This window comes from Gammaproteobacteria bacterium (genome assembly GCA_030949385.1).
Classification (GTDB): domain Bacteria; phylum Pseudomonadota; class Gammaproteobacteria; order JAUZRS01; family JAUZRS01; genus JAUZRS01.
This window is the reverse complement of the sequence record JAUZSP010000003.1, coordinates 339,699-397,369: the sequence shown is the minus strand read 5'-3', so window position 1 is coordinate 397,369 and position 57,671 is coordinate 339,699. Positions and strand designations below refer to the sequence as shown.

Annotated in this window: 55 protein-coding genes, 1 tRNA gene and 1 pseudogene (2 of these 57 cut by a window edge); 10 read left to right on the top strand and 47 right to left on the bottom strand. The window is 50.3% G+C overall.

All coding sequences use genetic code 11. The features are described from left to right. From recG to gmk, 5 genes are all read right to left on the bottom strand, one after another. Positions 1-1,365 carry the 5' portion of an ATP-dependent DNA helicase RecG gene (gene recG / locus Q9O24_05600; protein ID MDQ7074623.1) on the bottom strand. 720 nt of this gene lie to the left of the window's left edge, so only the first 1,365 of its 2,085 coding nucleotides appear in the window; the start codon lies at positions 1,363-1,365; the stop codon falls past the left edge of the window. After that, entirely contained in the window at positions 1,361-1,747 is a 387-nt protein-coding gene (locus tag Q9O24_05595; protein ID MDQ7074622.1) for a RidA family protein, read from the bottom strand. Before Q9O24_05595 ends, recG begins: the two co-directional genes overlap by 5 nt. A 34-nt stretch (positions 1,748-1,781) precedes the next feature. Further along, on the bottom strand, positions 1,782-3,968 hold the full coding sequence (locus Q9O24_05590; GenBank protein MDQ7074621.1) for a bifunctional (p)ppGpp synthetase/guanosine-3',5'-bis(diphosphate) 3'-pyrophosphohydrolase: 2,187 nt from the start codon (positions 3,966-3,968) through the stop codon (positions 1,782-1,784). A gap of 4 nt (positions 3,969-3,972) precedes the next feature. Further along, positions 3,973-4,233, bottom strand: a complete 261-nt coding sequence (gene rpoZ / locus Q9O24_05585; protein ID MDQ7074620.1) for a DNA-directed RNA polymerase subunit omega — start codon at positions 4,231-4,233, stop codon at positions 3,973-3,975. Between the two features lie 63 nt (positions 4,234-4,296). After that, complete coding sequence (gmk, locus tag Q9O24_05580) at positions 4,297-4,911, bottom strand: guanylate kinase (GenBank protein MDQ7074619.1); 615 nt, start codon at positions 4,909-4,911, stop codon at positions 4,297-4,299. A gap of 144 nt (positions 4,912-5,055) precedes the next feature. Here gmk and Q9O24_05575 point away from each other — a divergent pair, with 144 nt between their 5' ends. Genes Q9O24_05575 through Q9O24_05560 form a run of 4 tightly spaced genes read left to right on the top strand, consistent with a single transcriptional unit; the run spans position 5,056 to position 8,956 of the window. Continuing rightward, the gene (locus tag Q9O24_05575; GenBank protein MDQ7074618.1) at positions 5,056-5,355 is read left to right on the top strand and encodes a thiamine pyrophosphate-binding protein; all 300 of its coding nucleotides are present in this window, start codon (positions 5,056-5,058) and stop codon (positions 5,353-5,355) included. Next, positions 5,246-6,724 carry a thiamine pyrophosphate-binding protein gene (locus Q9O24_05570; GenBank protein ID MDQ7074617.1) on the top strand — a complete coding sequence of 493 codons (1,479 nt, stop codon included), beginning with the start codon at positions 5,246-5,248 and terminating at the stop codon, positions 6,722-6,724. Before Q9O24_05575 ends, Q9O24_05570 begins: the two co-directional genes overlap by 110 nt. Then, entirely contained in the window at positions 6,693-8,429 is a 1,737-nt protein-coding gene (locus tag Q9O24_05565) for a hypothetical protein (GenBank protein MDQ7074616.1), read from the top strand. Before Q9O24_05570 ends, Q9O24_05565 begins: the two co-directional genes overlap by 32 nt. Beyond that, positions 8,426-8,956: a hypothetical protein gene (locus tag Q9O24_05560; GenBank protein MDQ7074615.1), complete on the top strand. Its 531-nt coding sequence runs from the start codon at positions 8,426-8,428 to the stop codon at positions 8,954-8,956. Before Q9O24_05565 ends, Q9O24_05560 begins: the two co-directional genes overlap by 4 nt. Before the next feature lie 5 nt (positions 8,957-8,961). On the opposite strand, the gene Q9O24_05555 is transcribed toward Q9O24_05560, so the two are convergent. From Q9O24_05555 to mnmG, 25 genes are all read right to left on the bottom strand, one after another. After that, positions 8,962-9,690 carry a class I SAM-dependent methyltransferase gene (locus Q9O24_05555; GenBank protein MDQ7074614.1) on the bottom strand — a complete coding sequence of 243 codons (729 nt, stop codon included), beginning with the start codon at positions 9,688-9,690 and terminating at the stop codon, positions 8,962-8,964. Positions 9,691-9,775: 85 nt separating this feature from the next. Then, positions 9,776-9,852: transfer RNA gene (locus Q9O24_05550), tRNA-Pro, on the bottom strand. A 73-nt stretch (positions 9,853-9,925) separates the two neighbouring features. Beyond that, positions 9,926-10,516: a hypothetical protein gene (locus Q9O24_05545; GenBank protein ID MDQ7074613.1), complete on the bottom strand. Its 591-nt coding sequence runs from the start codon at positions 10,514-10,516 to the stop codon at positions 9,926-9,928. A gap of 142 nt (positions 10,517-10,658) precedes the next feature. Further along, positions 10,659-11,618: an MBL fold metallo-hydrolase gene (locus Q9O24_05540; protein MDQ7074612.1), complete on the bottom strand. Its 960-nt coding sequence runs from the start codon at positions 11,616-11,618 to the stop codon at positions 10,659-10,661. After that, complete coding sequence (locus tag Q9O24_05535; GenBank protein MDQ7074611.1) at positions 11,611-12,009, bottom strand: phosphate-starvation-inducible PsiE family protein; 399 nt, start codon at positions 12,007-12,009, stop codon at positions 11,611-11,613. The genes Q9O24_05540 and Q9O24_05535 overlap by 8 nt, the downstream gene beginning before the upstream one ends. A gap of 46 nt (positions 12,010-12,055) precedes the next feature. Next, entirely contained in the window at positions 12,056-13,210 is a 1,155-nt protein-coding gene (locus Q9O24_05530; GenBank protein ID MDQ7074610.1) for a HupE/UreJ family protein, read from the bottom strand. Between the two features lie 75 nt (positions 13,211-13,285). Further along, positions 13,286-15,199, bottom strand: coding sequence for a 5'-nucleotidase C-terminal domain-containing protein (locus Q9O24_05525; GenBank protein MDQ7074609.1), 1,914 nt, complete (start codon positions 15,197-15,199; stop codon positions 13,286-13,288). Between the two features lie 187 nt (positions 15,200-15,386). After that, a complete protein-coding gene (locus tag Q9O24_05520) occupies positions 15,387-16,136 on the bottom strand; it encodes a molybdopterin-binding protein (protein ID MDQ7074608.1) in 750 nt (249 codons plus the stop codon). 253 nt (positions 16,137-16,389) lie between these two features. After that, complete coding sequence (locus Q9O24_05515) at positions 16,390-17,025, bottom strand: hypothetical protein (GenBank protein ID MDQ7074607.1); 636 nt, start codon at positions 17,023-17,025, stop codon at positions 16,390-16,392. After that, positions 17,015-17,227 (bottom strand): hypothetical protein, encoded by a 213-nt coding sequence (locus Q9O24_05510; GenBank protein MDQ7074606.1) that lies wholly within the window; start codon positions 17,225-17,227, stop codon positions 17,015-17,017. The genes Q9O24_05515 and Q9O24_05510 overlap by 11 nt, the downstream gene beginning before the upstream one ends. 199 nt (positions 17,228-17,426) lie before the next feature. Beyond that, positions 17,427-19,253 (bottom strand): glutamine--fructose-6-phosphate transaminase (isomerizing), encoded by a 1,827-nt coding sequence (gene glmS / locus Q9O24_05505; protein MDQ7074605.1) that lies wholly within the window; start codon positions 19,251-19,253, stop codon positions 17,427-17,429. Positions 19,254-19,256: 3 nt separating this feature from the next. Beyond that, positions 19,257-20,636, bottom strand: a complete 1,380-nt coding sequence (gene glmU / locus Q9O24_05500; GenBank protein MDQ7074604.1) for a bifunctional UDP-N-acetylglucosamine diphosphorylase/glucosamine-1-phosphate N-acetyltransferase GlmU — start codon at positions 20,634-20,636, stop codon at positions 19,257-19,259. Positions 20,637-20,842: 206 nt separating this feature from the next. Further along, complete coding sequence (locus Q9O24_05495; protein ID MDQ7074603.1) at positions 20,843-21,277, bottom strand: F0F1 ATP synthase subunit epsilon; 435 nt, start codon at positions 21,275-21,277, stop codon at positions 20,843-20,845. 16 nt (positions 21,278-21,293) lie between these two features. Continuing rightward, complete coding sequence (atpD, locus tag Q9O24_05490; protein ID MDQ7074602.1) at positions 21,294-22,676, bottom strand: F0F1 ATP synthase subunit beta; 1,383 nt, start codon at positions 22,674-22,676, stop codon at positions 21,294-21,296. Positions 22,677-22,715: 39 nt separating this feature from the next. Continuing rightward, the gene (gene atpG / locus Q9O24_05485; GenBank protein MDQ7074601.1) at positions 22,716-23,579 is read right to left on the bottom strand and encodes a F0F1 ATP synthase subunit gamma; all 864 of its coding nucleotides are present in this window, start codon (positions 23,577-23,579) and stop codon (positions 22,716-22,718) included. A gap of 12 nt (positions 23,580-23,591) precedes the next feature. Beyond that, a complete protein-coding gene (gene atpA, locus Q9O24_05480; protein MDQ7074600.1) occupies positions 23,592-25,133 on the bottom strand; it encodes a F0F1 ATP synthase subunit alpha in 1,542 nt (513 codons plus the stop codon). 25 nt (positions 25,134-25,158) lie between these two features. After that, the gene (locus tag Q9O24_05475) at positions 25,159-25,698 is read right to left on the bottom strand and encodes a F0F1 ATP synthase subunit delta (GenBank protein ID MDQ7074599.1); all 540 of its coding nucleotides are present in this window, start codon (positions 25,696-25,698) and stop codon (positions 25,159-25,161) included. Between the two features lie 11 nt (positions 25,699-25,709). Then, a complete protein-coding gene (locus Q9O24_05470; protein MDQ7074598.1) occupies positions 25,710-26,180 on the bottom strand; it encodes a F0F1 ATP synthase subunit B in 471 nt (156 codons plus the stop codon). A gap of 61 nt (positions 26,181-26,241) precedes the next feature. Beyond that, entirely contained in the window at positions 26,242-26,475 is a 234-nt protein-coding gene (gene atpE, locus Q9O24_05465; GenBank protein MDQ7074597.1) for a F0F1 ATP synthase subunit C, read from the bottom strand. A 45-nt stretch (positions 26,476-26,520) separates the two neighbouring features. Next, positions 26,521-27,366: a F0F1 ATP synthase subunit A gene (gene atpB, locus Q9O24_05460; GenBank protein ID MDQ7074596.1), complete on the bottom strand. Its 846-nt coding sequence runs from the start codon at positions 27,364-27,366 to the stop codon at positions 26,521-26,523. A 39-nt stretch (positions 27,367-27,405) separates the two neighbouring features. Continuing rightward, complete coding sequence (locus tag Q9O24_05455; protein ID MDQ7074595.1) at positions 27,406-27,774, bottom strand: ATP synthase subunit I; 369 nt, start codon at positions 27,772-27,774, stop codon at positions 27,406-27,408. A 156-nt stretch (positions 27,775-27,930) separates the two neighbouring features. Further along, positions 27,931-28,803, bottom strand: coding sequence for a ParB/RepB/Spo0J family partition protein (locus Q9O24_05450; protein MDQ7074594.1), 873 nt, complete (start codon positions 28,801-28,803; stop codon positions 27,931-27,933). Positions 28,804-28,838: 35 nt separating this feature from the next. Continuing rightward, on the bottom strand, positions 28,839-29,621 hold the full coding sequence (locus Q9O24_05445) for a ParA family protein (GenBank protein MDQ7074593.1): 783 nt from the start codon (positions 29,619-29,621) through the stop codon (positions 28,839-28,841). Beyond that, the gene (gene rsmG / locus Q9O24_05440) at positions 29,618-30,271 is read right to left on the bottom strand and encodes a 16S rRNA (guanine(527)-N(7))-methyltransferase RsmG (GenBank protein MDQ7074592.1); all 654 of its coding nucleotides are present in this window, start codon (positions 30,269-30,271) and stop codon (positions 29,618-29,620) included. The genes Q9O24_05445 and rsmG overlap by 4 nt, the downstream gene beginning before the upstream one ends. After that, the gene (gene mnmG / locus Q9O24_05435; protein MDQ7074591.1) at positions 30,264-32,150 is read right to left on the bottom strand and encodes a tRNA uridine-5-carboxymethylaminomethyl(34) synthesis enzyme MnmG; all 1,887 of its coding nucleotides are present in this window, start codon (positions 32,148-32,150) and stop codon (positions 30,264-30,266) included. The genes rsmG and mnmG overlap by 8 nt, the downstream gene beginning before the upstream one ends. A gap of 58 nt (positions 32,151-32,208) precedes the next feature. Here mnmG and Q9O24_05430 point away from each other — a divergent pair, with 58 nt between their 5' ends. Next, positions 32,209-33,000 (top strand): phosphatase PAP2 family protein, encoded by a 792-nt coding sequence (locus tag Q9O24_05430; GenBank protein MDQ7074590.1) that lies wholly within the window; start codon positions 32,209-32,211, stop codon positions 32,998-33,000. 446 nt (positions 33,001-33,446) lie between these two features. Here the strand turns inward: Q9O24_05430 and Q9O24_05425 are convergent, their stop codons facing one another. Next, positions 33,447-35,282 (bottom strand): SUMF1/EgtB/PvdO family nonheme iron enzyme, encoded by a 1,836-nt coding sequence (locus Q9O24_05425; protein MDQ7074589.1) that lies wholly within the window; start codon positions 35,280-35,282, stop codon positions 33,447-33,449. Between the two features lie 85 nt (positions 35,283-35,367). Here Q9O24_05425 and Q9O24_05420 point away from each other — a divergent pair, with 85 nt between their 5' ends. Further along, entirely contained in the window at positions 35,368-35,643 is a 276-nt protein-coding gene (locus Q9O24_05420; protein MDQ7074588.1) for a DUF1640 domain-containing protein, read from the top strand. A gap of 74 nt (positions 35,644-35,717) precedes the next feature. Here Q9O24_05420 and cydX read toward each other — a convergent pair whose 3' ends face one another. The 4 genes from cydX to Q9O24_05400 all read right to left on the bottom strand — a co-directional run bounded on the left by cydX (position 35,718) and on the right by Q9O24_05400 (position 39,412). Continuing rightward, on the bottom strand, positions 35,718-35,819 hold the full coding sequence (gene cydX, locus Q9O24_05415) for a cytochrome bd-I oxidase subunit CydX (GenBank protein MDQ7074587.1): 102 nt from the start codon (positions 35,817-35,819) through the stop codon (positions 35,718-35,720). A gap of 15 nt (positions 35,820-35,834) precedes the next feature. Beyond that, entirely contained in the window at positions 35,835-36,974 is a 1,140-nt protein-coding gene (gene cydB / locus Q9O24_05410; GenBank protein ID MDQ7074586.1) for a cytochrome d ubiquinol oxidase subunit II, read from the bottom strand. Continuing rightward, positions 36,971-38,572: a cytochrome ubiquinol oxidase subunit I gene (locus tag Q9O24_05405; GenBank protein MDQ7074585.1), complete on the bottom strand. Its 1,602-nt coding sequence runs from the start codon at positions 38,570-38,572 to the stop codon at positions 36,971-36,973. The genes cydB and Q9O24_05405 overlap by 4 nt, the downstream gene beginning before the upstream one ends. 132 nt (positions 38,573-38,704) lie before the next feature. Then, positions 38,705-39,412 carry a Crp/Fnr family transcriptional regulator gene (locus tag Q9O24_05400; GenBank protein ID MDQ7074584.1) on the bottom strand — a complete coding sequence of 236 codons (708 nt, stop codon included), beginning with the start codon at positions 39,410-39,412 and terminating at the stop codon, positions 38,705-38,707. A 373-nt stretch (positions 39,413-39,785) separates the two neighbouring features. Between Q9O24_05400 and Q9O24_05395 the strand changes: the two genes are divergently transcribed. After that, complete coding sequence (locus Q9O24_05395; GenBank protein ID MDQ7074583.1) at positions 39,786-40,367, top strand: DUF4412 domain-containing protein; 582 nt, start codon at positions 39,786-39,788, stop codon at positions 40,365-40,367. A 65-nt stretch (positions 40,368-40,432) separates the two neighbouring features. On the opposite strand, the gene Q9O24_05390 is transcribed toward Q9O24_05395, so the two are convergent. The 12 genes and pseudogenes from Q9O24_05390 to def form a co-directional block, all read right to left on the bottom strand. Then, the gene (locus tag Q9O24_05390; protein MDQ7074582.1) at positions 40,433-40,828 is read right to left on the bottom strand and encodes an SCP-2 sterol transfer family protein; all 396 of its coding nucleotides are present in this window, start codon (positions 40,826-40,828) and stop codon (positions 40,433-40,435) included. A 132-nt stretch (positions 40,829-40,960) separates the two neighbouring features. Next, positions 40,961-41,518, bottom strand: a complete 558-nt coding sequence (locus Q9O24_05385) for an SPOR domain-containing protein (protein MDQ7074581.1) — start codon at positions 41,516-41,518, stop codon at positions 40,961-40,963. A gap of 116 nt (positions 41,519-41,634) precedes the next feature. After that, positions 41,635-43,395 (bottom strand): arginine--tRNA ligase, encoded by a 1,761-nt coding sequence (argS, locus tag Q9O24_05380; GenBank protein MDQ7074580.1) that lies wholly within the window; start codon positions 43,393-43,395, stop codon positions 41,635-41,637. An 81-nt stretch (positions 43,396-43,476) separates the two neighbouring features. After that, a complete protein-coding gene (locus tag Q9O24_05375; protein ID MDQ7074579.1) occupies positions 43,477-44,436 on the bottom strand; it encodes a lipid A biosynthesis acyltransferase in 960 nt (319 codons plus the stop codon). After that, positions 44,436-45,884, bottom strand: a complete 1,449-nt coding sequence (locus tag Q9O24_05370; GenBank protein MDQ7074578.1) for a TrkH family potassium uptake protein — start codon at positions 45,882-45,884, stop codon at positions 44,436-44,438. Before Q9O24_05370 ends, Q9O24_05375 begins: the two co-directional genes overlap by 1 nt. A gap of 19 nt (positions 45,885-45,903) precedes the next feature. Continuing rightward, entirely contained in the window at positions 45,904-47,277 is a 1,374-nt protein-coding gene (gene trkA / locus Q9O24_05365) for a Trk system potassium transporter TrkA (GenBank protein MDQ7074577.1), read from the bottom strand. Between the two features lie 8 nt (positions 47,278-47,285). Next, on the bottom strand, positions 47,286-48,659 hold the full coding sequence (locus tag Q9O24_05360; GenBank protein MDQ7074576.1) for a sigma-54 dependent transcriptional regulator: 1,374 nt from the start codon (positions 48,657-48,659) through the stop codon (positions 47,286-47,288). Next, on the bottom strand, positions 48,656-50,839 hold the full coding sequence (locus tag Q9O24_05355; protein ID MDQ7074575.1) for an ATP-binding protein: 2,184 nt from the start codon (positions 50,837-50,839) through the stop codon (positions 48,656-48,658). Before Q9O24_05355 ends, Q9O24_05360 begins: the two co-directional genes overlap by 4 nt. Continuing rightward, positions 50,824-51,411 carry a DUF4390 domain-containing protein gene (locus tag Q9O24_05350; GenBank protein MDQ7074574.1) on the bottom strand — a complete coding sequence of 196 codons (588 nt, stop codon included), beginning with the start codon at positions 51,409-51,411 and terminating at the stop codon, positions 50,824-50,826. Before Q9O24_05350 ends, Q9O24_05355 begins: the two co-directional genes overlap by 16 nt. A gap of 25 nt (positions 51,412-51,436) precedes the next feature. Further along, a complete protein-coding gene (gene rsmB / locus Q9O24_05345) occupies positions 51,437-52,756 on the bottom strand; it encodes a 16S rRNA (cytosine(967)-C(5))-methyltransferase RsmB (GenBank protein MDQ7074573.1) in 1,320 nt (439 codons plus the stop codon). Further along, the gene (gene fmt / locus Q9O24_05340) at positions 52,756-53,700 is read right to left on the bottom strand and encodes a methionyl-tRNA formyltransferase (GenBank protein ID MDQ7074572.1); all 945 of its coding nucleotides are present in this window, start codon (positions 53,698-53,700) and stop codon (positions 52,756-52,758) included. The genes rsmB and fmt overlap by 1 nt, the downstream gene beginning before the upstream one ends. Before the next feature lie 63 nt (positions 53,701-53,763). Next, positions 53,764-54,237, bottom strand: a pseudogene (gene def, locus Q9O24_05335) (peptide deformylase). 146 nt (positions 54,238-54,383) lie between these two features. Here def and Q9O24_05330 point away from each other — a divergent pair. From Q9O24_05330 to Q9O24_05320, 3 genes are all read left to right on the top strand, one after another. Further along, the gene (locus Q9O24_05330; GenBank protein ID MDQ7074571.1) at positions 54,384-55,544 is read left to right on the top strand and encodes a LysM peptidoglycan-binding domain-containing protein; all 1,161 of its coding nucleotides are present in this window, start codon (positions 54,384-54,386) and stop codon (positions 55,542-55,544) included. Between the two features lie 2 nt (positions 55,545-55,546). Further along, a complete protein-coding gene (gene dprA / locus Q9O24_05325; GenBank protein ID MDQ7074570.1) occupies positions 55,547-56,695 on the top strand; it encodes a DNA-processing protein DprA in 1,149 nt (382 codons plus the stop codon). Positions 56,696-56,868: 173 nt separating this feature from the next. Beyond that, on the top strand, positions 56,869-57,671 hold the start of the coding sequence (locus Q9O24_05320) for a DNA topoisomerase I (GenBank protein MDQ7074569.1). The gene runs 1,711 nt beyond the window's last position; the window shows 803 of its 2,514 coding nt (coding positions 1-803); it begins with the start codon at positions 56,869-56,871; its stop codon lies off the right edge, out of view.

Here is a 57,671-nt window from a genome sequence, read left to right as displayed (position 1 = left end):
AGACGGCAACTCATCAATGATAGAGCAATCCAAATCCGCGTAAGCGGTCATTGCCAAAGTTCTGGGAATGGGTGTAGCGGTCATAATCAACTGATGCGGATAGCGACCATTATGAACGCCCTTCTGTCTTAATGCCAGTCGTTGATGCACCCCAAAACGGTGCTGCTCATCGACAATGGTCAAAGCCAGTCGAGAAAACTGCACCGCCGCTTGAAACAGGGCATGAGTTCCCACCACCAACGACACCTCGCCAGAGACAATCTGCTCTTCGGCTTCACGCCGCGCTTTCAGCCCCAAACGGCCACTAACAAAGGCCACTTTCAAACCCAAGGGCTGCAACCACGCACGGCAATTTTTTGCGTGCTGCTCCGCCAACAGCTCCGTGGGAGCCATCAAGGCCACTTGATAACCCAGTTCGATGGCCAACAGAGCCACCGCCACCGCAACCACCGTCTTACCCGACCCCACATCGCCTTGCAGCAAACGCAACATCGGGCGGCTCAAAGCCAGATCAGTGCGTAATTCGGCAATCACCCGCTGCTGCGCGCGGGTTAAGGTAAAGGCCAAGGAGGAAATAAACGACTCAAAAAGATGCCCTTCGGCCTTTAAGATCGGTGCTTTTTGCTGCTGCGCCGACATCCGCAGCGCGGTCAAACTCAGGTGATGCGCCAACAGCTCTTCGATCACCAAACGCTGCCGAGCAGGCAGCTCCGGCGACATCAACAGAACCAAATCCGTCTCTACCGGCGGCCGATGCAAAAACAAGAGCGCCGCTTGCAATGAAGGCAGAGCCAAAGAGCTCAACAGAGCCGCAGGCAGGTAATCGGGCAGTTCCATTGCTCCCTGCTGTTCAAGCCAAAGCAGCGCCTGCTGCATCAAACGGCGCAGTTGAGTTTGGCTCACTCCCTCAGTGGCGGGATAAAGCGGAGTCAACGCCGACTCTAATCCAGTGCCGTTTGAGCTCTGTAGACGGTACTCAGGATGCACCATCTCCAGCTGCCCACCGCTCAACTTCACCTCGCCAAAACAGCGCAAACGCTGGCCTGAATAGAACTGCTTGAGCTGCCCTGAGGAAAAATGAAAAAAGCGCAGCAGCAACTCACCAGTCGGATCTTTGACCCGACAGAGCAACATCGCCCGCCGTCGCCGCACCACCTCGGCCTGCACAACCTGCACCTCAATCAAGGCCTCCTCCCCCACTCGCAACTGAGCCACGGTTTTAATCTGGCTGCGATCTTGATAACGCAAAGGAAGATGAAACAATAAATCGGGAATATTAAACAGATTCAGACGTGCCAATTTGGCGCATAAAGCAGGCCCCACGCCCTTTAATTCAGACAGAAGCGGCGCTGCTGGGGCTTTAATCGCAGACAATCACCGCATCCATCTCCACTTGCGAACCTTTGGGCAACGCCGCCACACCGATGGCCGCACGAGCGGGGTACGGCTGCTCAAAATACTCCGCCATCACTTCGTTCACCACTGGAAAATGACTCAGATCGGTGAGGAAAATATTCAGCTTCACGATCTCAGCCAAACTGGCATCGGCGGCTTCGGCAATCGCTTGCACATTGTCGAACACGCGCCGAATGTGCAGCCGAATTTCCCCTTCCACCAGTTCCATCGTCTCTGGAATCAGCGGAATCTGCCCAGAAATATAGACCGTGTTATCCACTTTGACCGCTTGTGAATAGGTACCGATGGCCTGTGGCGCACGGTCGGTTTTGATAATGCTTCGTTTTGCCATAGTAATGAATTCTCAAAAAGGCTCTAAAAAATACTTAACTGCGGCGCACCCGCAACACCACAGGATGTTTACGCAGACGACGAATCACTCGCGCCAAATGCTGACGACCATGAACCCCTAAAACAAAATTGATCAGGGTGGTATTACCATCTCGATCTTCCAAACTCAGGTTTTCAATATTGGCGTCCAGCTCTGAAACAGCAAACGTTATTTTGGCCAATACGCCTTGGCGACTCTCAACCTCCACCACCACATTAACCAAAAATTCACCACGGCACTCGGTAGCCCACTCCACTGGCACCCATTTATCACCTTGATGACGGTACTCGGTGATGTTGCGGCAGTTGTCACGATGCACCACCACACCACGGCCTTTGCTCAAAAAGCCACGAATCACATCGCCCGGGATCGGCGAACAGCAGCGTGCAAACGTCACCACCACACCCTCACCGCCTTCAATCATCAGCGGTTTTAGATCACAACTGGCGTTAGGCAACACCTCACCGCCCTCTTTTTCGTTACCCAGCAGCTGCAACGCCACCAAACTGGCGGGGCGATTACCCAAACCAATTTCCGCATACAGCCCATCCAACTGTTGGTAACCGTACTCTTTGGCGCAGGCCAACAGACGCTCAGTGGCAAACTCCTCCAAAGAGTAAAATTCAGCCGCCAAAGCGCGCTCCAACAGACGACGACCAAAGCTAATCGCCTCTTCGGTTTTCATGTTTTTCAAATAATGCAAAATCGAGGTGCGCGCTTTGGCGGTGACGGTAAAATTCAACCACAGGGGACTGGGGCGCGAGCCAGCGGCGGTGATGATCTCCACCGTCTGACCGTTTTGCAACTTTGAGCGCAGCGGTGCCAGACGGTGCTCTATTTTTGCCGCCACACAGCGATGACCGACATCGGAGTGAATCGCATAGGCAAAATCCACCACCGTGGCGTTACGCGGCAGCTGATAAATATCGCCCTTGGGTGAAAAAATATAGACCTCATCGGGGAACAGATCGACTTTGACGTTTTCCAAAAACTCCAACGAACTGTCGGCGTTACGCTGCATGTCCAACAAACCACTGAGCCACTCGCGGGTATTGATGCGAATGTCACCGTTGTTTTTGGCTTTGTACATCCAGTGAGCAGCGATGCCCGAATCGGCAAAATGATCCATCTCTTCGGTGCGAATCTGCACCTCCAGTGGTGTGCCATTAGGGCCAAACAACACCGTATGCAAAGACTGATAACCATTGGCTTTAGCAATCGCAATGTAATCTTTAAACCGTCCTGGCACCGGCTTACGCCAGCCGTGCAACACCCCCAGAGTGCGGTAACAGGCATCCACATTGTCCACCACCACCCGCATGGCAAACATGTCGTAGATCTCTTTAAAAGAGAGCTGCTTTGCGCGCATTTTTTGATAGACGCTGTAAGTGTGTTTTTCCCGCCCCGTGACCCGCGCTTCAATGCCTTCATCGGCCAGCCGTGCTCCCACCTGCTCTTCTACTTGCTGAATCAGCGCACTGCGATTGCCTCGCACCCGCCGCACCGCTTTTTTAATCACCCGGTAACGCAACGGATTCATCGCGGCAAAACCGAGCTCTTCCAACTCATTTTTAAGGCTGTAAATACCCAGACGATTGGCAATCGGTGCGTAGATTTCCAGAGTTTCCAAGGCAATGCGACGTTTTTTCTCCGTCGGCATCACACCCAAAGTACGCATGTTGTGCAGTCGGTCGGCCAATTTAATCAGCACCACCCGAATGTCATCCACCATCGCCAAAACCATTTTACGGAAATTGGCCGCTTGCGCTTCAAGGCGAGATTCAAATTTTAGATGGGTTAATTTGCTGACACCATCGACTAAGTGCGCCACTTCGGCACCAAAATCTTCCGCCAACTCTTCTTTGGTGATGGGGGTATCTTCCAGCACATCGTGCAAAATCGCCGCAATGATGCTGCCGTGATCCATATTCAATTCTGCCAGAATACGCGCCACAGCGAGGGGATGATAAATATAGGGTTCACCAGAAACACGAAATTGGCCATCGTGAGCTTGAGCCGCCAACAGATAGGCGCGATAGACCTCACTCACCTGATCCGAATGCAGACGTTTTTCCAGTAGGCTGCACAGATCGCTGACCAAAAAACGTTCCGTGTGATTATTGCCTTCTATTGCGGGCGGCTGATCCGCCACACGTTTTTCATCCGCATCCGTAGACGCCATACAATTACACCTCTTTTTTAACCTCGTCTTCGCTGACCACAGCTGCGGTCTCACTCACCTCAGCGCCACTGCCATTGAGTGCTTCAATGCTGGTTTTGCCTTCGGCAATTTCGCGTAGCGCCAACACCGTGGGTTTGTCGTTGTCTTCTTCCACCATCGGTTCTGCGCCCATGGCAATTTGACGCGCCCGTTTGGCTGCCGCCATCACCAAATGAAAGCGGTTATCTACGTTATCCAAACAATCTTGTACCGTTACTCGTGCCATTAACAACTCTCCTGAAAAAAAACTATAAAAAACCCAACCCCGATTCTATGCAATAGATCGGCACTACGCCAGCAGCGAAGCCAATAACTTCTGCTGTTGCTCACCCTGAACCGTGCAACGCAGCCGTTCAGCGGCCAAAATATGCTGCAATTCTTCCAAGGCCTGAGCAAAATCATCATTGATTACCAGATAATCCGCCTCATGGTAATGGCTCATTTCACTCAAAGCCTGTGCCATACGCCCCGTGATGACCTCTGCATTATCTTGGCCTCGCGCTGTCAGACGCTCTTGCAATGCTTCTTTAGAGGGCGGCAAAATAAAAATCGAGATCGTCTCCGGCATCTGTTGACGCACCTGCGCCGCACCTTGCCAATCAATCTCCAGAAGCACATCCACGCCCTGTTCCAGAAGATCCAAAACCGCCTGCTTAGATGTACCGTAAAAATTTCCGAACACCTCAGCCTGCTCCAGAAACCGTCCGTCACTCACCATTTGCTCAAAATCGGCACGCTCGGTAAAAAAATAATCCTCACCGTGCTGCTCGCCCGAACGCTGCGTCCGCGTGGTGTGCGACACCGAAACCTGCAAACCGCTCACAGACTGCAAAAGTGCTTTGACCAAACTCGTTTTACCCGCTCCCGAAGGAGCAGACATCGTATAAAGCCGACCTGTTGCCATCACCAAACTCCTCTCGCACGGCTCAATGCTCAAAAGCAGTAAGAATAACATAGCCTAACGGCTGCCATCTGTTATGAACTGTTGTACCATTGGCAACCCTGAAAACGAGCCGCTAATGCCTCGATAACCTCATTAAATGTGTTTATGAAAATTCAAGTCAGTGAATTCATTGTGCGCTACCTGCAACGCTTGGGCATCAAGTGCATCTTCGGTATGCCAGGCGCGCACATTCTGCCGGTCTACGACCAACTCTACGACTCCCCCATCACAGCGGTATTGGCCAAACACGAGCAGGGAGCGGCATTTATGGCCTGCGGCTACGCTCGCGCCTCAGGTGAAATCAGCGCCTGCATCACCACCGCAGGCCCCCGGTGCCACCAATTTAATCACCGGCATCGCCAACGCTTACGCCGATCAACAACCGATTTTGATCCTCACCGGTGAAACCTCAACCCACATCTTTGGCAAAGGCGGCCTGCAAGAGAGTTCCGGCGAGGGTGGCAGCATCGACCAAGGCGCGCTGTTTCAAGCCATCACCCGCTATCACAAAGTAATCGAACGCACCGATTATTTACCACAAGTGCTCAACCAAGCCAGCCAAATTTTGCTCTCGGACAAACCCGGTCCCGTGCTGCTCAGCTTGCCTTTTAATATTCAAACGGAACTGCTGGATGAAACTCTACTCGATACGATAAAAACCCAAAGACCCCAACACAGCGTTCAACATCATCCTGACTTAAATCGGCTGCACCGCCTCTTAAGCCAAGCCAAAAAACCGGTGATTGTCGCCGGTTACGGCTGCGTCAAAGCCGGAGCACAAGCGCAGGTGGCGGAACTGAGCGAACACCTTAATATTCCCGTCACCACCAGCCTGAAAGGCAAAGGCATCGTCTGTGAAAACTCGCCATTGTCGCTGGGCAGTTTGGGGGTCACCTCCAGCGGCTACGCACATCAATATTTAATTCAGCACGCCGATCTGATTCTGTTCCTCGGTGCCAGTTTTAATGAACGCACCAGTTATTTATGGAAAGCCGACCTGCTGGCAAATAAAATAATTATTCAAGTGGATCGCAACAGCGAGCAGTTAGAAAAAGTCTTTCAGGCCGATCTGGCCATCGGCAGCGACATCAAACCCCTGTTAACGGGCTTGTTGGAAAAAATCCCCCCAGAACATCACATTCAGCAAGCACACAAAGAGCAACTCAGCCGCACCATTCAAGCTCTAAAAAAATCCAGCGACCCCAAAGAGGCCATCTTTCAACAGGGGTTTGATCTCATCGCTTATTTTTATCAAAAATTGGCGCAGCACTTTCCAGAAAAATGCGTTATTTTTGATGACAACATCATCTACGCACAGAACTTTTTTCACGTCTCCAGTAAAAACCACTACTACCCCAATTCCGGCATCTCCTCTTTGGGTCATGCCATACCGGCGGCCATCGGCGCACAATTTTTTCAGCCACACCCAACCTTTGCTATTTTAGGAGACGGTGGTTTTCAGATGTGCTGCATGGAGATCATGACGGCGGTCAATTATAAAAAACCGCTCAATATTGTCATGTTTAATAACGCCACAATGGGATTAATCCGCAAAAACCAACATCAACAGTATCACGATCGTTTTATCAACTGCGACTTTATCAACCCCGACTACCAACAGCTGGCGCAATCCTTTGGCATCGAATACAAAAAAGTCAGCAGCGAAACCGACCTCGACTGCCTATTCAGCGATTTTGATCTAAAAAACACCATTACCTTAATCGACATTGATATTGATAAAGATGCCTTCCCCAACTACGCCTCTCGACGCTAGCGCACTCCAGCAACTCGAAACCGACCTCTGGCAAAAGGGCTTTGATGAACAAAAGCTACAGCGGTTGATCCAGCAGTACCAACGCCATCAAGCCGCACTCACGCAGAGCCAGCGCGAGCAGCAGCACCATTTTGTTATTGTCATCCCCATTGCTGACCGACCCCACCATTTGCAAAGCTGTCTGCAAAGCCTGCTCACGCTCTGCCAAACGTATCAATACGGTGGTGTTCAAAACGGCGTTTATAACAAACTCTCCGTATTGCTAACCGATGACAGCCAGCAAGAAAAAAACATTCAAAAACAAAAAAAGATCATTGCTGATTTTAATCAACGCGGTCTGAAAATCGACTATTTTGACCAAGCAGAGCAGCTGAAACTGCTCAGCACGCTCACCTCAGAGCAACAGAAAAACATCAGTCGAGTTATCGGCAAAATAAATCCAGAACATTTTTATCACAAAGGAGCCTCCATCACCCGCAACATCGCCTATCTAAAGCTGCAACGAGATTACGCGCAGATAAACAATGTTTTATTCTATTTTATCGACAGCGACCAAGAGTTTCAAATTAATATCCAGACAAACAATGGCGAGCAGAATCACTACGCCATCAACTATTTTTATCATCTGGATCGTATTTTTTCTGAGAAAAAAATTAATATATTGACCGGCAAAGTGGTCGGAGATCCGCCGGTCTCGCCAGCGGTAATGGCCAACACCTTATTGACCGATTTAGTGCCATTTTTAAAGCAGATGGCAGCAGAACCCGCCACCGCAGCCTGTCCTTTTCATAACCAGCAACGCAGTGAAGACGCGCACTACCACGACATGGCCGATCTATTTTATTTTCAACCCCAAACCGAGCAAGCTGCTGTTCAATGCCCTTTGCAAGAAAAACACACCCGCAGCGACAGCTTTGCTCACCTTGCCCAACGACTGAATCACTTTTTTGATGGTGCTCACCCCACACGCAAAAGCCATTTTAACTACAGCCCCGCTGGAGAATTAAGCCCAGCGCGTACCGTCTACAGCGGCAATTATATTTTTAGGCCAGCGGCGTTGGAATTTTTTCTGCCCTTTGCCAACCTCAAGCTGCGTATGGCAGGGCCAACTCTGGGAAGGTTAATTCAAAATAAAATAGGCGTAGGATTTGTCTCTGCCAATCTGCCCATGTTGCATCAGCGCACGGTGCAGAGTGAAGGACGTGCTGAATTTCGCCCTGGCGTGCAACACCAAGAAAAGCTAATTGATCTCAGCACCGAATTTGAACGCCAGTTTTACGGTGACGTGATGCTGTTTAGCATGATCAAACTCACTCAACTGGGTTATCCAGAAGAGGATTTAAGCCACGCTAAAATAGAACAGGTCAGCACAGAAATTGAAGTGGAACTGCGGCAAAAATACCAACAAAAACAGCAGCAAACCCTAAACAACCTCAGCCAACTTTCACAACACATTAACGATCAGCAGTGGTGGCATCAGGAAGAAAAATTACAAACAGCCTGTTTTAAATTCCAGCGTTTTCTCGCTAACATGCAGCACAATTTTTCACTCTCAGCTCAAGGTTATCAGTTAATAAACTCAGCCAAACATCGTCAAACACGCCTAAAAGAGATTCAACAAACCCTACTGAAACTCAAAATAGATCAACAGGCATGGCAACAGACCTTAACTCACTTTTCTCAAAAGGCCAGTGAATCAACATGAACGTCTTTATCCTCAACAGTGGCCGCTGCGGCTCCAGCACCTTTATCAAAGCCTGTCAGCACATCAGCAATTTTAGCTCCGCGCACGAATCCCGCAGCCAAAAAATCGGCAGTGAACGCTTAAACTACCCTAAAAACCACATTGAAGCCGATAATAGACTCTGCTGGTTTTTGGGGCGATTGGATCAGAGCTACGGCAACACGGCATTTTATGTTCACCTCAAACGTGAAAAAAACAGCGCAGCCGACAGTTTTGCCAAACGTGAGCAGTACGGCATTATGAAAGCCTATCGAGAAGGGATTTTACTCGGTGGTGAAGAGCAGCCTGCTCATGATGTAGCACTGGATTATCTTCACAGCATCGAAAGTAACATCGAACTGTTTTTGAAAGATAAAACTCAGGTTTTCAATATGCAGTTGGAAAATTCCAAAATGGATTTCACTCAATTTTGGCAGAAGATTAGTGCCGAAGGTGATCTGCAACAGGCTTTAGAAGAATGGGATATTTGTTATAACGCATCTAAATAATCGCTCTATTTTAGCAACCGAATCAGCGCACACCCCCGTTCCAAATTCAAATACTCATATTCAAAATCGGGGTACTCCCTCTGCCACTGCCGCACCAACTCCAATTCATCCTCACGCGCCGCATCATCGAGAACAATCAGCGCATTGGGTGCTAATTTGTCTCTCAACAGCGGCAAGGCCGGATACCGAGAATTCTTCTGGATAAAACCAGCCGGACCATCAATCACCAGCAGATCAATGCAGAGATCGGGTAATTTTTGCAGATCGTACCACTGATATTCAGACTCGTTTATTTTTACCTGCTGCAACGGCGCATCCAACACCGTGGCCTCCAGCTGCAAACGCTGCAACTGATCCCGTGTGCGTTGTGCGTACTCCGCGCCGTTTTCCAGACTCCAGAGTTCACCCTCGCCATTCAACGCCAACGCTTTGGCCAGTACCACTGTGCTCAAACCGCTGCTGCACTCCAGCACCACCTTGGGTTTGTGCTGCAAAACGTGATCAACAATCACTTTTAAAAAATCCGCTGCCGCCGACCAATCTCGGCTGTAAGGCAAACCCTGTTTTAAATTAAGCCGATCACGCAAATAGAGATAAGACTCAAACTGATTAAACAACTGACGAGGCTGCTGCAACAATCGCTGCTCCACCACATTCAAACGCCGTACTAAACGCAAGAAAGTGAACCCCGAAAACAGCAGTAAAGCCACCGCCAAGACAATCACAATAATCACTTTTTATACCTCACAGCAGAGAAATAACCCGCGACAGTATACGATGCAAAGGAAATATTTAAGAGAAAAAACGAGAAATAAAAGTTGGTCGGGATGAGAGGATTCGAACCTCTGACCCCTGCCTCCCGAAGGCAGTGCTCTACCAGGCTGAGCTACACCCCGACGACCAAATCTGCATGATGCAGATGAGCAATGTTAAGCCATGTTTAAACGGGAATCAATGCCTTAAAAACCGTTAAAACCCCAGTAACGCCGAGAGATAAGCCAAGTCATCAGCAACGATCTCTGCACTATTGGCCACACTCAACTTCCCCGCTTTAAACTGGCGCACCTGCGGCTGACTGGCCTGTAACGTCTCCTGCTGAGCACCGGCCTTCAAGCTCACTTTGCCTCGTTGCAGGGTTACCAAGACCTCACCGTTTGTGTGACTCAGCTGCAGAGCCGAATTTTTCTGCTCAATGCCAATGTACACACCCTGTACAGAGAACGTTTGCCCCGCTTCCCGACACACCACCAGCAAACGCCCCTGCTCCAAACGGTACCCAGCGATGCTCAGATCATCGGCGATGAAGGTCAGTGTACTGTTGGGATAAAGCAGAAACGCGCTCTCATTCAAAACAAAAGAGAGCCTGCCACCCTCACCGGTAATCACCTTATCTCCGGCCATCAAAGAGGAGTATTTATCCGCCATGCCTCCATTGATAATCACCGAACCACTGACCCGCTTCACCACCCTAGCCTGAGCCATTGTTGGCAACAGCGCCGCCGCACCAGCGGCCAGCACAGAGGCTAAAAAATCCCTTCTGCTTCGAACGTTCCTGTTCATCTTCCTCTCCTTAACTGATCCGTGTTTCGCACTTAAACTGCCTTACGACCATAAAACAGAGTTAAGCACGGGTCAATTATCCATCCCCCTAGTCGCTCAAAGCCACACCACTGCGGTGAGAAAAAAACACGATGGTACAACTCTATTCCGCCAACAGCGCGCGCTCCATCGACAAATAAACCCCATACGCATTGCGCCTATGGGTCGCCTCAAAAGCAGGCAGATGTTCAAACTCAGACCAATCCGCCGCTTGGTAGGCCTCATCAAAAGAGGTCATCTCCTCCACCGCCACACTCATCACCGCTCGCACCTGATGCAGATAACGCAAGGTCAACTGCACCACAGCCCTAGGATCCTTAGCCGCCGCCCCATGTCCTGGAATCAACGCATTCAAATTGCTTTTATCTAATTTTTCCAATAACGCCAGCCAGTGCTCGGTATCCGCGCCACCGGTAAACGGGATACGACCTTCAAAAATAATATCCCCAGACACCAACACCCCATCAGACTTCACAAGCACACTTAAATCACCATCAGAGTGCGCTTCACCGAGGTAATTCAGCTCAAACTTCACCCCACCCAACTGGAACGACTCATTTTTATCAATCACCTGATCGGGACGAATTAAGCGAGTCTTATCATTAACCCACGGTTTTAATGAAACACGCCGCTCTGCCAAACGCTCTTCAGCAATGGGTTCATCCAGATAATCCGCGTAACCGGCAGGCGCAACAATCTCAGCACCCAGCTCTTTAAACACCTGCAAACCGTAAATATGATCGGCGTGATAGTGGGTCAGAATCACTTTCACAATCGGCTGCGCGCTGATCTGACGAATGTTTTTCACAAACAATTTCGCCAAAGAGGGTGAACCCAAACTGTCAATCACCACAATTCCTTCGGAAGTCACTACCGCCACCGCATTGGAGATAAAGCCCTCGTTATCCGTCGCAATACCCGCTTTGCCTTGCACATAATAAACGTGGGGTGAGACTTTTTTCAGCACCATATCAATCTGTGAGGGCGGATAATTTTCCGCCATCGCGGTTTGAAGCAACAACCACCCACATAAAAAAAAGAGTGTATATTGCAATTTATTCATCTTTATCCACCTTTGCATAGGGATACTTAACATGCCCGTAGCGAACCACCAAAACGGCAATTGTCAACACCACAATGGTGATCGCAATTTCCAATAACTGCCACTGAGAAAATGATTTTGAATCAAGAATAATGTAGCGAGACAAAGCCACAATGGCGATGTAAATTGGAAAACGGATCGGCAAACGATGCTCTGTATAATAGATCTTAATCATGGCAATTATTTCAAGATAAATAAACAGCAACAGCAGGTCTTTTAGATCCACTCGTTGCTGCACCACCAACAACAAAACCTCTTCATAAACAGCAAACAAGGTAGCAATAAAAATAATAAACAGACCCACTTGTTCAGTGAAATGTAAAACAGTATTAACCGCCTTGGTTTTATTCATTTAAAATCATCCTGTATAAAGTATTTTTTCTCTAACATCAGCCTTCCTACAACCGTTGCCAGGCCCAAACCAAACCGGTCACCGCAATCAATAGAGAAGCTGGAATCACAATACGCGCCCGATACCATATTTTATCACGCCACCAAAGGGCTACAGCCAAAAAAGCCAAGCTCACAATCGCCAACTGCCCCAGCTCCACTCCAATATTAAAACTAATCAAGGCCAGAGCAAACGCCTCTTTAGGCAAGCCAAATTCTTGTAAAACAGAGGCAAACCCCAATCCATGCAATAAACCAAAGACAAACACCAGCAGCAAACGACTGCGCTGCAGGGTAGCTCGAAACACATTCTCAAAACCAATGTAAGCAATAGACACCGCAATTAACGGCTCCACCACCTGTGCAGGCAAGCTGATCCAACCGTTCATGGCCAAACCCAACGTAAGGGTATGCGCAACAGTGAACATCGTTACCTGCCACAGCAGCGGGCGCAGCGTCAAACTAAACAGAAATAGACCCAATACAAACAGGATATGATCCAGACCTTTGGGCAAAATATGCTCAAAACCCGCCACTAAATACATGCTCGCCGTTTCGTACCACGGCGGCACGGCAAACAGTTCGGTTAACGAAAATGGCTCACTGACCGCATCGTTACGCAACCACTGCCAAGTAGACCAATGCCACTTTTCATCAACTTCGTTGACCTGCCGTACCCGCACGGCATTATCACCAAAGAGTTCAGGATAGTACCAAGTAAGTTGTTTATGCTGCCGAGAAATTTTTCCGGACATTTCGATCACACTGATACGCGGCACTTTGGTGTACCCCGTGGGTGGAATACTCACCTGAGTGATCTGTAGGTTGGCGACAACCCCATCAAAACGCAGTTTCAGCGCATGGGTTAACTCGGCCTCAAAAGGCGTGAAAGCCAAACGCAACTCCGCTGCCGAAAGTTTACGCAGCTCATCGTAGGCTTTCGCGTTGGGTGACTGTCTGGTGTTTTTATAACGACCATTAATGCCCGTTAACAGCGCCTCAATACTGGCACGTAACTCAACAGAATACGTGCCTTCGGTATTTAAACTGATCTCCACCAGAGCCGGTTTAACCACATCGGCCTGTACCGAAGAAACCACAGCAAGGAGTAACCAGCAAACAGAGAAGAGAGAAAATAAAAAATAACGGCGGGAAAATTTCATTGCTGTCGTTCCCGCGCAGGCGGGAATCCACATATAAAAACAAGCTGAGGCGGAAGCACCACCAAGAGCAGCTAACTAACTGGCCTTGCCTTCATAGTCGGCAATACCTGGATTATCCAACACCCCAATCAATTCAGGGTTGTTGATTTTCGGTAGACGCAAAACAAACTCTTTTTTATCCCGCTTGGCCAAAAGATAGTCGTGTACCACATCCCACATCAAACGCCCTTCGGGGGTGCGATTGACCGTTGCCCAACCCGACACCTTATAGATTTTTTTCGGATCAAGGGGAGTGCCATCGTCTAAAATCAACTTAGTAATGCGACTGCCCAACGATTTTGCCGGATCAATGGCGTAATCCAAACCGCCGACCCGTACCATGTCACCACCGGATTGCAAATAAGGATCAGGGTCGAAGAGGTTATCTGCCACCCCTTCCAAAATATCGTGCAGCGCCTTGCCGCTCATTTCGGTGACGTAGGTCTCTGCGTAGGTCATTGAGCATTGCGCCATCACATCTTCCATCGTGATCCAATCGCCTTTCAGCGTTGTGGTTCCCCAGCGCACCCCAGCCGAGAGCGACACATCGGCGTTATGTTCGTGACGCAGCGCGTTGCACAAGACCTGATCCCACGTACCGATAAAATTACCACGTCGATACAGCGTCCGATCCGCTATGGCCAATTTTTCACCCAGAATCTCTTCATAGGTTTTACCCAAACGCGACTCATTATAAAACAGATCTTTGCGCCGCGACTCAACGATGTTTTTATCGTATTTTGTCTGCCGCATCTGATCAATAAAGGCTTTCATCTCTTTATCAGCGGGCAACCAATCGGTAATGATCGGCAACATCTGATAGGACATGCCATTGAGTTTGCCATCCTGAATATCAAAATCCAATACCCCAACGTATTTGCTATTGGAACCGGCGTTGGTCACCCAGCACTCATTACCCTCAACGTTTTTCACTTTAATCGGTTTTGGTATTCCATCATGAGTGTGACCACCCAAAACCACATTCAGCCCAGGTACTCGCTCGGCCATTTTAATGTCCACATCCATACCGTTGTGCGACAGTAAAACAATGGCATCGGGTTTCTCTTTGGCACGTATCTCTTTGACCATTTCGATCATGTCATCTTCACGCAGACCAAAAGACCAATCGGGAAAAAACTCCTGTGGATTGGCGTTAGCGGTACGTGGAAAAGCCTGCCCAATAATGCAAATACGCGCGCCATTGATCTCTTTAATAACGTACGGCTGGAAGGCGTAACCGGCATCTTCATCGTACAGACCGCTGCCGTCGTAACGCTCCACCATCGTCGCGTACGCATCGCTCATCAGCGCCTCTTCTTTAACCCGCACATTTTGGCCGATAAAATCACCTTTAAACAGCGCCACATTGCTCAGCACTTCGTCTTCACGGTAGGTGAATTCCCAATGCCCCACCATCACATCCAAACCCAACAGATTGGAGGCTTCCACCATATCCACTCCCCGTGTCCAGAGAGAGGTACCGGAACCTTGCCAGAGATCACCGCCGTCCAGAGTCAAAGTGTTCTGTTTACCACCGGCCTCTTTACGCAGGCTGTTTAACAAGGTTTTAACGTGAGCGTAACCGCCGGTACGCCCGTATTTGCGCGCTGAATGTTCAAAATCAAGGTAACTGTAAGCGTAAGATTCAGGGGTTTGTGGTTTGTATCCCATCGCGGTGAGCAGTTTTTTCCCCACCAAATGCGGTGGACGACCGTAAGCGTCGCCCACACCCAAGTTCACATTGGGTTCACGAAAATAGACCGGCTTCAATTGGCCATGCACATCAGTGATGTGCAGCAGACGCACCGTGCCTTTCATCGGCACATCGTAAAAACCTTGCGGCATCTGAGTGCTGGCCATAGCACGGTTAGAAAAGGCCAATGGCAAACTGCTCGCAGCAGCCCCCAACCCGATTAACTTGAGAAAATCACGACGATCTATTTTGGACATTTTTTCCACCCACAAGGCAAACCTACCGCTCGGTAAGGTAAGTTAAATTAATGATATGAAACGAATCGAATCTACCGAAAGGGGCTGAATTTACTCTGTTATTGCATGGCAGTAAAACCCTAATAGCCGCTCTGTAGCGATTCACAAAACCGCTCTAGGTAGTTACCCGCAAGCAGAATCAGGTTTATCAGGGGTGATCTGCTTGCAAGCGCCAGCGAATCTGCAACTGATCAAAAATCGGCTCAATCCACGCGCCTGCCTTCTCCACTTCAGTGTGAGGCCCCTTGAGTGAAAACTCAATCTGCCGCCGATCCTCTGTATTGGGTAAGCTGGAGAGGCTCACCGCAGGAAAGAGTTTCAGCAACCGCTCCATGTGCGGCACCAACAGATTTTCAAACGCTCCGGAAAGTTGATAAATACGCTGTGACGTTTTTTGCTGATGAAACAGGTGACCATATTCATGATCCAGCACCCACTCAATCATCGGCCACGCCATATTCGGAAAACCAGGTACAAAATGATGGCGCGCAAAACTAAAACCGGCAACCCGATTGATCGGATTGGGAATAATGCGACTGCCTTGTGGAACGTCGGCCATCAAAATACGAGTGGGGTACGCACCCTCGCCAAACTGCGCCTCGATCTCCGCTTGCGCGTCAGGGTGACGTTGCAACTCCACCCCCGCCGCAGCAGCGGCGCATTGACGGGTAATGTCATCGGGGGTTGCACCGATGCCACCAAAACTGAACACCACATCCTCCGTGGCCAAGGTCTGGACAAAGCAGTCGTGCAGACTGTCAAACTGATCCCCCACCATGCGTACCCAACTGAGAGACAAACCACGCTCAGAGAGCAGCTCAATCACCTTGGCTAAATGACGGTCTACGCGCCGACCGTTGAGCAGTTCATCGCCTACCAACACCACACCGAAATTCATTTTGGCTCTCCCTGTATCGCCCTTGAATTCAACTAACGCATAACTTAAAGAGATAGAAAAAGCCATCAGCGACCCATTCTTTTCCCCAACAAAAGATACAATTTTAGCTTAGGTGGTTATGCAACTTGGAATTGAATCTGCAACATAAAAACTACTCTGAGCGAGTGAAGCTGGAGACTCATCAACATGATGCTTTAGTGGCGGATTTCGCTTAGTGCCAGAATTTATATGACAAGGCGTTACACTATGCGGCTTACACCATTAAAGCAATCAGAAGCCCAATGCATGCCACCACCAAGGTAGCTATAGCAACAACGAGAGTTTTTACAAGAATTTCATGGTCACGCTGATCTTTTGCAAACTTTAAGTTCTTATCGTCTATTAATTTGCTAATAATTGGCCTAGCAATATCAAATTGATGATCGATTTTTTCTAAAGAGCAATACATTGGATGACACTCTTTATAATAATTAGATCTATCCCTAATACCATTACTTGCTATCTGAGCAATCTTTTTTCTAGCTGTATCCGCCTCAGCCAGATACTTAGCATAATCAGGCAATACATCCATGATCGCTGAATTATTGGAATAATCCCTCTTAAAAGCCATTATATTTTCTAAAAAATATAACAATCCAGATTCCGTTGCATCATATATTGCTCTTTTACAATGATTCTCAGCCTTCTCTATTTGCTTTAACATCTCAGATTCATTCTCTTCGCATAATGAACGAACTAGATGATAACCGACGTACCGCAGCTCATTAAGAGATGGAATAACTATTTCACCATTCAAGCCTTCAATTTTTTTTACTTCGTTTTCTGCCTCATCAAATAGTCTAATAATATTTTCCAACTGTTCCTTAAAAAGGATAATATTAGCCGACATAAGTATAACTACAGACCTTTTTTCTGCGTTCAGAAATTTGATCTTGTGTCACATAATTTCCCATCTGCAAACTCACATTACCATCAGAAACTTTAGCTACTATACGACGTGCAATCAGATTACTACGATTTTTGGGTACAGAAGGAACTGTTCTCAAGGGAGTAACCCTAAAAGCATTAATAATATTTTTCATATTAATCATTATAAAAACACCTATCTCTATGGAGACACGAAAAATAGACCCTAGGGCGCACCAATAGGATCTAAAAGACGTAATAATCTGAAAGCGAGCCGTGACCTTACAGTTTTAGCTCAACAAATTCAAGGTCACCGCTTTGATAGCAGACTTATAATCTCTAGCTAACATAAAGCCAAGCAACCTTATAATGCTATGTAAACTACTACTCCACCGTAACAGACTTCGCCAAATTACGCGGCTGATCCACATCGGTGCCTTTCAAAATCGCCACATGATAGGCCAGCAGTTGCAGTGGCACACTGTAAACAATCGGTGCGGTACTCGGGAAAATATCATCTAAGGTTAAGTTCTTAAACTTATCCAAAGCGATGTTCACCGTATGATCACTGAACAAAAACAGCTCGCCGCCTCGGGCGCGCACTTCTTGCAGATTGGAGATGATTTTCTCCAACAACGGATCATCGGGCAGCGCACAAACCACCGGAATGTGCTCATCTACCAACGCCAGTGGGCCATGTTTTAGCTCACCCGCTGGATACGCTTCAGCGTGAATATAAGAGATCTCTTTCAGCTTCAAAGCGCCCTCCATCGCCACCGGATAGAAACACCCTCGGCCTAAAAAGAGCGCGTTCTCTTTATCGGCGAAATCATTAGCCATCTCTTTAATCGCATCAGAGAGTTTCAACACCACTTCTACCTGACGCGGCAGCGCGTGCAGTTCGTTGACCAAAACTTTTTCATCTGCTTCACTCAAACCGTGACGACGCGCCAGTGCCAAAGTCAATAAACGCAAAGCCACCAATTGAGTGGTAAAAGCTTTGGTAGAAGCCACTCCGATCTCAGGGCCAGCACGAGTCATCAACGCCACACCGGATTCACGCACCAAAGAACTTTCCGGCACGTTGCAAACACAAAGCGAACCGATGTAACCCATGTCATCTGCGCTGCGCAACGCGGCCAGAGTATCTGCCGTTTCACCGGATTGAGAGATGGTTAAAAACAGCGTATCACTCGGCACCACGACTTTGCGGTAACGGAACTCGCTGGCCACCTCAACGGAACAAGGAATACCCACCTCTTCCAACCAATAACGCGCCACCAGACCGGCATGGTACGAAGTACCACAGGCGATGATGTGCACATTTTTGGTTTTATCAAATAATGTGCGCGCTTCATGGCCAAAGCTCTCTTCCAGCAGACGACCTTTGTGAATCCGACCCTCTAAGGTCTCAGCAATCACCGCCGGTTGCTCGTAGATCTCTTTCAGCATGTAGTGTTTGTAAGGGCCTTTTTCCGCAGTAGATGCAGAGATTTCTGAGGTACGAACCTCACGTTCCACCACCTCACCCTCGACATCCACAATGGTGACGCTGTCACGGCGAATTTCAGCAATGTCACCCTCTTCCAAAAACATAAACTTCTGTGTCACCGGCAACAGGGCGAACACATCGGAAGCGATAAAGTTCTCACCCAAACCCAAACCAATTACCAGTGGGCTACCCGAACGTGCCACCACCATGCGATCAGGGTGAGCAGGGCTGACCACGGCCAAACCGTAAGCACCGACCAATTCTTTAACGGCAGTTTGTACCGCTTTGACCAGGTCCGTTTCGTTTTTCAAAATATCACCGAGCAGATGAGCAATCACTTCCGTGTCGGTCTCAGAGCTAAAACGATAGCCTTTCGCAGTCAAACTCTCACGCAACTCGGCGTAATTTTCAATAATGCCGTTATGCACAATGGCGATTTTTTCACCACTCATGTGCGGATGAGCGTTACGCTCAGCAGGCATCCCGTGGGTCGCCCAGCGAGTATGAGCAATGCCAAGACCGCCACCCACATGTTCGTTGTCCAGCATCGCCTGCAAGCTGGCCACTTTACCTACCGAACGAATGCGGCACAGATCGCCACTCTCTCCGAGAACTGCCACACCTGCCGAATCATAACCTCGATATTCAAGACGTTTCAGACCCTCGATTAAAATGGGTACGACATCCCGTTGCGCTACACCACCAACAATTCCACACATGTTCTACTTCCCCTTTTTAAGTGCTTTTTGCGGACGTTGCCACCCACCAATCACTTTCTGTTTCACACGACTGATAACCAACTTACCTGCTTCAATGTTTTCCGTCACCGTAGTACCCGCACCAATGGTCACACCTCGCTCAACGGTCACCGGAGCCACCAACTGAGTATCGGAACCGACAAACACATCGTCACCGATCACGGTGCGGTGTTTATTGGCACCATCGTAGTTACAGGTGATGGTACCCGCACCAATATTGACTCGACTGCCAATATCGGAATCGCCGATGTAACTGAGATGATTGATTTTGCTGTGCGGCGCGACAATGGAGTTTTTCAACTCAACAAAGTTGCCGATATGCACATCCGTGGCCAGCTGGGTGCCTGGTCGCAGACGAGCAAAGGGGCCAATGACACACTCAGAAGCCAATTCCGATTGATCAATCACCGAATTCTCTTTGACCACCGTACCCGCTCCAATCGTGGCATTACGAATCACACAATTAGCGCCAATCTGCACCCCTTTACCCAAAGAGACTTCACCCTCAAACAGGCAGTTGATGTCGATCACCACATCGCGACCCACCTGCAGAGAACCGCGTACATCCAGACGGGCTGGATCACGCAAGGTAACTCCTTGATCCATTAACTCACCCGCCACTTCCAGCTGATGAATGCGTTCTAATTCTGCCAATTGACGACGATTGTTCACCCCAACCACCTCATGTTCCGCCGCTGGTGATGTGGTGGTGATGGCCAAACCTTGCTGACGCGCCAAAGCAAAAATATCCGTCAGGTAATACTCACCCTGAGCGTTATCGCAATTGATCGACTGCAACAGGCTCTTCAAGTGATTGGCTTTGATCGCCAAAATGCCGGTGTTCACTTCGCAAATTTTATGCTCTTCGGCAGTGGCATCTTTGTGTTCAACAATACCAGACACTTCTCCTTGTGCATCCCGCACAATGCGACCGTAACCCGTGGCATCCTCCAGCGTCACCGTCAGCAAACCGACGGTGTTGTTATCCACCACATCAATTAAATTTTGCAAAGTCTGCTGGCGTGTCAAAGGCACGTCACCGTACAAAATCAGCACGGTGTCTTCCTCATTCAAACAGGGCAGAGCCTGTTGTACTGCATGACCAGTGCCTTTTTGTTCTGTTTGCTGAACCCACTCCAAACCACTGTCGGCAAACATCTGCCGTACCTTGTCGGCACCGTGGCCGATAACAACACACGTTTTACTCGGGCTTAATGTTTCTGAGGTCTGCAAAACATGCCCAAGCAGCGCTTTATCTGCAATCTGATGCAACACCTTAGGCAAATCCGACTTCATTCTCGAACCCTGACCCGCAGCCAGAATAACAATGCTCAGTCCCATGATTTCTCCACTACAATTTATATAAAGATGGCAGCGCTCTCCTGCGCCTATTCCTCTATTCAAGAAACATGCAACGCCTCTTGAACAGCAATACATTTAAATTTCGTGCTAAAGATTCACACAGAAAGAGCATCTTAGGCAACCCAAAAAAAAAGGGAACCTAGAAGGTTCCCTTTAAAAAATAAGGCATTTATACGATAAAGATAACGTTATTTACGCTCTCTCATCTTTTTCAACGTCTGCAAACGTGCCACAGACTCCAACAGTTCAGCTTGCGCTTTTTTGTAATCAAACTCACCGTCTTGATCACCTTGATGAGCTGCCAACAGCTCTTCGGCGCGTTGTTTCGCCTCCAAAGCCGCAGCCTCATCAATATCATCGGCTCGCAAAGCCGTATCAGCCAAAATGGTCACCACATGCGGCTGAACCTCTAAAATGCCACCAGAGACAAAAAAGCTGTTCTCTGAGTTGTCATTTTCGTTCTTTACATGCACTTCGCCTGCTTTCAGACGAGTGATCATCGGTGCATGGCGTGCTGCCACACCAACCTCACCCATCTCAGCAGGTGCCACCATCATCGTTGCGGTGCCAGAGAAAATCTCTGACTCAGCACTGACTATATCAACCTGCATCGTTACGGCCATAACGGGCCTCCTTCACTTAGAGTGATTTGGCGCGCTCAACGGCTTCTTCAATGTTGCCAACCATGTAGAACGCTTGCTCAGGCAAGTGATCGTAATCGCCTTCCACAATGCCTTTAAAACCACGAATGGTGTCTTGCAGAGCAACGTATTTACCAGACGCACCGGTAAAGACTTCCGCCACGAAGAAGGGCTGAGATAAGAAACGCTGCACTTTACGAGCGCGTGCCACAACCAATTTATCTTCTTCGGAAAGCTCATCCATACCCAAAATGGCAATGATGTCTTTCAACTCTTTGTAACGCTGCAAAGTACCTTGCACTTCACGAGCGACGTCGTAATGCTCTTGGCCAATGACCAATGGATCAAGAATCCGGCTGGTAGAATCCAGCGGATCAACCGCAGGATAGATACCCAATTCAGCGATCTGACGAGACAACACCATGGTCGCATCCAGATGCGCAAAGGTGGTGGCAGGAGACGGATCGGTCAAATCATCCGCAGGTACATAGACCGCTTGGAATGAGGTGATGGAACCGGTTTTGGTGGAGGTGATGCGTTCTTGCAGAACCCCCATCTCTTCCGCCAAGGTCGGCTGATAGCCCACCGCTGAAGGCATACGACCCAGCAGTGCCGACACTTCGGTACCCGCCAAGGTGTAACGATAAATGTTATCCACAAACATCAACACATCACGGCCTTCATCACGGAAGTACTCTGCCATAGTCAAACCAGAGAGCGCCACGCGCAGACGGTTACCAGGAGGCTCGTTCATTTGACCGTAAACCAGCGAGACTTTGTCCAGTACGTTGGACTCTTTCATCTCGTAGTAGAAGTCATTGCCTTCACGCGTACGCTCACCGACACCGGCAAACACGGAAAAACCGCTGTGCTCAATGGCGATGTTACGAATCAGCTCCATCAAGGTGACGGTTTTACCCACACCAGCACCACCGAACAGACCGACTTTACCGCCTTTCACGATGGGCATAACCAAATCGACCACTTTAATACCGGTCTCTAAGATTTCCGTCGTGGTGGCTTGATCTTCATAAGGAGGAGCCGCACGGTGAATTGGCATCCGAATTTCTTCGCCAATCTCGCCCGCCTCATCAATCGGGTTACCCAGGACATCCATAATGCGTCCCAAGGTTTTTTGTCCTACCGGTACCGTGATCGGCTCACCGGTATTGACAATGGCCATGCCACGGCGAAGACCATCGGAAGATCCCATGGTAATCGTTCGCACCACACCGTCACCCAACTGCCCTTGAACTTCCAAAGTCAGCGCCTGATCGGAATCGGCCAGTTTTAATGCGTCGTACACTTTTGGCACAGAGTCACGTGGAAATTCCACGTCTACTACTGCGCCGATGATTTCTACGATAGTTCCAGAACTCATCGCTTCGTTCCTCTAGAATATTAAATTCGTTACAGCGCCCTAAACTGCGGCCGCACCACTCACAATCTCTGAGATCTCTTGGGTAATGGATGCTTGACGCGCTTTGTTGTAAATCAACTTCAGCTCATCAATCATATCGCCAGCGTTGTCTGTCGCACTCTTCATCGCAACCATCCGGGCTGCCATTTCACAAGCGACGTTTTCAACCACACCCTGATACACCTGAGACTCAACGTACCGCATCATCAAACCGTCCAAGACAGGCTTGGCATCCGGTTCGTAGATGTAGTCCCAATGATGTTTCAGGCGTTCATCGTCCTCGGCCACAACTGGCAACAGCTGCATGACTTCCGGACTTTGGGTCATGGTATTAACAAATTGGTTCTGCACAATGAAAAGACGATCAATACGCCCCTCATCGTACGCTGTGAGCATCACTTGAACCGTTCCAATCAGAGCATCCAACGCCGGAGCGTCACCCAGATCAGAAAGTTCAGCAACGATGCCGCCACCCAAACGTTTGAAAAACACACCGGCTTTTTTACCGATGGTACACAGGTCTACTTCAGCCCCTTGCTCAGACCAGACTTTCATCTCTTGTACAGCCTGTTTGAACACATTGATGTTCAAACCACCGCAGAGACCTCGATCCGAGGAGATAATAATAAACCCAACACGTTTCACCTCTTTCCTCTCGGAAAGATAAGGGTGACGATACTCAGGGTGAGAGTTGGCCAAATGCCCAATCACATCACGCATTTTACTTGCGTAAGGACGAGAAGCCCGCATCCGTTCCTGAGCTTTGCGCATCTTACTCGCGGCCACCATCTCCATGGCTTTAGTGATCTTCTGAGTGTTTTGAATACTCTTGATCTGAGTGCGAATCTCTTTTGCGCCAGACATGATCCGCTCCCTCTACCAAACACCGTTGGCTTTGAAATCATCCAGCGCTTTACGCATTCCGGCTTCGATCTCTTTGTTGAAATCACCCTTTTCGTTAATGCTCGCCATCAACTCCGCATGATTGGAGTTAGCGTGAGCCAACATCGCCGCTTCAAAAGCAACGATTTTGGTTGCATCAACGTCATCAAGGTAACCTTCGTTGGCTGCAAACAGCGACATCGCCATCTCGGCCACCGACAATGGTGAGTATTGATTTTGTTTCATCAGTTCGGTAACACGTTTACCGCGTTCCAACTGTTTACGGGTCAGCTCATCAAGATCTGAGGCAAACTGAGCAAAGGCCGCCAATTCGCGGTATTGCGCCAGCGCCAAACGAGTACCACCACCGAGCTTCTTAATGATCTTGGTCTGCGCTGCACCACCCACTCGGGAGACAGAGAGACCGGCATTAATTGCAGGACGAATACCGGCGTTGAACAGATCCGATTCCAAAAAGATCTGCCCATCGGTGATGGAGATCACATTGGTGGGTACGAACGCGGAAACGTCACCGCCTTGGGTTTCAATGATCGGCAAGGCGGTCAAAGAACCGGTTTTGCCTTTCACTTTACCGCCCGTGGCTTTTTCAACAAAGGCTTCGTTGACTCGTGCTGCACGTTCCAGCAAACGGGAGTGCAAATAGAAGACATCACCAGGATACGCTTCACGACCAGGAGGACGACGCAACAGCAGGGAAACCTGACGGTAAGCCCACGCTTGTTTGGTCAAATCGTCATACACGATCAAACCGTCTTCGCCCTTATCACGAAAGTATTCACCCATCGCACAACCTGCGTAAGGAGCAATGAACTGCATCGCTGCGGATTCAGAGGCACCTGCCGCCACAACGATGGTGTGAGCCATCGCATCGTGCTCTTCCAACTTACGCACAACGTTAGCAATGGAAGACTGCTTCTGACCAACCGCGACGTAGACACACTTAATGCCTTTGCCTTTTTGGTTGATGATGGCGTCAATGGCCACCGCCGTTTTACCGGTCTGGCGATCACCGATGATCAACTCACGTTGACCACGACCGACAGGCACCATGGCATCAATCGCCTTCACACCGGTTTGCAGCGGTTGTGAAACAGATTGACGCTCGATGACACCAGGAGCCACCTTTTCAACCGGTGACATTTCCGTGCCTTCAATAGCACCTTTGCCGTCGATGGGCTGACCCAGAGCGTTAACCACTCGACCCAGCATCGCATCGCCAACAGGCACTTCCAAAATTTTACCGGTACACCGTGCGATGTCGCCTTCTGCCAGATGAGTATAAGAGCCCAAGATCACCGCACCAACGGAGTCACGCTCCAAGTTGAGCGCCAGACCGTAGGTGTCACCTGGAAATTCAATCATCTCGCCTTGCATGACATCCGCAAGACCATGAACTCGCACAATACCGTCGTTCAAGCTGACAATCGTACCTTCGGTACGAGCTTCAGCCACCGTATCAAAATTTTCAATACGCTGCTTAATCAGTTCACTGATTTCAGCTGGGTTGAGTTGCATTCGTCATTCCCCTTGTTAGATTTAATTATTTGCGCAACACGGTGCGGGCAAGCTTACTCATTTTGCCTTTCACCGAGCCATCAATAACCAAATCTCCCGCATAAATTACTGCGCCGCCCAATAGCGCCGCATCGACTTCGTAGACCGTGGTGACTTTGTTGCCAAAGCGACCTTCCAGAGACGCAACCAAGGCGACCTCCTGCTTTTTGGTCAATTTACGCGCCGATACAACCCTAACGTCTTGCGCACCGTCCGCTTCAGCACAATAGGTTTCGAACAGTTGAGCGATGGTTGGCAGCAGCTGTAACCGATCATTCTCGGCCAACAGACGAATCAGACTTTGTGCCTGAACCTCTAACTTGCCTTCTGCAACACTCAAAACTAATTCAGCACGTTGCTCTTTGGTGTAATGCGGTGCATCAAGCACCACTTTCATCGCATCGTCACTGACGATCATCGTCAGCAGTTGCAATGCGTCAGACCAAAGCGCACGCGTACTTTCATCACTGGTCAGTTCAAATACCGCTTTTGCGTAGGGTCTTGCCCCTGTTGTCATATCAGACATGGCTCACCTACTCAGATTTGTGCTATCAAGTCATCCAGCACCTTGCCATGATCCACCGCTTTGATCTCCTTCTTGAGGATTTTCTCAGCGCCAGCAATGGCGATACCAGCAACCTGTTGACGAAGGTGCTCTTTAGCACGCGACAGCTCTTGTTCAATTTCAGATTGTGCAGCCGTAATCAGGCGTTCACCTTCAGTACGGGCATCGCTTTTTGATGCTTCGACAATCTCGCTAGCCTGCTTCTGAGCCTGAGCAAGAATACCCGCTGCTTGCTCTTTGGCTTCTTTCAAAGTTTCGGTCGCTTTTTTCTGCGCCAACTCTTTTTCATGCAGACCACGTTCCGCCGCTGCCAAACCATCGGCGATGGTTTTGGTACGTGCTTCCAGCGCTTCCATTAAAGGAGGCCAAACGTACTGCATGCAGAACCATACGAACAGAGCGAACGATATGGCCTGACCGATAAGTGTTAAGTTGATATTCATCCTGTCTCCTCGTAGTCGTCGTTAATACGAGATGACAGCCCAAAGGGGCTGTCAGTCTCCGTTAACCGGCAACCGCAAACAGAACGTACATCGCAATACCCACTGCAATCATAGGAACCGCATCAACCAGACCCATAACGATGAAGAACTGGGTACGCAACATAGGAATCAGTTCTGGTTGGCGCGCAGCCCCCTCCAAGAAACGACCACCCAAGATACCGATACCAACCGCAGCGCCCAATGCGCCCAAACCCATCATCAGTGCGCCAGCAATGTACAGCAGTGCATTTTCCATTTTTGTCTCCGTTAACTCTATGTCTAAATCAGAAAAGTAAAAAAATCAGTGTTCTTCAACTTGGTACGCCATATCCATATACACAATGGTCAGGGTCATAAAGATGAACGCCTGCAAAGTGATGATCAAGATATGAAAGATTGCCCAGCCGAGCTGCAATACACCACCAAACAGACCCAAGGTCATGCCCGCGCTGTACATAATCGCAATCAAAATGAAGATCATCTCACCGGCGTACATGTTGCCAAACAACCGCAGCGCCAGTGAAATGGGTTTCGCAATCAAGGTCACACCTTCTAAAAAGATGTTGATGGGCATCGCCCATTTACCAAAGGGGTGCAACGTCAGTTCACCTGCGAAGCCTTTCGCGCCCTTGATCTTGATGCTGTAAAAAATCGTCAGGAAGAAAACAGACAACGCCATCCCAAAGGTCGCATTCGGATCGGTGGTTGGCACAATCTTCAGATAATGCACACCCAGCGCAGAGGCCAGTGTCGGCACAAAATCAATCGGCACCAGATCCAACAAATTCATCAAGAAAATCCAGACAAAAATGGTCATGGCCAAAGGCGCTACCAGATCATTTTTAGCGGTAAACGAACCGCGCACACTGGTATTGATAAACTCGACGATCATCTCAACGAAGTTTTGCACACCCGTTGGAGCCTCTTGAGAAGCACTCAAAGCCGCTTTGCGGAACAACCACAAAAAGATCCCACCGGTGAGAAGTGAGAAGAACATGGTATCCAAGTGGATGGCCATAAAGCCCATTTGACTCACTTCTTCCAAATTCTGAGCAACCGCCCAGTGACCGTCAGGAAACTGACCGTAGGTAAGGTTCGTCAGATGATGCCTAATATAGTCAGCTGATGTAAGGGTTTCCGCAGACATTTCCGATCCTGAAAACTTAAGGCCCAGATCTCAACTCAACTACCGAGTAAAGATCACAGGCAAAATTTGAATAATGAAAAATGTAATCAGCAGCACAAACATATCGAGAGGTTCGACCCAAACGACGGCACTACCAAAACACAACCCAATAAAAAGTAATTTCACTGCTTCTGCTAGATAAAAGCGAGCAACCAAATTCCCCGGCTGACGCGCATGATAACGAGCAAAGAGCAACCATGCAAACAGCATGTTTGCCAGCGTTGCTGTCGCTCCTCCAATTAGCGCTGAGTATGCAGGGCTTAATCCTAATCCTAACAACAGGATAGCAACGCCCAACGTCATAATGGCTTGAACTAATAAAATTCGCTTCGCTTGGTCAGAATCAATTTTTGTTGCCGGTTTTTTCACAGTTCTGACACAGACGAAGTTGAGGAGCGAGCAGAGTATAAGTGCTTTCGTATATAGGGTCAATCTATATTGAGATAGGTTTTGCTTACCCCTGTTCAAGCAAACAGAGCAAATCAGAAAAATTTCCACCCCTCGCCCAACAAACGCCACGAACCGTTATTGAATGTGTTCCAGAATGCCGTCCAGCTCATCCAAGCTGTTGTAGCTAATCAACAACTTACCCTTACCATTTTGACCATGTTTGATCCTGACTGGCACCCCAATACGCTCACCCAAACTCTGCTCAAGCGAGCGAATGTTCGGATCGCCAGCCGACTCGTCCTCAGCAATCGGCTTTGCCTCAGCAGCACCTTCCAATTTTTGTTTTACCAACGCTTCCGTAGCACGCACGGTCAAATTTTTATTGATCACCGTGCGCGCTGCCGCGACCTGAATGACACCACTCAAAGCCAACAAAGCACGGGCATGACCCATCTCCAGCTCACCGGCGGCCAGATAATGTTGTACCTCGTCACCGAGATCCAACAGACGCAAGAAATTACTCACCGCCGCCCGTGAACGCCCCACCGCATCGGCCACCTGTTGATGAGTCAAGGCAAAATCATCAATCAGACGCTGAAAGGCACGCGCCTCTTCCAAGGCATTTAGATCTTCGCGCTGAATGTTTTCGATCAAGGCCACCGCTGCCGCTGACCGATCATCCAGATCTCGAATCACCGCAGGGATCTCATGCAAACCCGCCAACTGCGCAGCTCGCCAACGACGTTCACCGGCGATTAATTCATAGCCCTGCGCCACCTGACGCAACACCACCGGCTGCACCACCCCCTGTGCAGAGATCGAATCTGCCAACTCTTGCAATGCCTCTGAATCAAAATGAATTCGTGGCTGATACGCACCCCGCTGAATCTGATCCACCGGCACCATACTCAAATGCTGAGCACGATCTTCTGCACTGACGTTCACAATCTGCTCACGACTGCCCAACAGAGCATCAAGACCTCGACCTAAACCGCGTTTTTTTGCCATCACATTTTCCGACATAAATAAAAAAGTTTCGACACCTAACCCATCACACCAGAAACACAAACCTCTTTACGCACCATCTCACCCGCCAGAGCCAAATAAGCCAAAGCTCCACGGGAGGTTTTATCGTAATGAATCACCGGCCTACCGTGACTCGGTGCTTCCGCCAAACGCACGTTACGCGGAATCACAGTGCGATAAACCTGATCACCAAAATGTTTTAACAGCTGATCCGAAACGTCATTGCCCAAATTATTACGGCTGTCAAACATGGTGCGCAACAGACCCTCAATTTTCAGTGAAGGATTAACGCTGCTGCGCACGTCATTGATCGTCTCAACCAACGCCGACAAACCTTCCAAAGCGTAATATTCACACTGCATAGGGATAATGACCCCATCAGCCGCCACAAAGGCATTCAAGGTCAATAAGTTCAGCGACGGTGGGCAGTCAATTAAGATGTAATCGTAATTATCCTGTACCGACTGCAACGCTTTTAACAGACAGCGTTCACGCGCCAACTTGCTCATCAATTCCACTTCAGCCGCCGTTAAATCCGCGTTACTGGGAATCAAATCAAAGCCAAACTCTGTGCTCACAATTGCGTCTGTCGCGCAGGCTTTGCCCACCAACAACTCATAAGCCGAACGCTGCAAACTGTACTTATCCACCCCACAGCCCATTGTGGCATTGCCCTGTGGGTCAAGATCAATCACCAACACTCGTTTATGAGACATTGCCAAGGCTGCGGCCAAATTCACACAGGTGGTGGTTTTACCCACGCCGCCTTTTTGATTGGCAATCGCAATAATTCGTTTCATAACCGCTGCTCGTCTGTTTTCAGGTGGGGTTTCATCACAACCAGATGACGCTCGGCATCAACCCCATGAATGCAAAGTGCTTGATTGGAGATCAGCAAACCATCATCCAGTAAATCCAGCTCTTGCTGTGATAATTTGCCCTTCATCGCCAACAGTTTGCCCTCTGTTTTACACAGTGGCGAAGTCAACTCCCAAAACAGCGACAAGGAAGAAAAGGCGCGTGAAATCACCACATCAAACAGCCCGCCAGGCTGAAACTGTTCCACCCTCGAATGCACCACCGAGACATTAGCAAGGGGTAATTGGGTCAACAAATGGGTCAAAAAACGGCTCTTTTTACCGTTACTGTCCAGCAAGGTAAAATAAATATCAGGGTTCGTTAGCGCCAAGGGAATTCCCGGCAAACCACCCCCGCTGCCCACATCCAGAATCAACGTTGTTCCCGCAGGAATCAGCGGCGAGACCGCCAAACTGTCCAGCAGATGCAACACCACCTGCTCTTTCGGGTCTCGAATCGCAGTCAGATTATAGGTTTTGTTCCAGCGCGCCAACAGATCACGGTAGACCAGTAAATTTCGCTGCTGATCTTCACTCAACGACAAACCCAACTCATCCAGCCCTTTGGCCAATAATGTCTGTAACTCAGACATGTTTTTGCAAACTGCGTTTTTTCAAATGCACCAATAACAACGAAATGGTCGCCGGAGTCACCCCTGGAATGCGCCCAGCCTCACCCACCGTGGTCGGACGCTGATCGCTCAGTTTTTGCAACGCCTCAGACGACAACCCTCGCACCTGTGCGTAATCCAAATCATCAGGCAAGCGGCTCTCTTCATGGCGTTTCTGCCGCTCGATCTCATCCTGCTGACGGGCTAAATAACCGGCGTATTTAACCTGAATTTCCACCTGCTCAGCCGCTTGCTGATGCGCCAACGCCGGCCCCAAACCCTCGATCTGCATCAAACCGTGATACGTCACCTCGGGGCGGCGCAACAGCTCCAAAACCCGCTGCTCTTTTTTCAACGGGGTAGCAAACTTCTCCTGCACCTGCACCGCTTGCGGTGAATTGACCCGCACCAGCAGCGTTTTCAGACGCTGCTGCTCTTGCTCTACTGCGGTGCGTTTTTCACAAAACGCCCGCCAGCGCGCTTCATCCACCAAGCCCAATTGATGCCCCATCTCGGTCAAACGCGCATCGGCGTTGTCTTCGCGCAGCAGCAGGCGATATTCCGCCCGACTGGTGAACATGCGGTACGGCTCTTTGGTGCCACGGGTGATCAGGTCGTCCACCAACACCCCCAAATAGGCTTGATCGCGGCGCGGATACCAGATCTCTTTGCCCTGCACCTGCCGAGCGGCGTTCAAGCCCGCCAACAGACCTTGCGCTGCCGCCTCTTCGTAACCGGTGGTGCCGTTGATCTGACCGGCAAAAAACAGCCCACCGATCACCTTGGTTTCCAAGGTCGGTTTCAGATCTCGTGGATCAAAATAGTCGTACTCGATGGCGTAACCTGGACGAGTGATGTGCGCCTGTTCAAAGCCTTTGATCGAATGCACCAAGGCCAACTGCACATCAAAGGGCAAACTGGTGGAAATGCCGTTGGGGTAGACCTCGTTGCTCTTTAGGCCTTCCGGCTCAATAAAAATTTGATGCGAATTTTTGCCCGCGAAACGAGTGATTTTATCCTCAATGGAAGGGCAATAACGCGGCCCGATGCCCTCGATCTCACCGCTGAACATGGGCGAACGATCCAGCCCCTGCGCGATAATGTCATGGGTACGTTGATTGGTGTGGGTGATGTGACAATGACGCTGTGCAGGGTGATCACTCAAGCTGCCCATAAAAGAAAACACGGGCCGAGGATCGTCTCCTGGCTGCACTTCCAACTCAGAAAAGTCGATGCTGCGCGCATCAATGCGCGGGGGAGTACCGGTTTTAAGCCGTGCCACTCGCAACGGCAGCTCGCGCAGACGATCCGCCAAGGCAATCGAAGGCGGATCACCGGCACGTCCACCGCGATGATTTTGCAGGCCGATGTGAATTTTTCCGCCCAAAAAGGTACCGACGGTCAGCACCACCGTGGGCGCTAAAAAGCGCAGCCCCATCTGCGTCACCACGCCACTCACTCGCTCACCTTCGACGATCAGATCTTCTGCCGCCTGCTGAAACAGCCAGAGGTTGGGCTGATGCTCCAAGGCATCGCGCACCGCCGCACGGTACAGTTGCCGATCCGCCTGCACCCGCGTGGCTCGCACCGCCGGCCCCTTGCTGCGGTTCAGGATACGAAAATGAATCCCCGCTGCATCGGCGGCGTGCGCCATCAAGCCACCGAGTGCGTCGATCTCTTTAACCAAGTGACCTTTGCCAATGCCGCCGATGGCGGGATTGCAGCTCATCTGGCCGAGGGTTTCGATGTTGTGACTCAAAAGGAGGGTTTTCGCACCGCTGCGCGCCGCCGCCAAAGCCGCTTCGGTTCCGGCGTGACCGCCGCCAATAATAATGACATCAAATTTGTGAGGATAGTCCATGGCGGGGATTGTAGCGTAAAATGCGCCCCTAACGCAGAGCAACCCTTAGGAAGCCCCCATGAATGCCTTTTTTAGCCTGCTTTTGTTGCTCGCACTCAGCGGTTGTGCCAGCCAACAAACCCACTGGGGCAGCAACGCCTACCACAACCTCAGCCCACAACGGCTGCTGCATTCAGCCAACAAAAGCCTGCATCAAACGCAAACGTGGCTGCCTGCTCTGGGCAGCTTGGTCTTTAACTTATCCGATTTAGATCAGCAGACCTCCGATTGGGCCAGCCGCCAGAATCCGATTTTTGGCTCGCAGAGCAACGCGCGTCGTTACAGTGACGACCTGCGCTCTGTTTTGCTGGCCGAAACCATCGCCACCGCGCTGCTCACCCCCAGCGGCAACACCCCGTCACAGTGGTTAGCCAATAAAAGCCGAGGCATCAGCGCCCAGTTGCTGGCCGGTGGCCTGGCGGGCAGCAGCAGCGAACATCTCAAAGATCTGTTTCAGCGCCGCCGCCCCGACGACAGCGACAAGCGCAGTTACCCCTCCGGCCACGCCACCACCGCAGCCAGTTACGCCACCTTGGCCAATGCCAATCTCGCGGCCTTCGCGTTAAACCCCAAGCAGCGCCAAACGATAAGCGACCTCAATTGGGCTTTGGCTGGCGGGGTGGCGTGGGCGCGTGTGGAGGGGCAGAAGCATTACCCCTCCGATGTGCTGGCGGGGATGGCGTTGGGGCATTTTGTCAGCGCAACCTTGAACGATTTTCTGTTGGGGCAACAGGACTCCGACACCGTTCAACTGCATTTCTCAGCCAGTGAGGGCAACGGCCAACTGCACCTGCGTTGGAAATTCCGCTAAGCCTCCACCGTAGGGCGCAATAACCGCAGGGCATTGCGCCAATGATCTCACTCCCCTTTCAAACCAACGCTGTATTTCAAACAAAGAGCGAACACAAGGTTCGTCCCTACTCGGTTATTCACTGACGTTACGCAGCAAACAAGACCATCCAATCAAATAAGCTTAAAAGGGCGCACACATAGGTGCGCCCCTACTGCACAAGCCGTAATTCTGAATCAGTACGTAACATCAGTTATTCAGAGGAGGCAAACAGCAAATCCCCTCCCCATTTTTGACCGACGGCGCTGCGCGCCGAACCTAAAAGCGTCTGCCCCCACCGCCCTCTGCCTAAAGATGAAACCTCAATGCATTCAAAACAAAAGACAAGAGCGCAAAGGGACAAAGCACAAAGGTCAAAGGATCAAAAAAGCGCCCTGGCAAGACGAAAGCCGATAATGTTGACCGTTTCAACGGTGTAGTATCCCGAGACGGTTGGCCGAGCGCACGTTCTCCGCATTGCTGATCCAGGAGCCACCGCGAACCACACGCCGGTCGCATTCTGCGCCCGCGTCGTCTAACCACGCTGCACCGTTACTGGGAGCTTGACTGTACGTTTTATGCCAGCAGTCTTCTGTCCACTCCCAAACATTACCGTGCAGGTCATACAAACCAAACCCATTGGCTTTAAACTCACCAACCACAACGGTCTTCCCGCGACGAACACCGCTCTTTTTACAACCGTCCAAAAGGTAATCACCGTTATAATTTGCTTCATCGGTAGAGAGACAAACGCCCGTATTGAAAGGCGTTGTGCTGCCCGCTCTGGCCGCGTACTCCCACTCCGCTTCACTCGGCAGACGATACGCCTCCCCTGTCTGCTCACTTAACCACTGGGCATAAGCCTGAGCATCGTTCCAACTGACGTTCATCACCGGACGATTGCCTCGCCCCCAACCACGATCACTGGGCAATTCTCGTTGTGTTGCTTTGGCAAATGTATCGTAATCCGCAAAGGTTACTTCTGTTTGACCCAGAGCAACGTTGTTGGCAATGGTGACTTGATGCACTGGTTTTTCATTATTACGACAACGTTTACTACTGACACAGCCCATCTGAAACGATCCAGCGGGGATCACCACCATTTTGGGCGCTTTGCTGCCATCCTTTAAATCATCTTGAAACACGTCTCCAGCCTTAAACCTTAAAAATTGACCAATAAAAAACACCCCAATCAGCACACCAAGCACCGCCACTACAACCGTCTTTGACAACATCTTGGTAATGGAAAGCGATGGTTTAACTACTTCTGAAAATGGAGCGCCAACTGGAGTTTTTATAGCTGGTTTCACCAATGAAGCTGCTTTCGGGTTAGCAGTGCGTAAAACATCATCAATCGCCAAATGAACCTCATGCAGCGGCTCACTCTTTTTCAGCTTCAAAAGTAAAAAATACGCCGACTTCGCCTGCTCTGGATTCTTGCCCAACAAACACGATTTCAAGCGATAGACCGTCGCCAGACGAGTATCGAGACTCTCAGATTTCAACCCTGCCAACACCGCCTCCGGCAACACTCCCTTTGGCTGAAAACGCCCCAACTTAAACTTCCCCTCCAAACCCACCCACATAACCGGCATCATATCGCTGCGATCTTGTATCACCTTCTCGTACACATAACGATACAGTTTTTCCAATTTCACCACCCCAGTCTCATTGGCCGCCTCACCGTTCAAACCCGAAACCAGATGATGAGTAAAAAGGGAGTGCTGCAAACCGGTTTTGCTGCCATCTTGCGACGCTTGCAAACGAGTGGAAGAGGCCAACAACGCCTTGCCGACACCCCTGACACTGAAACTCTCCTCCGTCAGTGCCTCACCGCCTTTGTCCGCCGCACTAAACGCCCCACTGTGGCAGCAATCGAGCAAAATGATCTGTCGTAGGGCGAAGCTGTTTTCCATCTCGCGCTTGATGTCCGAAGCACTTAGAGAGTCTCGACCCGGACGGTCATAATCGGTCTGTTGCAGTGCCAGATAAAGTGGCCGAGTACGACCGCTGCCCAAAACACCGTGCCCCGAAAAATAGAGCAACACCGTGTCGTCTTTGTCACGCTCATCAAACAGATCAAACACCTTCTGACGCGCCTCGGCCAGTTCAGGGTTGTGCAGGGTCTCGACCTCAAAACCGTACGCCTTACCCTTCAACACAGCGGCCAACGCCGCCACATCCGCTTGCGGAGCAACTAAATTACCTAAGCTGCCCTCGTTGTATTTATCATTGCCGATCAAAAGAGCGAGTTTTTTAGTCATTTTCTACCACAACTCCAGTTTAATAATGGGAGATTTTGGCTCATGTTTGAGCGTTTCCAAAAAATTTTCCTGCTACAATCACAACATGAATACGATTACATTTGATGCCTTAAAATTTGTTGAACGCTTGGTTGAATCTGGGATGCCTGAAAAACAGGCCAAAGCGTTGGCTCAAGCGCAAATAGAGATTAACGAAACAAATCTAGAAGATTTGGCAACCAAAGGCGATCTGCATGACATTAAAGCAGACCTGCGAGAGATGGATGCCAAGATCAATGGCCGCTTGAATTTACTGACCTGGATGCTGGCTTTGCTGGTTATTACCAGCGTGATTCCTACTCTAAAGGTGTTTTTCTCGTAGGTTAAACCTTATCGACTGCATAAAAAAAGCCCCGAAAACGGGGCTTTTTTTACATGCGGGCAGAAATTCTGCCCCTACTCCTCATCACGATCCGCACGGCTCTCCAACCACATGGCGTTGATCACGCCAAAAGAGACCGCCAGCAATACCCCTAAAACCCAAGTGAAATACCACATAATTTGCTCCTCAACTCAATACAGGGTGTGTTCGTTTTCACGAATGCGCGCCACCGTCATTTTGCCCCGCATGATGCGGAACGCCCACGTGGTGTAGATCACAATCAGGGGCACAAAAATCACTGTGACGATAAACAAAATATTCAAGGTGCGATGGCTTGAGACCGAATCCCACAAGGTCAAACTGCTGTTGAAATCAACACTGGAGGGCATAATAAACGGAAACAGAGCAATGCCCGCCGTCAACACCACACCGGCCACCGACAGCGCACTAAAGAGAAACGCCACACCCGCCGCTCGCGCCGCCAAACGACAGGCCAACAGAGCAAAAACAAACACCGAAGCCGGAACCGCCCAGAGGCGGGTATCGTTCATATAATTACCCAGCCAGCCCGCTTCCACCAGCTCCACCGTCTTTTGCAACGGCATAAAGGCGCTGTTGCCGTCGGGCATAGAGACAATACGCAGCCCCTCAATGCCGAACCAGAGCCAAACACCCGCAGCGGCAAAGCTGGCCATAAAGATCCGCGCCGCCAAGGTCACATATTTCAAGCTGCGCTCACGCACCGCATCCTCGGTACGCAGCGCCAAAAAGACCCCACCGTGCATCGCCAACATGGAGACACTCACCACCCCAGCCAAAAGTGCAAAAGGATGCAAAAGGTCAAACATGTTGCCAGCGTAGAAAGAGCGCATGTCCGCATCAAAGTGAAACGGCAAGCCCAAAAAGAGGTTGCCAAAGATGATGCCGAACACCAACGCCGGAACCATACCGCCAATAAACAGCCCCCAATCCCAGCCGTTACGCCAGCGTGGATCGGACACTTTACTGCGATAATCAAATCCCAAGGGGCGCAAAAAGAACGCAAACAGCACCATTAATAGAGCGCCGTAAAGACCCGAAAAGGCCGACGCATACACCAGTGGCCACGCCGCCAGCAACGCCCCACCAGCAGTAACAAACCAAACCTGATTGCCCTCCCAGTGCGGAGCCACGGTGTTGATCACCACCCGTCGCTCTTCGTCGGTCTGCCCAACGAACGGCAGCAACGTCCCCACCCCCAGATCAAAACCGTCCATCAAAGCGAAGCCGATCAACAGCACGCCCATAAACAGCCACCAGATCAACTTCAACGTTTCATAATCAAAAATCATGATTTGCCCTCCATCGGAGCCAGAGTAGATTTTGGTTCTGTTTCTGCTGCCACCGTTTCATGATGATATTTGCCCGTGTGCAAGCTGCTCGGCCCCAGACGAGCGTATTTGATCATCAAATACATCTCGATAACCAAAAAGATCGAATAGAGCACCACAAAGCTGATCAAGCTGATCAACACATCGTTGTAAGTCAGGGATGAGACACTCAAATGGGTCGGCAAAACACCGGAGATCGTCCAAGGTTGGCGACCGTATTCGGCCACAAACCAACCAGCTTCCACCGCAATCCACGGCAAGGGCAAGCTAAACAGAGCAAAACGCAGCACCCATTTGTTGCCCGTCGCGGTACGTCGCGCGCAGCTAAAGAACGAGACCAGAAACACCAGCAACATCAAGAAACCGGAGACCACCATAAGTCGGAAGCCCCAGAACATCGCCGCCACATTGGGAATGGTGTCTTTGGCCGCCGCTTTGATTTGCTCTTCCGTGGCATCGATCACCTTGTCGGTGTATTTTTTCAGCAGCAAACCGTAACCGAGATCCACTTTGTGTTTCTCAAAAGCCGCTTTAACCGCCTCGCTCTTATCACCGCCACGCAATTTTTGCATGTTTTCATAGGCAATCATGCCCGAACGAATGCGTTTTTCATGCAGCGCGGTCAGATCTTTAATCCCCGGCACGGGCGTATCAATGGATCGAGTGGCAATAATGCCCATCAGCCACGGGATGCGAACCGCGTAATCCGTCTCCTGAGTCTCTTGATTAGGAAAGCCCATCAAGGTAAAGGGAGCCGGTGGCGCATGGGTCTCCCACTCCGCCTCCATTGCCGCCAGCTTCACCTTTTGCACATCGCCCGCTTCGTAACCGCTCTCATCACCAAGAATGATCACCGAAACCACAGAAGCCAGACCAAACGCCGCCGCAATGGCAAAAGAACGTTTGGCAAATTCAACGTCGCGCCCCTTGAGCAAGTACCACGCACTGATGGAAAGCACAAAAATGGCACCGGTAACGTAACCCGCCGAAACCGTATGCACAAATTTCACCTGCGCGACGGGATTAAAGATCAGCTCAGAAAAACTGGTCAACTCCATGCGCATGGTTTCGTAATTGAACTCCGCACCAACGGGGTTTTGCATCCAACCGTTGGCGATCAAAATCCACAACGCCGAAAGGTTGGAGCCAATCGCCACCAAAAACGTCACCCCCAGATGCTGCACCTTACTGAGGCGATCCCAACCAAAGAAAAACAGGCCGACAAAGGTCGATTCAAGGAAAAAGGCCATCAAACCCTCAATGGCCAAGGGCGCACCGAACACATCCCCAACGTAATGAGAGTAATACGCCCAGTTGGTGCCAAACTGAAACTCCATCGTCAAGCCCGTGGTGACCCCCAGAGCAAAGTTGATGGCAAACAGTTTGCCCCAGAACTTGGTCATATCACGGTAAATCTCTTTGCCGGTCATAACATAGACCGTCTCCATGATCACCAACAACCAAGACAACCCCAAGGTTAGAGGCACAAACAAAAAGTGATACATCGCGGTGACTGCAAATTGCAACCGCGATATATCGACTAAACTCTCATCAATCATCGTATCAAACCCTCGTAACGGTACTGTGTTCCACCAAAAATGGATAAAACGCCACAAACAGTAGCGAAGGCTACCTCAGCGGCGCATTGATTTACATCAATACGGGAAAAAATCTATCTCAGAACAGAAAATTTAAGCTGAAATTACCACTTTCAAAGCCGTAACATCACAGCGATAGTAGGTGGGTTTTAACTCTTGTAACCAATTATTGCGTTTAAATTCGGCAATCACGCGGCTGGCGGTCTCCATCGTGATGCCCAACATGGCACCGATATCATCACGGCTGAAAAGCTGGCACACCGGCTCTGTCTCCGTCACCACCAAACGCAACAACAGATGCGCCATCCGTTGTCTGGCGGTGCCGGTAGACAACTCGGTCAACCACGCTTCCGCCTCACTCAAGGCGCGCTGCCAACGGCGCATCAGCTCCTGATGCAGATCAGGGTTGCCCGAACAAAGGTTTTGCACCACAGAGACCGGAATACGACACAGCTCACTGCGCTGCAAAATCACCGCATCGTGTTGATAGGGTTCACCGAGCAGGCTTTCCAAACCAATCACATCGCTGTTGCCTGCCAGACGTACAATCCGACGCGTGCCATCGGGCAGGTATTGCACCATTTTCAGCAGGCCTTGGCGCAAGGTAAAAATATGCGCACCTTGCTCACCGGCTCGATAAAGCAGTGCATCTGGCTCAAATACCAAATCATCTATAGGAGTATGAATTCTCTCAAAATCCGATTCATGCAGACCGGCAAACAACACCGTCGTGCGTACCGTGCAGTTACGGCAATTTGACTCACCTTGCCACGCCTCTTTCAATGACAGCTTCATCTGCAAACGTCTCCAACCTCAACCAACAGCAGGGTTCAGGATACTCTGCCAGACCAGAAAGAAAAACCACAAAGAATTCTGGGGATGAAAATAAGTATTTAAACTGCTAGGGTCACATACTCATCTTTTTATCAGCACTGCATTTTAGTAAAGGAATGAATATGTTCAAAAAAACCAGCAAAAACCAGCAAAAACAACCGTAGCCCTCTGTATTTGTGCACTTACATCGTTCAATGCTCAAGCCGACACCACCATTCAATTCGAAAAGGGCGACAAACGCCAACCCAACGCACTCTACGTCAAAGCAGGCAAAGTCTTAATCGACAACAACGACGGCAACATCAATGCCCTCTATGACAGCAATAACGAAAACTTTAGTGTGCTGCAACATAATAAAAAAAGTTACGTTCGAATGAATGAAAAACGCATGGCAGCACAGATGGGCATGGTGGAGAATATGCGTAAACAGATGATGGCTCGGATGCAAAGTATGCCCGCAGAGCAGCGCGCCATGATCGAAAGCCGCATGGCATCAATGGGGCTACCCTCAATGCAGGCGCTCGATAAAAAATCCACCACCGAATCCAGCGAGATCAAAAAAACCGGAAAATGGCACACCATCAATGGTTTTAAGTGCCAAATAATCGAAATCTATCGAGGCAATAAACAGATCAGTGAAGCCTGTATTGCCGATGCTAAGGGCTTGAAAATCTCACAAGCGGATTTTGATACCTTGATGAGTCTGTTTGACTTCAGCCAAAAAATGGCGAAAAAGGCCGGCAAAGCCGGTGCCATTATGAACGACCCCTTAGCCGCTTCAGGCGGTATTCCAGTACAGTCGAAAAACCTACTGAAAGAGAGTGTGCAAACCATCAGCAGTGTCTCCACTCAAACATTGCAAAGCAGCAAATTTCAGATCCCCGCTGATTACAGCGAAATGAAAATGCCCAGTATGGAATAACAAGCAAAAAAATAGGGGCGAACATTTTGCCCCTATTTCATACGCCGCGAGTAAAACTCGAAACGTTACGCTTTAGCCATCATGCTAAAGCTCAAAATAAACGGTTTTGCCATGCGCGGATCTTTCAACATGGATGAATAGTCACCCACTTTAAATTTCAATTTACCCGTAGCAGCTGCCATGCCCAAACCGGTCATGCCAATGCCTTTTTTGATCCACTTTTCCCAGCTGGCCTGTTTGGCGCGCATATCCCAGCTCAACTCTTCACCGTTGTACGCTCCGGCTGCGGTAATGTGACCGTTCTCAACGGTGATCACACCCAGAGGCGCATCATCATCAGGAAAGCCGTAACCGATTACCGAATTAAAACCGATTTTTTCCAGCGCATCCGCCAAATTTGGCTCACCATTCCACGCAGTTTGAAAGCCTTTCATCCATTCATCAGAAAACAAATCAGCCATTGTCTATCGCTCCTCAAAGAGTAAAAAGTGAATACGCTCAGTTGCATCAGCACTTAACCGTGCCGACACGATAGCGCACCCTCAGGGTTAGCTCAAGAATCTAAAGAAGATTAATCAGCGGTTTTGTAACGATCAGCCTTTAATCAACAGAAAGTCTACTCTGTTTTTTCGCAGTTTTGTTTTTATCCGCGCAATCTCAGCCGAGCCACCATAAGGGCCAAGCCGGACTCGATACCACGTCGCACCTTTGATTCTGGCGCTCTGAATCTTAGCCTCTAGCCCCAGTAAAATCAGCTCAACTTGGCGACGTTCGGCATCCTCACGTTGTTTAAACGAACCCACCTGAAAATAATGCGCTGCCAGTGAACTCTTTACCTCAACGACAGCCTCTTTTGCTTTCACGATGGGAGCCGCCTCGATGACTTTGGCCGCAACGGCGTTAACTTTAGGCTTACCCTTCTCAACCACTGTCTCTGGTAGCGATTGCACCTTTTTACCCTCTGGCAGCACCACTTCCAGCTCGGGCAATACATTGTAAAACTCAAACTTAGGCGAAGCGGGCTGCTCCGTTGTTGCCTCACTCGGTTCTGGTTTTACCTCAGCCTGATTTGGAACCCGCACATCACTGCGGGGTTTAATGATCTCCAATGGATTACTCGCCACCGGCAATTGCTGGTTTAGGAAATACAAAAAAAGTCACAAAGGCAGCCACAATCAGCAAAATCAACAGCACGGCCCAACGCGGCAAACCGGATTTTTTTTGGCGCTCTTTTACCTGCCGTATTCTTATAATCTTGAACCAAAATTTACATCTCCTGCGGTGCCGCAACGCCCAACAGAGAAAGGCCATTTAACAGAGTCTGCCCCGTCACTGTCACCAAACTCAAACGAGCGTTACGCAACGCTTCATCATCCACCAAAAATTGATGGGCGTTGTAATAGCTATGAAAGCCACTGGCCAACTCACGCAGCGCGTGCACCAACTGGTGTGGCTCTTCGTTAAGCGCCGCTTTTTCTACCACCTCAGGATAACGCGCCAAAGCACTCAACAGCTCACTTTCGTGTTGTTCCGCCAAGCGATCCAGATGCGCCACCCCCTGCTCTTGATCAAACAGCAGGCCTTTTTCTGCCAACTGGCGCTGCACACTGCAAATCCGCGCATACGCGTATTGAATGTAGTAAAGCGGGTTTTCATTCGACTGGGATTTGGCCAGATCGAGATCAAAGTCCATGTGCTGTTCACAGCGACGCATCACATAGAAGAATCGTGCCGCATCGGAACCGACCTCTTTGCGCAGTTGACGCAAAGTAACAAACTGCCCCGAACGGGTGGACATGGCCATTTTTTCACCACCACGGTACAGCACCGCAAATTGCACCAACAACACATCCATTTTGTCCGCATCACTGCCCAGAGCCGTCAAAGCCGCCTTCACTCGTGGCACATAACCGTGATGATCCGCACCCCAGACATCAATCACGCGATCAAAACCGCGCTCCAATTTTTCCATATGATAGGCAATGTCCGAAGCAAAATAGGTGCTCTGACCGTTGTCCCGCAGCACCACCCGATCTTTCTCATCGCCAAAATCGCTGGAACGAAACCACCACGCACCCTCTTTTTCATACAGATGCCCCGCCGTTTTAAGCCGCTCAAGAGCGCGATCCACAGCCCCACTTTCCATCAAAGAACGTTCCGAGTACCAACGCTGATACTCAACCCCAAACAGAGCCAGATCATCCCGAATGTCATCCAAAATGGTCTTCAAGGCTTGATCAAACACCACCCGATAATCAGACTCACCCAGCACACGTTTTGCCGCTGCAATCAGATCATCAATGTGGTGCTCTTTATCGCCCCCCACAGGTTCATCGGCACACACATCCGCAAGCACGTCGCTGATTGGCTGGCGAAAAGCCTCTTGATGTTCGCGGTGCAAGGTGGCGGCGATGTCCCAAATGTAATCGCCTTTGTAACCGTTACTGGGAAAGGTTAACTCCTCACCACAGAGCTCCAGATAACGCAGCCAAACCGAGGCAGCCAAAATGTCCATCTGCCGACCGGCATCGTTGACGTAATATTCACGATGCACCTCAAAACCAACCGCCTCCAACAGATTTGCCACCGTTGCACCGTAGGCCGCTCCTCGACCGTGCCCCACATGCAGCGGCCCCGTTGGATTGGCAGAGACAAACTCCACCTGCACTTTTTTACCGGCACCCAATTGCGACAGACCGTAGTTCTCCGCAGCGACCAAAATTTTAGGCACCACAGCGTATAAATTATCCGCCGCTTGAAAAAAGTTAATAAAGCCCGGTCCGGCGATCACCACCTTACTGACCCGCGCCGATTCCGGCAGCGCCCCAATGATCATCTGTGCCAGTTGACGTGGCGCTTTTTTCGCCAATTTAGCCAACATCATCGCCACATTGCAGGCAAAATCGCCGTGCTCAGGATTACGGCTGTCGCTGATCAAAATCTTCGGCAGGGCATCAATATCAATCTGACCGCTCTCTCGGAGCTGGCCGATGGCGTCTTCAATCAAATCTTGCAAGTGCTGTTTCAAGGGGAAACCTTTATTTCTAAATCGAAAAATGAGGCAGATTCTACCCCCTAGGGCAAATCAGGCAAAGCACTCAATCCACCATCAACACGCATCATAGGGGTAAGGCTGACCTTCCGGCTGCGTTTTAAACAACCGCATACCCCACATGTACTGTTCAGGCGCGATTTCAATCAAACCTTCAATAGCCCGGTTCATCCGCTCACAATCCTGTTGCTGATCCCCGCTGGGGAAGTCTGACAAGGGCGGCAACACCGTCACTTGATAACGCCCCTCAGTAGGCAAATAGTGGCTGTAACAGGGCAGAACCAACGCATCACATCCCTTACTCAAACGCCCTAACATCGGCAGTGTCGCTTTTTCAGTCGCAAAAAAGGGCGCAAAGCGGCTCTGCTCACCGCCCAAATCCTCATCAGGAATGTAATAAAAAAACGCCCCCTCCCGCGTAGCTTTAATCAGCGGCCGTAGACCGTCTGCACGCGCCGCCAAACGCACCCCAAAACGGCTGCGCGCACGATACACCAACCAATTTAGCAGTCGGTTTTTAAAAGGTTTAAAAATCGACACCAGCGGCGCATTCAGACCAATGCGAACACCACCGTACTCCAGCGCCAAACTGTGACAGGTAAGCAAAATCACCCCCTTACCCTGTGCTTGAGCCGCCTCGATGTGCTCTGCTCCCTGTAACGTGACGCGACGCAAAAAACGTGTTTTTGAGCCCCACCACAACGTCGGCATATCCAACATCACCTGAGCACTGCTGCAAAAATGCGTCTGCGCCAAGTGCTCACGCTCAGCCTCCGTCTTCTCAGGAAAGCAACGCCGTAGATTGGTCAAAACAAAACAGCGTCGTTTGGCTTTGTGGCGATAGAGCCAGCCACCCAAAGTAGCAGCCAAACGATTGCGCCAACGGCGCGGCAACAAAGCAAAAAGAGACAACAACAACACCAACAACCAACTTGGCCAATGACGGGGTGCCAATAAGGCCGCCGTCAATTCAGGTGCTCGCGTCGCACCCAAAGCAGAACTTTTTTTTAACACCATCAACGGTTCCAGAAAGCAGGAGTAAACAACACCAACAGAGTAAAAATTTCCAAACGACCAAACAGCATCGTCAAGGCCAGCACCCATTTCACAAAATCACTCAAATCCGCATAGTGAGCACCCACCTCACCCAAACCCGGACCTAAATTATTCAGACACGCTGCCACGGCTGAAAACGCCGTCACCTGATCCAAACCCGCCAACATCAACAACAACAACATCACGCTAAAGACCAATACATAAGCAGCAAAAAACCCCCAGACCGCTTCAACAACACGATCCGAAAGGGCTTTTTTACCCACTTTTACACTGATCTGAGCATTAGGGTGAATCAAGCGCATCATCTCCCTCATGCCTTGTTTATAGAGCAACAGGACTCGAATCACTTTCATGCCACCGCCCGTTGAACCAGCACAACCACCCACAAAGCTGGCAAACAACAACAACACCGGCAAAAAACCGGGCCAATTAAAATACTCTGCAGTGGTAAAACCCGTCGTCGTGCCAATGGAGACCGCCTGAAAAATACCGTGATGCAGCGCATCACTAAAATCATAGAGCTCATGACCATAAAGGTAGGCCACCGAAATCAAAGCGATCACCAACAGAAAGAAAAAATAGGTTTTAAACTCAGAATCATGCCGGTACGGTGACAAGGTCAAGTTACGCGCCGCCATAAAATGCAAACCAAAATTAACCCCCGCCAACAGCATAAAGACCACCGCCACCATCTCAATCAGCTGACTCTGGAAATAGCCGATACTGGCATCGTGAGTGGAAAAACCACCAATGGCCACGGTAGAAAAACTGTGCGTGATCGCATCAAAAGCGCTCATACCCGCTGCAAAATAGGCCAATGCACAGGCGATGGTCAACCCCAAATAAATAAACCACAACGCCTTAGCTGTTTCGGTAATACGGGGAGTTAACTTGGTGTCTTTTACAGGCCCCGGGGTCTCGGCTCGATAGAGCTGCATCCCCCCAACCCCAAGCATCGGCAAAATAGCCACAGCCAAAACAATGATTCCCATACCGCCCAGCCACTGCAACTGCTGACGATAAAAGAGAATCGATTTAGGCAGCGTATCCAAGCCCACAATAACCGTTGCCCCAGTGGTGGTCAGGGCAGAGACCGATTCAAACACCGCGTCGGTAAACGACAGCAGAGGTCGCTCAGCAAAGTAGAAGGGCAACGCGCCCGCCAACCCCAGCACCACCCAAAACAGCACCACCACCAAAAAACCTTCACGCAAGCGCAGTTCGCGGCGCACATTGTAAACCGGCAACCAGAAAAACAACCCCGTCAGCAACACCACCAAAAAACCGTTACTAAAGGTCTGCAACAAGCCATCGTCGTACCACCACGACACCAAGATGGGCGGCAACAGAGTAAAGCTGAACAACATCAGCAGCAGACCCAGCACTTTTTGAATAATAGAAACTTGCATGAAAATTCAATCGTTGGGATTAAATAAAGGTCACCGCAACCTGGAACAGCTGCTCAACTTCCTGAATGCGGGTTTTATCCACCAAAAAGAGGATCACATGGTCTTCCGCTTCGATCACCACATCGTCATGGGCAATCAAGACCTCCTCACCGCGCACCAGCGCCCCAATGGAGGTGCCTTTGGGCAGTTTCAAAGCATCCAAACGTCGCCCCACCACTTTGGAGGTTTTACCATCACCGTGTGCCACCGCTTCAATGGCCTCTGCCGCACCACGGCGCAGAGAGTGTACCGCCACCACATCACCACGACGCACATGAGTCAACAAGGTGCCAATAGTCACCTGCTGCGGCGAAATGGCAATATCAATAATGCCGCTCTCCACCAGATCCACATAAGCCGGTTTGTTGATCAGCGCCATCACCTTGGTTGCTCCCATGCGTTTGGCCAGCATGGCAGAGAGAATGTTGGCCTCATCGTCATTGGTCACCGCACAAAAAATATCCGTATCTTCAATGTTCTCTTCCAGCAGCAATTCACGGTCAGCGGCATCGCCGAGCAGTACAATGGCTCTGTCCAGATTTTCCGCCAAATAACGGGCTTGACGGGCGTTGCTCTCGATTATTTTAACTCGGTAATCGTTCTCTAAGGTCATAGCCAAATTGCGGCCAATGTTGCCACCACCGGCAATCATAATGCGTTTGACCGGTTTATCCAGATGACGCAGTTCACTCATCACCGCCAAAATATGCTCTTTGGCGGCAACAAAAAAGACCTCGTCATCGGCCTCAATGACCGTATTGCCGTTGGGCAAAATAGCACGACCGTTACGAAAAATGGCCGCCACACGGTTTTCTACATTCGGCATGTGCTCCTTCAATGTACGCAGTTCATGCCCCACCAAAGGGCCACCGTAATAGGCTTTCACCGCCACCAAACGCACCCGCCCACCGGCAAAATCCAACACCTGCAAAGCACCTGGATATTCAATCAGGCGCTGCACGTAATTAGTTACAATTTGCTCGGGGCTAATCAAAACATCAATGGGCATCGCGTCAGGGGCAAACAACAACGGCTCACGCAAATACTCCCGCGCCCGCAAACGGGCAATTTTTGTCGGCGTATGAAACAGCGTTGCCGCCACCTGACAGGCGATCATATTAACCTCATCGCTGTTGGTCACCGCCAACAACATATCCGCATCGTCCGCCCCCGCACGCCGCAGTACATCTGGATGCGAACCGATGCCACAGACCGTGCCGATGTCCATTTTATCGCGCAACTCTTGAAGAATGTCGTTATCCCTATCCACAACAGTGATGTCATTACCCTCTCGCGCCAAGTTGTACGCCACCGACGAGCCCACCTGTCCTGCACCTAAAATAATAATTTTCATCTGGCTTATTAAACGTGATGCTTGAGGTGTTCAATCCCCAAACTTCGCAACTTACGATAGAGATGAGTGCGTTCCATACCGACCCGTTTTGCCAGCTCACCAACACTGCCGCCCACCACACTCAGCTGGCGCTGCAGATAAATACGCTCAAATTCGGCGCGGGCTTTACGCAGCGGCAAATTTAAGGGCAACAACATGCTGTTGTCGGGCATATCGGCACGCACTTTGGGTGAAGCCAAAGCGCTCTTAACCTCCTCCATACCCACCTCCACCTCTTCGCCCAACATCATCAGGCGATGCACCAAAGTACGCAGCTCACGAATGTTGCCTGGCCAGATGTAATTGCGCAGAAAATTTTGCGCGGCCACGCCAAAGTGTCGATAACTCAGCTTTTCCGTTTCCACAAACTGATCAACAAAAAAGGCCAACAGTTCTGGAATGTCTTCGCGATGCTGGCGCAAACTCGGCACTTCCAGAGATACGCCATTCAGACAGTGATACAGCTCGGCTTTAAACCCCTCTTGCTGTACCAGCAGCGCCAAATTTTTGCTGCTGGCCGCCAACAGACGCACGTCACAGCGCAGCGGCTCCACCCCTCCCACACGGGTAAAGAGGCCGTTCATCACCACACCTAATAACTGCGACTGCAACGCCTCCGACATCTGTGCCAGATCATCCAAAAACAGCGAACCACCGTGCGCCCGTTCAAGCGCACCAGCGGTGACCTTACCCGCCACTTCACTGCCAAAAATTTCTAAAGCCTCTTTGTCGTGTGCCAAACGAGACAAGTTGATTTCGATAAACGGACCGGCTGCGCGTGAACTTTGAGCGTGTAAATTCTGCATCAAGGTACGTTTTCCCGCACCAAATTCGCCCATCACCAATACCGGTGTTTCATAAGCTGCCACCTTACCCAGCTTATCGCGCAGTGAACCGAGCACCTCACTGCTGCCCACCATCCTACTCACGACCAAACTGGAAGCTGCTCGATGAAGGTTGGAGATCGGTATCTCGTTTCGCTGCAAGGCTTTTTGTACCGTCAGCAGCAATTTCGCCAAGGAGAGCGGTTTTTCAATAAAATCCGTTGCTCCAAACCGAGTCGCTTCCACCGCAGTCTCAACGGTGCCGTGACCGGACATCATAATCACCGGAGCAGCCAGATCCCCTTCCATTTTCCACTCTTTTAGCAAGGTGATGCCATCTTCATCAGGCATCCAGATATCCAACAAAACCAGATCCGGTTCTCGCTGCTGCAATATTTGACGAGCAGTGGCGGCATTTTTAGCCACCTCAACCTCGTAGCCCTCATCCTCGAGAATATCTCTGACCGATGAACAGATATCCGGCTCATCATCCACCACGAGTATGTACGGCATATTCATCCCAACTCTCCTAAACCAACCACTTCACTGACTGAAACCGGAAAACGGATCACCATTAAAGCGCCGCCCTCCAGACCATTTTCTGCATGCACCACACCGCCATGCTCTTCCACAATTTTTTTCACAATCGCCAACCCCAACCCGCTGCCCTTCGGTTTCGAACTCACATAAGGTTCAAATACCCGATCAATCATTTCAGGCGGAAAACCAGGGCCGTTATCTTGAATGCGTAACTCAATATAACGACAGGTTTTTTCCTCTAAGCAACGGGTTGTCAAACGCACCATCGCCACATCGTTGCCACTCAAACCTTGAGCTTCCATCGCATTTTTAATCAAATTGTGCAGCAATTGCCTCAGTCTGGTCACATCCGCTTCCAGCTGTGGCAAGCCCTTCCCCAAATCCAACTCCACCCAAATTTGGCTCTCCATGCCCATGTAAAGCTCCGCCACCTCACGCACCAAATTATTCAAATCCAGAAAACGCTTAGAGAGCGAGGGCAGGGTGGCGTATTCGGCAAATGCCTTCACCATCGACTTCATCGCCTGCACCTGATTAATAATGGTGTTGGTGGCACCGTCTAAAATACGCGCCTCCTCCCCCACCATCTTCGGCAAACAGCGATACCGAAGACGCTCAGCGGAGAGCTGAATCGGCGTCAATGGATTTTTAATTTCATGTGCCAAACGACGCGCCACCTCACTCCACGCCTCTTCACGCTGCACTCGCAGCAGACGAGTGATGTCATCAAAGACCAACACATACCCCTCCAACCCCGACTTCTCATTCAGGTGTGAAGCTCGACAGTTCAGCACTTTACGACCCTTAGCACCAAACAACTCCAACTCTTCAGACCACTCATCCAAGCCCTTATCAAACCAAGGCTGTATCGCCTGCAAAAACTGCTGTAGCTGCGTCTCCTGCTCGCCATCCAACAGACTCTCCATCTCTAAAATGGTCTGAGCCGCTTCATTGGCGGTCAACAAACGGTAACGCGCATCAAACGTCACAACGCCAGTGGAGATACGCCCCAACACCGCCTCCAGATAAGCGCGCTGACTCTCCAGTGTCTTTTGGCTTCGCTCAGCCACGTCACGCGCCTGTGTTAGACGCCGTGTCATCTGATTAAAGGATTTAACCAGAAAACCCAGTTCACCCTGACCTGAAAGCGGCAGTTGGGTGGCGTAATTACCTGCCGCCACCGCTTGTGTGCCTTCGGCCAGATCTTGAATGGGCACCATAATCTTACGCGCGAAAAAAAGAGCCCCCCAAATGGCACTCAAAACACTCATCAACAACACCAAAGAGAGAGTCAAAATAAAACTAACCTTCAATGGATCACGCAAAAAAACCAATTGCCGATAGTCACCATAGGAACTCTCCACCTCAGCGGCCAGATCGGAGGCCTGTTCACGCACCGGATAAAGCGCCTGTAAAATACGATTATCATCCAGAGGATCAGAGCTCAATACCGGCACCACCACTCGAATGTGCAGTAGCCCCTCTTCACCCACCGGATCCAAGCCGACGTACGACTGACCCGAACGAACCTGCATGATAATTCCCTCATCGGGACGATTGGGCACCACATTGACCCCATCCAGCGTACTGGAGACCAACACTCGATTATTGAGAGTCAACAGGGTCAACTCAGAGGCATCGGACTCCTGTCGCAACCAGTTGAGACGCACAATGGCACCGTCTTCCGTTAAGCCACTCAACTGATCGGTCATATTGCTGGTGATGCGCAACTGGGTACGCATCTGACCAGAAAGCGCATCTCGACTAAGCTGCAACGCACTCTCCAAAGCTTCTTCCACCTGCACCGTAAACCAGCTGTCGATGCTGGAGCTCAAAAATTTCACCGAAAAAGAATAGACCACCGTTACCGGCACAAACGCGAGGATGACAAACATCAGCACCAGACGAATGGTTAAACGAATGCCCGCCTGACTCTGACGAAACTTACTGATCAAATTCCAGGTATTGGCCGCGATTAAAAACAATAAAACCACCAAACCCAACAGGTTAAGCAGCAGCAACCAGAAATAGAGACGCCCAAAACGCTCCAGATTCTCCATCATATCGGCCAACAGATAGAGCGAGCTAAGCAGCAAACAGAAGAGCACCAGCATCGGTACCATACTGGTTGCCAATCGACGAATTATTTTAGCGACCATGAGTACCACTCACTGTCCAGCTGCCAAGAAGAGGAAAAGTAGGCCTGTGGCAACAGCGGCAAAGGCAGTACAGAGCGATCCAGAACCACCTTAATACGACCACGATAGTGACCCGGTTTACGCAACAAAACAGCATCCAAAAGTGGAAATGTATGTAAGGTACCGACCTGCGCTAGAGCCGAGTTAAGAGAAAAAAAACTGCGCTTAACCCCTGTATTCAAATTGGAAAGCAAGTAACGACGGCTCAACTCGTGATATTCCAAACGATAACGTTGCTCTAAAGCGGCCGTGGTTTCATCAACCCACCAGCTACGTTGGCGAATAATTTCCATCTGCAAATTCAATTGCAACGGCACACCACTTTGTAAAGCAAGTGTGGGGGCAACAGCCAATGGCAAGTCAAACTCAGCATCCAGATAATAAACCCCGTTTTGCAAATAACTCTGCGCCTGTTTGACATCAAAAGGTTTTGCTACAGCCACAATGGCAACCAGCAATCCGAGCAACAACAGAACAAACCAGCGATAACGGGTCTGAACGTATTGCGTCGAGACAGCAGACCTAAACGTCATCAGCAGAGCATCTCAATTAACAGGATCACAACTCCTCACACTCACGTTTTTTTTCTAATCGAGCGTAATAAAAACCATCCATGCCCTCTTGTGCAGTAAACACTTGCCGACCATAAAGATCTGCAATGCCCCAGTCAGTCTGTAATGGCAGCTCAATGGCATCACTCTGCTCACTCAAAAAACGGCCAATTTGTTGACTATTTTCGGCTTTAAACAATGAACAGGTGGCGTAAAGCAACAGGCCACCAGGCGCCAACAAAGGCCAAAGCGCCTCCAGCAAACGCCGCTGTTGAACGGCCAAAGCCTCAATATCCTCAGCACGACGCAACACCTTGATGTCAGGATGACGACGAATCACCCCCGTAGCCGAGCAAGGTGCATCCAGTAATATACGCTCAAAGGGCTTTCCATCCCACCAGAGATTGGTCTCTGCCGCATCGGCGCAGACCTGCTTCGCCGAACACTGCAAACGTTGCAGGTTTTCCGTCACTCGATCCAGCCGTTTTTGATCGCTGTCCAGCGCCCACAACTCCAGATTTTCAGCCTGCTCTAAAATGTGGCCGGTTTTGCCACCAGGCGCGGCACAGGCATCCAAAATCCGCTGTCCAGGTTGCACGTCCAACAGCTGTGCAGCCAACTGCGCTGCCGCATCCTGCACCGAACAGCTGCCCTGTTCAAAACGGGGCAACACACTCACGGGCTGCGGCTTTGCCAGAATCAACGCCGCTGCTGCATGGGGGTGTTCTTCAGCTTCGATGCCCTGCTGTTGCAATTGCTGAAGATAATCAGCTCGGCTCTGCTGATGCACATTAACCCGCAAGGTCATGGGAGGCGGTTCATTGGCGGCGATCAATAACGATTGCCACTGCTCTGGCCAATCGTGTTGCAAACGTTCGATGATCCAAGCGGGATGAGAGTAGTGCGCTTCCAGATCTGATTTCAACTCCGTTAGCAACCCTTCACGACGACGGATAAAGTTACGCAAGACCCCGTTCACCAGCGCCTTTGCCCAACTTTTACCCAATTTTTTGCTCACCGCCACACTGTCGTTGACCGCCGCATACTCTGGCACCCGCAGGTAGAGCAATTGAAACAGCGCCAACAGCAGCAAGGCCTGCACGTCTTGATCTTTATTGCGCAGCGGTTTTTGCAGCAACTTGGCCACCAACCACTGCAATTTAGGCAGATAACGCATCACACCAAAACAGAGCGCCTGCAACAGCGCGCGGTCTTTTTCCGCGACCCGCTCAGAAAACTCCGGCAACAGCGTGGCCAAAGATTCACCGTGGCGCAGAACTCGATTGACCGCTTTGGTGGCCGCCAAGCGCACCGGCAGCAGCGCCATTACGACGACTCCGACTCGCCAAAACGGCAGCCCTGCGGTGAATGTGCATTGAGAAAATCCGCCACCTTAAGGGCTTTTTTGCCAGGTAACTGCACCTGTTTCAACTGCAACACACCCTCACCACAGGCCACTCGAATGCCGCTTTTATCCGCCGACATCACCGTACCAGGCAGCCCCTCGGTAACCACATCACGCAGCGCTTCCGCTTGCCAAACCCGCATCATTTTGCCCTTGAACAACGTTTGTGCCACGGGCCAGGGGTTAAACGCCCTCACTTGACGCTCCAACTCCAGCGCTGAACTCCGCCAATCCAGAGTCGCCTCGGTTTTATCCAATTTCGAGGCGTAACTGACCTCAATCGCCGCTTGCGGTTCGCCCTGCCAACCTCCTGCAGGCACCGCTTGCAAGGCAGAAAGCAACAGATCGACTCCCAACAAAGATAATTTATCGTGCAACGAGCCTCCGCTTTCATCTGCTTCAATGGGACAGACTGACTTGGCCAACATATCACCGGTATCCAAACCCACATCCATCTGCATCAAGGTGATGCCCGACTCGGCATCACCAGCCAAAATAGCGCGCTGAATGGGAGCCGCGCCGCGCCAACGCGGCAACAACGAAGCGTGCAGGTTCAAACAGCCCAGACGCGGTGCAGCCAAAATCACCGGCGGTAAAATCAAACCGTAAGCCACCACCACCATCAAATCAGCCTCAAAGGTCTGTAGCTGCTCCACATCTTTGATTTGTTTGAAATTCAGTGGCTGACAAACCTCAATTCCAGCCTCTAAGGCCACCTCTTTCACCGCGCTCATTTTCGGCAACCGACCTCGCCCTGCACGACGATCAGGCTGGGTGTAAACCGCACACACCTCGTGCTCAGATGCCAGCAACGCCTGCAGAGCAGGCACAGAAAAATCGGGGGTACCCGCATAGATGATCTTCACTTTCGACTCCTTTCTCGTTCTCTTTTTTAATTTTTTTTGACGACTTTTTTCCAATTTTTCCAGCTTTTTACGGATGCGCTGGCGTTTTAAAGAGGAGATGTAATCAACAAACAATTTGCCATCCAAGTGATCAATTTCATGCTGAATGCAAACCGACAACAACTCATCCGCCTCCAGTTCAAACACCTCACCTTGCTGATTTAAGGCTCTAACCCGAATGCGTTCTGCTCGACTGACCGTTTCATAAAAACCTGGCACCGACAGACACCCCTCATCCATCTCTTCAACGCCGTGCAATTCGATTAACTCAGGATTAATCAACACCAACGGCTGATCGTGATCTTCAGAAACATCCACCACCACCACACGCCGATGCACATTCACCTGCGTAGCAGCCAAACCAATGCCCACCGCGTCGTACATGGTCTCCAAGAGATCATCGACCAACTTCACCACGCCACTGTCCACCTCACCGACCGCAATCGCTTTGGTACGCAGACGTGGGTCTGGAAAATGCAAAATATCCAATAACGCCATAATTTCAAACCAATAATGTATCTGTAATCTATAAAAAAACGCGACCAATAATGTGAGCTAGGCCAAGATCATCAACGTCTGTCACTTGTACGATAGGTCACATTCTGGCTAAACTGCTAAAAAATCACCTGTGTGGAGTAAGGATCTTGACAGCAAAATTTCCAAAACGTGCCTTCGGCATGTTCAGTGCAATCGGTCTCTTATTCACACTCAGCGGCTGCGCCACTCAAGCACCGCAAAAAACCGTTGCCCCACCACCAAAACCCACTTTCACCCCAAAGCCCGAATTTAAAGCTGATCCAAAGCCGGTTATCCTACGCGAAAGTCGCCCTCAGCTCTACGTTGTGGTGAAAGGCGATACCCTGTGGGACATTGCCGCACGTTTTCTGCGCGACCCTTGGATCTGGCCAGAAATTTGGGAAGTCAATCCACAAATTCAAAACCCTCACCTAATCTACCCAGGTGATCGCATCAGCGTCAGCCTAATTGATGGCCAACCGCACCTCTATCTGGATCGGCCCGGCATGGCTGGGCGACCACTGACGCTGCCACGCGGTACGCCTATTGTGCGTCTCTCGCCACAAATTCGAGAACAGGCCTTAGAGACCGCCATCCCGATGATCTCTGACAACGCCATTCGCCAATTCACCGTGCAACCGCGCATCGTTGGCAAAGACGAACTGGCCAACGCCCCCTACATCCTTGGCAATCAAGACGGACGGCTGCTCAGCGCTACAGGCAATCAACTCTACGCTCGCGGCCTCAAAAGCAACGATGAATCCCTATTCTCTGTTTTCCGCCCAGGCAACACCTTTATCGACCCCGACAGCGATGAGATCCTCGGTTACGAAGCCATTTTTATCGCCGATGCCAAAGTGACCCAGTTTGGTGATCCTGCCACCCTCATCATCACCGCCAGTACTCGTGAAACCCTCGGCGGTGACCGCCTATTGATGCAGGAAAAAGGCACATTGCAACACAGCTACCTGCCCCATGTGCCCAAACAGCCCGTCAACGCGCAGATCATCTCACTCTATGATGCCATCAGTCAGGTGGCGCAGAATCAAGTGGTGGTAATCAACAAAGGTCAGCAAGACGGTTTGGAAGTGGGTCATATTTTAGCGATTAAAAAACGCGGCAAAATGATCAAAGATCGTTTCAGTGGCAAGCACAACGACTACGTGCAGCTGCCCGACAGCACCTCTGGGGTCTTGATGATCTTCCGCAGTTTTGATCGCCTCAGTTACGGCCTGATTATGGAAGCCACCCGCGCCATTCACATCAACGACAGGGTTACCAATCCCTAACCTTGAACAGACAATCAAGCAGTGCGTCTTGGCTCAGACTGCTGCACGCTCCTGGCGTGGGGCCGGTTACTGCGGCTAAAATTCTTGACCTAATCGGAGGCATCGACGCACTGCAACACTGCACAGGCCAACAACTGCACGGGCTAAACCTAACACCCGCCGCCCTCGATATTCTGCTGCAAAACGAACTGTCAGAAAAAATCGAACAGGATCTGCGCTGGGCCGAAGCAGCCGAAAACCACCTCATCCCGATTGACGATCCGCGTTACCCACCCCGCCTAAAAACCATCAGCGATGCCCCCATTGTGCTGTATGCCAAAGGTCAATTGGACGCGCTTTACAGCCTGCAACTGGGCATGGTCGGCAGCCGAACCCCCACACCCAGCGGCAAAGAGACCGCCTTTGAGTTCGCCCGCCACTTGGCTCACAACGGCTTTACCATCACCAGCGGCTTAGCACTGGGCATTGATGCTGCCAGCCATCAAGGGGCTCTGGCAGGCGGCGGCCAAACCGTCGCCGTCACCGCCACCGGCTTGGATCGAGTCTACCCCGCCGCTCACCGCGAACTGGCTCAACAGATTGTTGCTCAAGGGGTGATGATCTGTGAATTTCCCACCGGCATTCGCCCTCAAGCGCAAAACTTCCCGCGCCGCAACCGCATCATCAGCGCCCTCAGCATCGGCACGTTGGTGGTGGAAGCGGCCAAACGCAGCGGCTCGCTGATCACCGCTCGCCACGCCATGGAACAGGGTCGTGAAGTGTTTGCCATTCCTGGTTCGATTCACAACCCGTTGGCACGAGGCTGTCATGCGCTGATTCGCCAAGGAGCAAAACTGGTGGAGACAGCCGATGATATTTTAGAAGAGGTCGCCCCGCTGATTCGCCAAGCGCTGCACACCACTGAATTTGAACCCCCTAAAAGCCCTGCCAAAACAGCATCGCAAACGGAACTGAAACTAGAAGAAAAACACACTTTGGACGACGATTACCAAAAATTACTCCGTTGTTTAGATCACTCGCCCACCTCCATCGACACTCTCGTAGAACGCAGCCAACTCTCCGTAAAGAGCCTATCTTCGATGTTATTGATCCTAGAACTGCAAAATCGCATCGAAGTTTTACCAGGTGGTCTCTACCAATGTTTAAAATAAAACTAAATTAAAAACATAGGGTTATACAAAAATCGAAAGCAAACAAACTGACAAAAACACCATCTCAATCCTCAAGCACTCGACGTAGGCACCAAATTTAGTTCAGAATAGCGCCCCACGTTTAGCGACAAACGTTAATACCACGGCCGGAGAGCCCAGAGCAGAGCGAAATAATGAGTAAGCACTTAATCATCGTTGAATCACCCGCCAAAGGTAAAACGATTAAAAAGTACCTTGGCAAAGATTATGAAGTCATGGCCTCCTACGGCCACGTACGCGACCTCGTTCCCAAGGAGGGGGCGGTGGATACGGAAAACGGCTTTGCCATGAAGTACCAAGCCATTGAACGCAATGAAAAACACGTTCAGGCGATTAAAAAGGCACTCAAAAAAGCCGATTTCCTATTGCTCGCAACGGATCCAGATCGCGAGGGTGAAGCGATCTCTTGGCATCTGGCGGAAATGTTACGGGAAAAAAATCTACTCGAAGGCAAAGTAGTGCAGCGCGTGGTCTTTCACGAGATCACCAAACGCGCCCTCAAAGAGGCGGTGGACAATCCACGAGAACTCTCGATGGAGATGGTCAACGCCCAGCAAGCCCGTCGCGCACTGGATTATTTAGTCGGCTTTAACCTCTCACCGCTGTTGTGGAAAAAGATCCAACGCGGCCTCTCTGCTGGTCGAGTGCAAAGCCCCGCACTGCGCATGATCAGTGAACGCGAAGCGGAGATCGACCGTTTTGAAGCCCGCGAATACTGGACTATTGAAGCCGATCTGGAGCAGAGCACATTGGCCTTCAATGCCAAACTAACCCAGCTCAATGGCGACAAACTGAAACAGTTCAGCATCACCAATACCGAACAAGCACACAGCGCCAAAGACCTTCTACTCAAAGAAGCCAATGGCATTTTGGTGGTCAAATCCGTCACCAAGAAACAGCGCAAACGCAACCCTGCACCGCCCTTTACCACCTCCAC

Bases quoted from the DNA above. Each gene is read 5' to 3' on its own strand.
- Q9O24_05420 (MDQ7074588.1), top strand. From the start codon at position 35,368: ATGAATACGATTACATTTGATGCCTTAAAATTTGTTGAACGCTTGGTT.
- Q9O24_05355 (MDQ7074575.1), bottom strand. From the start codon at position 50,839: ATGGTCGCTAAAATAATTCGTCGATTGGCAACCAGTATGGTACCGATG.
- rsmB (MDQ7074573.1), bottom strand. From the start codon at position 52,756: ATGGCGCTGCTGCCGGTGCGCTTGGCGGCCACCAAAGCGGTCAATCGA.
- atpB (MDQ7074596.1), bottom strand. From the start codon at position 27,366: ATGTCTGCGGAAACCCTTACATCAGCTGACTATATTAGGCATCATCTG.
- Q9O24_05495 (MDQ7074603.1), bottom strand. From the start codon at position 21,277: ATGGCCGTAACGATGCAGGTTGATATAGTCAGTGCTGAGTCAGAGATT.
- glmS (MDQ7074605.1), bottom strand. From the start codon at position 19,253: ATGTGTGGAATTGTTGGTGGTGTAGCGCAACGGGATGTCGTACCCATT.
- Q9O24_05595 (MDQ7074622.1), bottom strand. From the start codon at position 1,747: ATGGCAAAACGAAGCATTATCAAAACCGACCGTGCGCCACAGGCCATC.
- mnmG (MDQ7074591.1), bottom strand. From the start codon at position 32,150: ATGGACTATCCTCACAAATTTGATGTCATTATTATTGGCGGCGGTCAC.
- atpD (MDQ7074602.1), bottom strand. From the start codon at position 22,676: ATGAGTTCTGGAACTATCGTAGAAATCATCGGCGCAGTAGTAGACGTG.
- Q9O24_05390 (MDQ7074582.1), bottom strand. From the start codon at position 40,828: ATGGCTGATTTGTTTTCTGATGAATGGATGAAAGGCTTTCAAACTGCG.
- Q9O24_05535 (MDQ7074611.1), bottom strand. From the start codon at position 12,009: ATGAATAAAACCAAGGCGGTTAATACTGTTTTACATTTCACTGAACAA.
- atpA (MDQ7074600.1), bottom strand. From the start codon at position 25,133: ATGCAACTCAACCCAGCTGAAATCAGTGAACTGATTAAGCAGCGTATT.
- gmk (MDQ7074619.1), bottom strand. From the start codon at position 4,911: ATGGCAACAGGTCGGCTTTATACGATGTCTGCTCCTTCGGGAGCGGGT.
- Q9O24_05525 (MDQ7074609.1), bottom strand. From the start codon at position 15,199: ATGTCCAAAATAGATCGTCGTGATTTTCTCAAGTTAATCGGGTTGGGG.
- Q9O24_05370 (MDQ7074578.1), bottom strand. From the start codon at position 45,884: ATGCAAGTTTCTATTATTCAAAAAGTGCTGGGTCTGCTGCTGATGTTG.
- Q9O24_05545 (MDQ7074613.1), bottom strand. From the start codon at position 10,516: ATGAACAGGAACGTTCGAAGCAGAAGGGATTTTTTAGCCTCTGTGCTG.
- Q9O24_05530 (MDQ7074610.1), bottom strand. From the start codon at position 13,210: ATGAAATTTTCCCGCCGTTATTTTTTATTTTCTCTCTTCTCTGTTTGC.
- Q9O24_05425 (MDQ7074589.1), bottom strand. From the start codon at position 35,282: ATGACTAAAAAACTCGCTCTTTTGATCGGCAATGATAAATACAACGAG.
- Q9O24_05475 (MDQ7074599.1), bottom strand. From the start codon at position 25,698: ATGTCTGATATGACAACAGGGGCAAGACCCTACGCAAAAGCGGTATTT.
- Q9O24_05560 (MDQ7074615.1), top strand. From the start codon at position 8,426: ATGAACGTCTTTATCCTCAACAGTGGCCGCTGCGGCTCCAGCACCTTT.
- Q9O24_05510 (MDQ7074606.1), bottom strand. From the start codon at position 17,227: ATGATTAATATGAAAAATATTATTAATGCTTTTAGGGTTACTCCCTTG.
- Q9O24_05540 (MDQ7074612.1), bottom strand. From the start codon at position 11,618: ATGAATAAATTGCAATATACACTCTTTTTTTTATGTGGGTGGTTGTTG.
- Q9O24_05470 (MDQ7074598.1), bottom strand. From the start codon at position 26,180: ATGAATATCAACTTAACACTTATCGGTCAGGCCATATCGTTCGCTCTG.
- Q9O24_05405 (MDQ7074585.1), bottom strand. From the start codon at position 38,572: ATGATTGATGAGAGTTTAGTCGATATATCGCGGTTGCAATTTGCAGTC.
- rpoZ (MDQ7074620.1), bottom strand. From the start codon at position 4,233: ATGGCACGAGTAACGGTACAAGATTGTTTGGATAACGTAGATAACCGC.
- trkA (MDQ7074577.1), bottom strand. From the start codon at position 47,277: ATGAAAATTATTATTTTAGGTGCAGGACAGGTGGGCTCGTCGGTGGCG.
- Q9O24_05430 (MDQ7074590.1), top strand. From the start codon at position 32,209: ATGAATGCCTTTTTTAGCCTGCTTTTGTTGCTCGCACTCAGCGGTTGT.
- cydB (MDQ7074586.1), bottom strand. From the start codon at position 36,974: ATGATTTTTGATTATGAAACGTTGAAGTTGATCTGGTGGCTGTTTATG.
- Q9O24_05350 (MDQ7074574.1), bottom strand. From the start codon at position 51,411: ATGACGTTTAGGTCTGCTGTCTCGACGCAATACGTTCAGACCCGTTAT.
- rsmG (MDQ7074592.1), bottom strand. From the start codon at position 30,271: ATGTCTGAGTTACAGACATTATTGGCCAAAGGGCTGGATGAGTTGGGT.
- Q9O24_05375 (MDQ7074579.1), bottom strand. From the start codon at position 44,436: ATGGTGTTAAAAAAAAGTTCTGCTTTGGGTGCGACGCGAGCACCTGAA.
- Q9O24_05515 (MDQ7074607.1), bottom strand. From the start codon at position 17,025: ATGTCGGCTAATATTATCCTTTTTAAGGAACAGTTGGAAAATATTATT.
- Q9O24_05565 (MDQ7074616.1), top strand. From the start codon at position 6,693: ATGCCTTCCCCAACTACGCCTCTCGACGCTAGCGCACTCCAGCAACTC.
- atpG (MDQ7074601.1), bottom strand. From the start codon at position 23,579: ATGTCTGGCGCAAAAGAGATTCGCACTCAGATCAAGAGTATTCAAAAC.
- Q9O24_05590 (MDQ7074621.1), bottom strand. From the start codon at position 3,968: ATGGCGTCTACGGATGCGGATGAAAAACGTGTGGCGGATCAGCCGCCC.
- atpE (MDQ7074597.1), bottom strand. From the start codon at position 26,475: ATGGAAAATGCACTGCTGTACATTGCTGGCGCACTGATGATGGGTTTG.
- Q9O24_05520 (MDQ7074608.1), bottom strand. From the start codon at position 16,136: ATGAATTTCGGTGTGGTGTTGGTAGGCGATGAACTGCTCAACGGTCGG.
- Q9O24_05450 (MDQ7074594.1), bottom strand. From the start codon at position 28,803: ATGGCAAAAAAACGCGGTTTAGGTCGAGGTCTTGATGCTCTGTTGGGC.
- Q9O24_05445 (MDQ7074593.1), bottom strand. From the start codon at position 29,621: ATGAAACGAATTATTGCGATTGCCAATCAAAAAGGCGGCGTGGGTAAA.
- Q9O24_05575 (MDQ7074618.1), top strand. From the start codon at position 5,056: ATGAAAATTCAAGTCAGTGAATTCATTGTGCGCTACCTGCAACGCTTG.
- cydX (MDQ7074587.1), bottom strand. From the start codon at position 35,819: ATGTGGTATTTCACTTGGGTTTTAGGGGTATTGCTGGCGGTCTCTTTT.
- Q9O24_05360 (MDQ7074576.1), bottom strand. From the start codon at position 48,659: ATGAATATGCCGTACATACTCGTGGTGGATGATGAGCCGGATATCTGT.